A 48,409-nucleotide genomic window follows, 5' to 3' on the forward strand; every position below is an offset into this window, starting at 1 on the left:
AGCACTCCAGAGGGTGTTGTCACGTTAACTGGGCTGCAGTTGCCTGCCTGACGGTTTGGGCGTAAATTTTGGCGATGCAGACATCAGATATCATCTTCAAGCGTCACCGTTTTCCGCCACAGATCGTTGCTCATGCGGTGTGGCTTTATCTGCGGTTCAACCTTAGTCTGCGTGAAGTTGAAGAAATGCTGCTTGAGCGTGGAATCGACGTATCATACGAGACAGTTCGTCGTTGGATCGCCAAGTTCGGCCCCCAGATCACACGCAACTTGCGGCGGCGCCAGGCGCGCCCCGGCGATGTTTGGTATTTGGACGAAGTGGTCGTCAAATGCGCTGGAGAAAAATTCTGGCTTTGGCGTGCGGTGGATCAACATGGCTCCGTTCTCGAAGAAATCTTGCAGAAGCGGCGTGATAAAAGGGCGGCAAAGCGATTGCTTGTGGCGTTAATGAAGCGCTATGGCTTTGCTCCCAAACGGATCATCACCGATAAGCTCCGCTCCTACGGTGCAGCAAAGGCAGAAGTGGCACCCGGCCTTGACCATTGGTCGCACAAGGGCCTCAATAATCGGGCCGAAAATAGCCATCTGCCGTTTAGGAAACGGGAGCGAACCATGCAAGGTCATCGGTCACCTGGAGCGTTGCAACGGTTCGTCTCCATGCACTCAGCGACCCGCAATTGTTTCTCTGTTCCATCTCGTCGCCGAGCCGCACACACAATTCGCTACCATCGCCTCGAAGCTTTCGATGCATGGAAAATTGCGGCCTGTTTCGCCTGAATATCTACGAGCCCCTGGCCTTTCCGGCCAGAGAAACTTAACGTGACAACACCGCTGCAAGAGTTGGGAATGAATCGGCGCCCGCGACATCAAGTCAGAATAAGCAGGCTAAACCTCTCGAGACAACACCGGAACAACACCGGGCAAGTGCCATTGAAAATGCGAACCGTCGGGAAGACTCCCGCAACCGGTTGCGTGAGCTTCGTAAAGCCCGTGAACGCGAAAGCAAACATTTCGTCAACGTCTCGCTTGATTATGAAACCAAACGTCGACTTGAGAATGCAGCACACGACAACGGTCTCAAAATGACCGTCATACTCCGCGACGCAATTGATCAGTATCTCAAAGATAACGGATACTGATCATGCTTGGTCGAAGTTTTCTCGTCGGTATCACGGTCGGAATCGCCATTGGGATCTATATCGCTCCATCGCTGCGCACCAATCTTGATCTTCATACCGACGAACGGACGGTCGCTCGCCTGGCAAAACAAAGCGACGATGCCATTTGGCCTGATGACGAAACAGCCAGGACGGAGCTGTTTCGATTGTCGAACTGGAATTACGCCGAATACGGACGTTCTTCCAAAGTGTCGGTCCTGCGTTGTATTCCAATCAAAGAGCAGACTGTTGCATGCGAATTGTCTGCATCACTAAGCTGGCTGAACGAGCCCAAAGCCATCGAAGCCGTCTTCGAGGGGGCGGCCAATGATTGGCGCCTTGTGGCGGTGAAGTCCAGATAACTGATGTGACGACGATCGGCATTGGGAATTCCAAACGCTAGCGCCGAAAGCGCCCTCCTCCTTCATTTCAATATAAACGCGTGTTGAAACAGGCGAACACCACCTCTGGAGGGTGTTGTCACGTTAAGTTTCTCTGGCCGGAAAGGCCAGGGGCTCGTAGATATTCAGGCGAAACAGGCCGCAATTTTCCATGCATCGAAAGCTTCGAGGCGATGGTAGCGAATTGTGTGTGCGGCTCGGCGACGAGATGGAACAGAGAAACAATTGCGGGTCGCTGAGTGCATGGAGACGAACCGTTGCAACGCTCCAGGTGACCGATGACCTTGCATGGTTCGCTCCCGTTTCCTAAACGGCAGATGGCTATTTTCGGCCCGATTATTGAGGCCCTTGTGCGACCAATGGTCAAGGCCGGGTGCCACTTCTGCCTTTGCTGCACCGTAGGAGCGGAGCTTATCGGTGATGATCCGTTTGGGAGCAAAGCCATAGCGCTTCATTAACGCCACAAGCAATCGCTTTGCCGCCCTTTTATCACGCCGCTTCTGCAAGATTTCTTCGAGAACGGAGCCATGTTGATCCACCGCACGCCAAAGCCAGAATTTTTCTCCAGCGCATTTGACGACCACTTCGTCCAAATACCAAACATCGCCGGGGCGCGCCTGGCGCCGCCGCAAGTTGCGTGTGATCTGGGGGCCGAACTTGGCGATCCAACGACGAACTGTCTCGTATGATACGTCGATTCCACGCTCAAGCAGCATTTCTTCAACTTCACGCAGACTAAGGTTGAACCGCAGATAAAGCCACACCGCATGAGCAACGATCTGTGGCGGAAAACGGTGACGCTTGAAGATGATATCTGATGTCTGCATCGCCAAAATTTACGCCCAAACCGTCAGGCAGGCAACTGCAGCCCAGTTAACGTGACAACACCCTCAGTACCCTGCCCATGTGCAACCATGGTAACTATGGCTGTGCCGTCGCTAGGTAACCTTGCAGTTCAAACTTATTAAGCGACCTCCTCGATGCGACAAAGACTGTTATCGAACAAATTCGACATCAGCAGCAACTGCAAGAATGGATTCTGGACTTTCAAAAAACAAATTGTGCTGCGGAAAGGACCGCTCGCGAAAAACAGTTGGTCCATTACAGAAAACTGATCGAGTGAGGAACTGCTGCCATAGACAAAACGCGGTCAGTGGCAGGATTATGAATAAGGAAACTCAAAAAGGGTACCGAATGTCCGTATTTCAGAAAACTTTTCGCCTCTGATACGTGCGTCGCTGATCACGTACATCCTGTCGCACGCGGCGGCCTGTTGATCATTGAGAATCTGCACACCTTGTAACCCAACAAAAGAGGGGCGAGACGCTCAATGAATACATCAACAAATATCGATTAGACTTGGATGCCATCCATAGACGGCTGAGCAAAATTGGCAAAAGATATTGAGCTACTTTTCCACTGTTTCTCACATAGAAATGAACGCGTTTTTATTATAAAAGCATACTTTTGCTTCTTCGGAGAATTCGATTATTTGCTGCCGATCAGACAACTGAGACATATTTCTCGACACGGCGATACTAATAATGTCACCATCACACTGTGTGAATATATCGCCTTCTTCGTCCGAAGGCGGCCAATCCAAACTGCTCCACACGTCACGGTGCCAGCTGGAACCCTCGGGATATTCGCCATGGCATTTCCACGCGACCAGACGTATTTCGCTCTGTGTGGTTTCCGGTGTTCCGAAATCTGATACTAGGGGATCAAACGGCATCTCCGCCAGGTAAGCCTTCAGGTGTGCCGTGTCTGGAACAACGCATATTTCCAGCATCCAGTTCCCCTTCTGAAGCTTGGCAAGCTCCGGATCTGCTGATAAAAAAAGAAATGATGCGCCATATAACGGAAGGAAATGCTCTGGAACAAAACTAAAAGGAGATGTCCCGGTCCTGGTAACCGGAGAAGCTTTGTAGTTCGACCATTGATAGAAAATGCGATCATCGAACTGTTCGGATATCAGCCTGACGGTATCGAGAACTCGCTGTTGGAACTCCCAAATAAATCTGTATGCATACCGAACGTCTGTAAGTGTTTTATCCAAGCTCATTCAACGTGCCCCTTAGCATTTTTAATTGATCAAGAGACCAATTACGATTCACGCTCTTGAGCGTTGATAACGCGTCGATATGACGTTCCCCGCACAAAGCCAACGCTTCCAGAATGTCATCCAGAATTCTGGATTTTTGACCCTTCCGGTGAGCATGGGCGTGGACAACGTCAGTAAGCTTTGACCAGCTTGTTCCGCATATATTTGCATGGCCCACAGCTTCAATAGTTCGAGCTGCCAAGCCTTCAGTCCTGCGTTTAATGTTCGACCCAAGACCGCCCACTGCCAAAAAATAAAATTGGTGACGGTCATTGTCTGGAAATTGTTCAGTGTATGCTTCGATTTCCGCGATCCACTGATCAGAGTATTGGCTAAGTCCCTCACCCAGCTTGGCTTCGATCAAAACGTCAACGAGCACTTCCGGATCACCCAGGCTGAACTGCAGAAAAATGTCCGGTTCAACGAAATCGCGAGAAGACAGACTCCAACGCGGCCAGAATTCGACATTTTGTAACGTTGCAAGCTTGTATGATGGAAGAGCGTGACCGGATGTTTCACGCAAAATTTCCCACAACTCTGGGCCATCAAGATAGCATAGACGACTAAAAACGGAGGCAGTCAGAAAATCTTCTGATGCTTTGAAAATTTGTCGCCAGCTCAACTTTCCTTCGACACCAATGGTCTGTGTGCCTAAGTCTTTGCTATGTAAAAGCGCCCGCAGCATTGAGACCCCCTCCTCCACGACAACAGCGGTTTTATGAAATAGCAGCTATCTCTTCAAGTTGACCAGAACGTCCATAAGCTCTGAGCCTGTCTGGAATACCTTCGAATTGGCCGTGTAGCTTCGCTGGGCTTCGATCATATCGGTCAACTCCTGCGCAATATCGACGTTCGAATTTTCCAGCGCGCCAGTCCTGATCTTGCCGTTGCCGTTCGATGCGGCGGTTCCTAGCGTGACGTCGCCAGATTCAGCGGAGGGCGAGAACACGTTGCCGCTGATGACAGTCATTTTGTCCGGACTTGCAACATTGGCGATCGCGAGTTGATAGCGCGCAAGCATGTCGCCGTTTGCAGAGCGATCATAAACGATGCCGTCTTCCCCAATAACCGTATCGACGGTTGCGCTTGGAGCTTGCCCATTCAGTTCAGCAGCCGATATCTGATAATCGCCTGCAAGCTGTGTTGATGCGGCAAGATCAAGCGTCATGGTCTGTCCATTGGCTATCGCTATCTCAAGCGTACCACCTTCCAGAAGCTTGCCGTTTTGAGGATCAAACCGCATGAGCGACGTGGCAAGAGGCGCGCTTCCCGGAGCGCCATAGGGAAATCCGCCAGACGGTGACGCATCATCCCGATTGAAGACGGCGACTTCCCAGTTGAAATCCGCACCCTTGGTGAAATAGACATCCAGCGTTACGGCCCGTCCCTGATCATCATAAGCGATCAATGAGGTCTTATGCGAATAGACGCTGTTTGCCATATTATCGGCAGGCGTATTGCCGAGCACCGAAGGCTTGATGACTGGATCGGTCGTTGGAAGGTTCAGCGCTGCAAATATCCCCTCATTATCCATCAGGCTGGAGTCGGCCAAAGACATACTGTCGCTGAAATCGATGGGCCAGGTCTCCCCGCCCGGAAGCGTCACATTGAGACTGCCGCCACTGATCAGCGAACCCGTCGCGAGATCGAATTGAAGCGTTGTTTGACCGAGCGGGGCACTACTGTAAGGAAACGGAGCTCCAGCCCCGGTACTTGTCGCGTCAGCAGCGTTGTAGACTACCACTTCCCATGTGTCCGGCCCGGTGCGCGTATAATAGACGTCCAGCCCGACATTGCTCGGGAAACCTGCATATCCACGCAGGCTCATCCGTTCAGTCGGGGCACTTGCGGCGCTATTTGCTGATGCTGGCAGCTCACCTGCTGCCGTGTCGAGGATTGGTGCCAGCGTGGACAGGTTCGTATTGATTCTAACAGCTGGCGTCGAACCACCGGTTATTGCCTGCGTGAATCCTGACAAATCAACAAAGAAGTCATCATTTGGATCGCCAACGATTGGAGTACTACCGATCAGATCTCCGGTCACCGGATCGAAGTCGAGCTGGACCGAGCGCAATTCGACATTGCCACTCGTCAGGTCATAGGGAAACCCTGTCGATGGCGCACCATCCGTTTCAACGATAGTTACTTCCCAGCGGTTATCAGCAATCTTCGTGAAATAGGTTTCCGTGGTCACGAATTCGCCAGCGCTATTCAGGCTAGCCGTCGTCAGCTTGCGGTTCCACGCGCTATACGGGCTATTCTCCGATGGTGGAACATTGATGATTGCCTGTCCGACGTCCGGACCATTCGCAGGCAAGTTGACTGTGAAAGTGCCGTTTGTCGTTGGTTCTGCCGGAAAACTGCTTTGTCCGAGCGTAATAGGCACCATACCATCAAACCCGTTGCCTGCGCCTGTAAACGGATAAGGATAACCCATGAGGGTAAAGCCAGCCACGTTCACCAGATCGCCATTCTTGTCAGGAACGAACGATCCAGCTCGCGTCAGATAAGGCATGCCGCTGGCGTCCTGCACAACGAAGAAGCCATTGCCGTCGAGAGCCAGGTCTGTCGTCGAACTCGTCGACGTTAATCCGCCCTGAGCACCGATGTTATGGCGTACCTGCGTCAGCACACTGCCGGAATTGTAATTGCCTGACGCTGACGGCAGCACCAGCGACGAAAACTCAGTCGAACCGCGCTTGTATCCATTGGTGCTGGCATTCGCGATATTGTCAGCCACTGCACTTAATTTATTTGCCTGAGCGTTCATCCCTGAAACGCCCGTACGCATCATTCCGTACAAACCCATAGCTACCCCCGAAGCATCAATTCTCACCATAACAACCGAGGCTTGCATGAACCTTGTGCCGAGCTCATTCCAGTTTTAGCGCAAATACTACAATAAAATAGGGTATCCGGTGCGAACAGTTACGGATCAATCCAATGTTGACTCGATTGCAATGAAGCAACCTACGAGGGCACGGGTAAGCGGAAGCCTCGTCATATTTCCCGTTGAAGCTGCAAAGATTTAACGCTATCGAAATCTCAGGGGTTGGGGTTTCAGATGGCGATATTGCGAAATGTTCGAAACGGATATCGGGTTACGAGCGCGGTTTGTTTGATTGCATCAGCGCTGTCCTTCTATTCGTCTTCGCAATTTGCGGCTGTGAAATTGGCTTTCAACTATTGGGATCCACTTTCGATAACCGAATATCGTCTGAATCAATTGACGACAGGCGATTTCATAACCGAAATTAAGGCCTCGCTTGCCGAAGACGATATCACTGAGGCAGGCAATCTTGTTGCCCTTGCCCAGGAACACGGCCATGAAATCCCTGCTGAATTTATAAACAAGACCAAGGAATCCGTTTTCCAGTTTGGACTGCGCAATCTGACAGAGTTCATAAAAGGCGCGACAACCGGTGAAGCTACGTCAGCGACGGCCATTGGCGGAGCACTGGCAGCCGATTATGTCGGAGTGGGTGATGTGCGTGACGCGGTCATCCAAGGCGGTTATCTTATTCAAGGTCAGGACTACGACAAGATAACGCTCGGTCTCTCACTATTCGGATTGGCTACGGTCGTCCCAGGTTCCGGTGCCGTCGACCTCGGTGCTTCTGTTGTCAAAACGGCCAACAAGGCTGGCAAACTCTCCAAACCACTTCGAAACCGTGTTGGAAAGCTGGCATCAGAATTGGTTGATGTGAGCGCACTCCGGAAGGGACTTTCGGAAGTCAAGCTGCCAACTTTCCGAACACCAGCTATCCGAGAAGTCCGATCAACCGTTTCGAATATAAAGAGGTCTGACGTCATGAAGGGCGACTTCTCTGGTTTTGGTGCCCTGATCAAGAGCATGATGCCCATTGATGTCGGCGCTGCCAAAGTAAGTTTCAAAGGTGCAATTAAGCCGAGTGTGGCAACAGAAGTTGGATCACTCGTCAGCGACGCCTCATCAATCACCAAGGTAGGCGGGGTAAAGACAACATTCCGCGTTCTTGAACACGCAGACGACGCACGGGATTTGTCACGGTTCTCGAAGTTGACGGCCAAATTCGGGGAACAAACCTCTGCAGTTGTCAGAATACTGGGCAAAACGGCGATCAAGTTAGGCAAGCTGGCATACTGGCTTGTTACACTGATGATCGGCGTTCTGGGGTGGGTTTTGTGGGCGTCGTGGCTGTTGTTTTCCGTAACAAGGGGAACGTCACGTCTGTTTGTCAGAAAAGCGGGTAAGGCATGAAGTTCGGGAAGAATAAGTCCACATTGGCATTGATCGCAACAGGCGTGGGCGGTGCCGCCGTTGCGGGGTTTGGTTTGTCCATGGGTCGCGACATCTACAAGGGCACCAAAAAGAATGGCGGCAACCTGCTGCTATTACTCGCTGTCATCTTTTGCCCCTTCATCGGCGGCCGAGGTCTTATCAGAGGACATGACCGTGGCGTCCTGGGCACCCTCTTCCTGACTTATATCGGCAGCATCTTGCTTATCGCCCTTGGCTTCATTGCCGCTTCAATTCTCGCATTTGAAGGCCTCGCCGCCGCCACGAAAGAAAGCGAAGCGGGTGGCGTGATCATGCTGGCTATCATGATTGGCGCTGCTGTCACCGCGTTTCTTACTGGAATTGGTATGCTGACTGGATTGTATCAGCGTCCCAAGCGACTTCGCGCATTCGCCGTCAATCGCCATAACGAACGCTTTCTCGCAGAAAATGGCTTCAACGAAACTGATGGCAAGGACATCACCCACTACGCGCCAGACGGCCAGGCTTTGCGTTTCTTGGAAGCACATCCAGGAAAGCTGGTTTTCATGGCCGTTGGGAAACGTGGCAAACGCGCTTTCATCGATCTCGATGAGGATGGCAGAATGACGTCGTATACGGGAGTTGTCTGATCTGGGATATGAAATCGCTCAACTGACAAGAGTTCAAACGGCGGGTTGGTTTGCAGGCCCCAAAATCGTTGCCGTTATGCAACACCCATTTTATTTGGCAAAAAGGTGTAAATATCTCGGCGTTTGAAACGTATCTACATGGGCGAGCGATCCTGCCCGCGATTTCGATCAGGAGAACCCATATTTGGATCGTATCAAACGCCCTTTCATAAGCCTGCCCTATCGCAAGCGCCGCGATGCCTTCATTCGCTGGCGATGGCGGATTTTAAAGGACACCCCGATTTATGGCGGACTGTTCACTAGCCAATTGCAATTAGATGATCAGGATGAGAGCTCGGATTGGTTCGATTTTCTATTTGTTGGCTTAGATGGTCAAACCGTTTGGAATGCCTTCATTATTACCGCCCACGCCGCGTTTCTCGGTGCTGACCGGTCGGAAGGTTTCGATACTTCGGAAATTTACGAGTGTTTCAAGATCGACCAGAGCTTTCCCAACGAGGTCGGTTTGGACGTCGTTGTCGACGAACCTTTCATTGACCGGACAGTCATTGAAAATGCCATCCTTCACTTCCGGACGTTAGGCGAGGTCGAATGGATTAATTCCGTCCCAGTACCGCAAGAACATCTACTGCCTGAAAAGGGGATCCCGCATGGATGAAATCAGTGTCGGCAAAGTGGGCATCTTCTGGATTGTGCGGTGGCAAGGCTGCATCAGGCTTTTGTCTGGTTCCTGCTCAATTGAGGAAGGCGAGCCATATGGTGAAATGGTCACATATGGGACTGGGCATTATACGACGTGGGATCGTTGGCAAAAGTCCAGAAACATGCCGTTAGAGCGCGGTATTACAAATGCCTTTGAGTATGAGGAATGGCCACGGGGTCGTGTGTCGTTCTGCCGAAATACGAGGAAATATCTACTTCTTTGCGACCGGAAAATTATGCGGGATGACCTGATCACAGACATTCTGGCCAAATTCTGCATCCCGAAAGATGAAGTCACCATAGATGGCGACCCGCATTATCGGAGCGTTGAAAACTTGGCTTGACTGACAATCGAAACAGATGATCGATATAGCAGGGCTTTGGGGGAATTATGAAAATCTGTATTCATCGCGGCAGCGATCAAATTGGCGGCTCTTGCGTCGAGCTAGAGCACGACGGTGCAAGGATTCTCATTGATTTGGGGCAACCACTCGATGTCGAATATGAGGACGCCGAACTACCTGCCATATCCGATATTCACAACGTCAAGGGCGTCGTTCTGAGCCACGGACATCGGGATCATTGGGGATTGTTGCCAAAGATAGATAGGCAGATTCCTGTTCACCTCGGAGCGAAGACATTTTCAATTTTGAAAGCAGCTGAGCCATTTGTGCCAGGCGGCTACGCGCCTCGGAACGCCCTCACCTATTCTCACAAGAAAGCCTTTGAGATCGGGCCATTCCAGATCACACCGCATCTGATGGATCACTCGGGTTTTGATGCCTACAGCCTGGTAATAGAAGCTGGTGGGAAACGCGTTCTGTATTCAGGGGATGTGCGTGGTCATGGCCGCAAAGCCAAAATGTTTGAAGGCTTCATCAACAATCCACCCGAAGCCATTGATGTGATGTTAATGGAAGGCTCCAGCCTTGGGCGATTGACCGCATCAGAAAGATTTGAAACCGAAGCCGAGATTGAAGAGCGCCTGCGAGAGGCGATTACGAGAACGTCCGGGATGCTGTTGGTTGCATGTTCTGTTCAGAATATTGACCGCGTGGTGAGCGTCTATCGAGCAGCCAAACGCAATGGCCGTCAGCTACTGGTTGATGCATACGGAGCCGAAGTTCTGAAGGCGACAGAGACCGCGTCAATTCCCAAGCCTGCTGACGGCTGGGATGATGTGAAGGTTTTCATTCCGCAGTTTCAACGACGCCATCTTGTTCGCAACGGGATCGCCCATTTGGTCGACGGCTACAAAGGTCGCCGGATATTCCAAGAAGGATTGCCAGACGTCGCTTCAAAATCTGTAATGATCGTTCGTCCGTGGATGATGTCCGAACTGTCTCAGATCGGTGCTCTGGAAGAATCGAGAGCTATCTGGTCACAATGGGACGGATACTTGCAGGAGGAATCCGGAATAAAGTTTATCGCCACGTGCGAAGCCTTAAATGTCCCCATGGAGACAATACACACGTCGGGGCATGCTGATATTCAGGATTTGCAACGGTATGCGAATGCTGTGGCCCCGAAGAGGCTGGTTCCCATTCACACATTCTTCCCTGAACGTTTCTCTGAACTTTTTAGTAATGTGAACACAGTTGAAGAAGGTGAATGGGTACAAATGTAAAGAAGATTCTAAAACTTACTGATAATCTAAATTGAGGGGGAAACATGCGAAATATAATCTGGTGGCTACTGTCCTATACATTAATATTTCCGAATATCGCTTTGGCTGAACCGATATCACTAAAAGGTTTGGATTGGTCGATGGACTACCCGGATATGATCAATCATTTGAATTCTGATCGATATCAATGCATCGGAGAGACAAATATTCTATTCAAGAAGGGAACTCCTGAAGGAGAGAGAATAATAGCATATCTATGTAACAAGGGTTCAGCGCAAGTCCGGCTTTCAGCAACTGAGATTAGGTTCAATTGCTCCGCATTTGATATGTGTGCACATCCTGCAGACGATGTTGCCCAGCGATTGGTCAATGCGGGGAAAGTGGATGAATTAACCCCGAGCATGAACCAGGATGAGGTGATGTCCATAATAGATCCCACGAACAGTGTATCTACTCAGTGGTGTGGTGTTGGTAACGACGGAGACGGGGTCTGTGTGAGTGAAAACCCACGCGATGGAAATCTACGTTATGTCACTCTCAAAAAAGGGTCTATCGGCAAAAGTCTAAGCTTTGACTGAGTCAAGCACCTGAACTTACACATTTAAGAGAAATCCAGTAAGAGAAGCAGAAAATGAGTTCAAATAAACGCGAAGCGTTCAGACGGTTCATTAAGCCCGAGAACATGGAAATCCTCCAGCGTCTTGCTGCTGCAAGCGACGAAAACTGGTTCAAAGATGCCCTTCAAGACAAAGACGTTTTCTTCGCGCTGCGTGACAATCGCGTTGACGCCTACGCGAAAGGTGCCCTTGTGCACCGTATTGAATTCAAGAATGGCAAAGCGATCCCTCATACGCATGTCAAATATCTGATTAAAGAACCCAAAAAATCTAGAGAATACATATCGCTCGAAGAAAATGCATTTCAGTATGATCCCGGCGAATGCATGCAGACCAAGTATGAGGCAGGTCAAACGCTCAAATCCATCAAAGCTGCAGCATTATACTATTCACCAAAATCAAGTGAAAGCTACGGTGTCTCAAGCATTATCGCGAAAAATTCGAACATCATAGATATCGAGTTTTCGCTGAAACAGAGTACCGATGAATCGGCCGAGCCACCAGTGCTTTCGGAATCTTCACAATCTGAGACTGGACAAAAATCGAAGCATGACCGCATTGACATCGTGCAACTGGAGAAATCGAAGGATTTCTACCAACTGGTTTTTTGGGAGGCAAAGCTATACGCAAACAGTGATCTGTTTAGTAACAAAATCATAGCTCAGCTTGATAGGTATTCGCAACAGATTAAACGACATGAGCAAGCGATAATTGAAGCTTATCGTAAAGTATGCCAATTTCAATTTGATATTAATTCTTTGCGCCCTCACCGTTTCCACAATGACGAATTAAAAAATATCGCAGAGAGGTCGGTTGATTTAAAGGTGGACGATAAACCACGACTTGCGATCTTCACTTACGACGCCTCACAGAAAACACGCCTCAAGGAAAGAGTGGAGACGCTTTCCAATGAGTTGGGCAAAAGGCGAATTGTTCACAAAGGAAATTCGAGTGAATTGATCCTGAAATAAGCGATTTGGAGCGTGAACAGTACGGTGGCACTCTGGCCATGCCCTAACGGAGGCCACCAATTCATCACAGGTCAGGATAAAGTACGCTGCTGCACCCGTTGATTATACTGACTAATTGACACGTGTAGCGACGCTCAATACAGATTGAACGTATTGTGGCTACATCCTGCACTTATAGTTGTATAACAGGCCGTGGCTGGCGGGGAATTACGGGGGCCGAAATGACTGATGATTGTTTGGAAGATATTGGTGCACATTCTGTTTCTCTAAGTGCTTTGTCCTAGTCTTTGCGGGGCAGATAGCGAATATCTGCATCGCTTACGTTAAAATCTAAAATAAATCAGTTTAAGGCAGCGGAATGCATCTTCCATTCTTGATCGCTGACGTCTTCACTGGTGTGCAGTACAGGCCAACAGTCACTCGCCTGGCTGAACTCTCGCTTGCTCCTCTGCCGACTAGTTGGGAATTAGCAAAGGCCATACATGAATACGACGAGCCTGTGTGGGCGATGAGTCTCGCGAATGCGCCAGTTGAGACTGTTTCTGCTATTACGTCGGCTTTAGAAGACTTAATCCTTTCGACGCCAGATTTATTGCCGCCAGCGCTCCCAGCCCCCTGCAACAGCCGCGGCGATCGTCATTTGACCGCATTGATAAATCTTTGGACAAGGATGGGCGATGCCTTGCCAGACGGGTTATCTGCCATCCGCCATATTCTCCAATTGCCTCATCGCCACTTTTTATCCAAGCTCTCCATTGTTGAAGGTTCACTAGATGCTTGCGCGCCAGCATCGTTGGCAGCCTTATATAAGCGACTACATTCGGAGTTTGGTTCTGTTCCCTCAACCGCGACAAGGTTTGCAGCTGCAAAAGGAACACGTCTCAATGCGTGTCAGGCCGGATTGCTTGTAAGCGATCTTGAAACTGGCCCAGCTGATTACAGCATGAATTTTTATGGTTTGCGTGACGTGAGTGTCTGCGCAGATTTTGCCGCAGCACGCGCTCGCTCCCTCATTGAAGCAGGTGCGAAGGCCCAGGACATTGCTGTTCTCGCTGCAGATGATCTTAATCATATTGTTCGCGCCTTTACGGCACAGGGGGTGCCATTATCTGGCTTGCCCGATCACTTACCTGAGCGGGATCTTTTAGGTGAGCTGGCATTACAATTGTTGCTGGCGAAGCGACCTCCGACCCCAGCAATGGTTTTAGCCAGCATTGCATTATCACCCCTACTCCCATGGTCTGCGCAAACTGGTCGTGATCTTGCCGAAACCGTAATGGGTGGGGATTTCAGAGGCGAGGCGTTGGCGCCGGTACCTGAGCATAAGGAACTTTGGGACGACATTCGTTCATCCGCCAGCAGCTTAGCGCAGTTACGTTTCTATACAAATCGCATTTGTTCGAAACTTCCCCAAGGTGACGCGCTTACAGCAAGGCTTTCCATCCCGCTTGGCGAAGGTAGTCCAGATTGGGAGATACTTTTACGTTCAGTTCAGATCAAGCAATCATCCGTATCTGACCCTGTCAGGAATGTGGAGGGCGTCAGTCTTTGGTCCGCACATGAATCGCCATGGCGATCTTGCCGCCATCTGATTGTAAGCGATTTCACAGAAGGGCTTTATCCACTCCGACCTCGAGCCAATCCACTTTTTCTTGATAGCGAGATTATCACCATTAGAGAAAAAATGGGCTTTCAATTGCATGGCCGTGCGGAAAGACTTGAACAGAATATGGCGCTGTTCGATCAACAGCTTCGGGCTGTGTCAGAAAGCGTTGCATTCCTGATACCGTGGCGGGATTATTCAGGAGGAAGACTTGCGCCTTCGACTGGTCTGCCGCTGATTGCGCGCGCTTTTGATAACGTAGAAGATGCATCGGGCCTGATACAGGATCTCTCGTCACTTGAGAAAGACGAATGGCCAGTTCCTTATCATCTTGTGACACCAAACCCTGAACCGTCGAACATACCTGAAGAAATAATCTTCCCTGATCATGGATTGCTATCGCTGCGCCTTCGAGACGATGGAACGGCTAAGCCTCAATCACCATCAAAATTGGAAACACTTTTAGTAAGCCCACTTACCTGGCTGCTTGGTGAAATTAATGCAGTCGATATGAGTTGGTCGGCGGAAGAGCTCGATATTCTCGCAAAGGGGAGCATCGCACATGATGTGTTTGAGCATGCTTTTCCAGCAGGTGAAGTGCCACGCATCGATGAACTACGTTTATCCGTCGAGCAAGCCTATGATCGGGCACTGGCACGGCACGCAAGTTTTCTGCGTAATGCTACTTGGGAAATGGAGCGGGATGCTCTTCAGCGTGAAATTCTTCAATCCGCGGAACGTTGGCGCGAACACCTGATTGCCTTAGGCGCAAAGATTATTGGCAATGAAGTTTGGTTATCAGGCAAAGTTCAGGGCATTGAGCTTCACGGTAAGGCTGATGCAATTCTCGGATTGCCTGACGATACTCTGCTTGTGGTTGATCACAAGAAGAGCGGAAGCACATCGCGTCGCAAGAGAATGCAGGCGGGCTGGGATCTACAAGCCGGGCTTTATCGGGATATGATACAAAACCCGACACGCCGTGATGGGGATGCGATGGGTGAGCTCATCGGTCGCAAAGTCGGCATTGCTTATCATCTCATGGATGATGGAGGATTGCTGACATCTGGTTACGTACCTGGGAACGGTTCGCCCGCACGCGATATGGGCGATGATATCAATGACGGCGCTCTGGCCAAACTGGCCGAGCGTCTATCTGAAATTGGTGCCGGCAGAGTAGTCCTGAATACGACTGCTGATGAAAGCTTCTTCCGCCGGGAAGCAAACTTCATTCCTTATGCACTGACGGATGGATCCGCGCTCGTGACCGCTTTTATAAGACCAGCTGAAGAGGACCGATGATGGCACATCCAAAATTGGATCAAGACCTTGTCATTGTTCCGGCAGGTGCTGGTGCGGGAAAGACGCATCGTATCAAAACGCAGCTATCTGACTGGGTAAAATCGAACACCGTCCGGCCTGAACGCATTCTTGCAGTAACTTTTACAGAAGCTGCAGCAAGTGAACTGCGTGAGCGAATTCGTTCAGGTCTTCTGGCTGATGGATTAGTGTCTGAAGCCATGGCAGTTGAACGCGCCTACGTGTCCACAATCCACGGCTTAGGCTTACGTATTCTAACCGAGCATGCCCTTGCGGCAGGCTCTTCACCGCAGCCACGTCATTTGGGTGATGCAGAACGTGATCTTCTGATCCGACAAGCTCTTGCACATTCCAAGGCGCTGGATCCCATCAAACAAGAGCCCGAGCGTTACGGCTATTCCGCAAATTGGCAGAGAGACGAGAGCGTCGAAGACAGTTTACGTGCGCGTGTCCTTGCCATGATCGACCTTTTGCGCGGATTAGGCGAAATTGGCAGGGATCGAAAGCTAATAGAGCCTGCACTGGCAAGATTGGACGCAATCTATGGTCCAACGCTGGCCGATCCTGTATCTGCACGTGATGCATTGTTAAAAGCCATTGAGTTGATGCTTACCGCCTTTCCTGAGGGAGGTATGGCGACTGTCACGTCCAAAGGCCCTCGAGAGGCGCTCGAGAACAATCTCGCACTTTTTCAGCGGGTGAGTAAAAAGACCAATTTGCTACAAAGCGACTGGCAAGTTTGGCAGGATCTTCGCGGGTTATGGATGTCCAATAGCCGGACCAAAACGCCTGATGGATACGATGAACTTGCTCTTGCCATTATTGCGCACGCAGATGCTTTGCCAACGCATCCCGGCCCACTGGAAGATGCAAAAAAGCATTTACTTTGTCTCATCACCTGCGCGCAAGAAGTGATGCAGGCCTATGAAGAACGCAAGAAAGCGCTCGGACTCATTGACTTCGCCGATATGATCACAGGTGCTGAAGCTTTATTGCGCAAGAACCCGGAAGTTCGCCAGGCAGTACTGGATGAAATTGACTGCGTGATCATCGACGAATTTCAGGATACTAACCCCGTTCAATTTGCTCTTCTGTGGCAATTGGGTGCGAATGTACCGCGTACACTACTCGTAGGCGATGTTAAGCAATCAATTATGGGGTTTCAGGGCGCGGATCCACGACTATCGCAAGCGTTAGCAAAATCCAATCCCGCATCGACACAGCCCCTTGATCGAAACTGGCGCTCGACACCTGCGGTAATGAAATTTGTCAATGCTATGGGGGAGGGATTATTTAGCGAAGACTATAATCCATTGGCCCCTACCCGTGACCCAGTTGACGGCATCGCGCTGGAAATCTTGGATCTTCATAAAAGCCGAGCCGTGCGTACAGCCTCGAAACCACAAGAACATGTTGCCGAACGCATTGCTTGCCTTTTGAATAGCGCTGAGACAATCACGGACCGGCATACGAAATCGGCAAGGCCGGCGCGGCCGTCGGATATAGCTTTGTTGGTATGCCGACATTCAACAGCCACGCGTTACGCTGACGAATTGCGTAAGCGCGGCGTGCCTGTTCGCATTGCTGAGAATGGTTGGCTTACTAGTTTGAGTGTTCAGGCAGCAATTGCCGCATTAAGTTATGCTGCAAACCCGCAGGATATTCATGCGGCACTTCTTTTGCGCACACTTGGGCCTGATCCGATTTCTTTGCAGGATGCGCTAAGTGCCCAGCTTGATGGGCGATTGGCTAGGGATGGCGTTTTAGAACGGCTAAGGGAAATTTCTGACAGTCTATTGCCACTTCCAGCTTCTGCGGCTGTCAATCTCGTTGTTGATACTGCAAATATCCGTCCCTGGGCAGCATCGCAGCGCGATGCCCATCAGGCTCGAGCAGACTTGTTACGTTTGGAAGCGGAGGCGATCGAGTTTGAAAAAGCTCATCGTGATCTGAAAGCTGCTTCTGGCTTTCACGGCGAAACCATTAAGGTCTTCCTTGGCTGGTTAACTGCACGCGCCGGCGAACGCGATTTTGATCGTCGACCTGACCCGTCCGCAAACACAGCCGAAGCGGTAGAAATCGTTACCTGGCACGCCTCAAAGGGGCGAGAGTGGCCAATTACGATTGTCGCAGAGTTTGATAATTCAATTCTGGAACGCCCTGGAACAACGTCGGTCAGCTTTGAAGCACTTGATCAAATTGATGACATTGCAAGCGTTCTCGCATCTGCAAAACTCATTCACACGCCATGCTTCGTCGCACCGGAAGCACAAAAGCTTTTCATTGACGATCGGCGTTCAGATTTTGAGGCAATTGCGAAAAACCTTCTATACGTTTCCCTAACTCGTGCACGGGATCGGCTAATCATAGAATGGCCATCGTTTCTTAAAGACCGAGAAGAGGATGCCCCAGAAGCCAGCTGTCTGTTTCATGTATTCAAGGATAACTGCAAACCTATTTTAACAGATAATGCACTGCGCCTAAATGGTGCGGAATGCGAGATTCATCTCAAACAGATGGCAGATACTGCAGGCTTTACCGAACTTAAAAATGGACTTGCTTTCCAATCCATCCAATTAGGAAAGGCAGACCGACTGGCAACTACGCAACTTACCCCCTGGAGAGTGCAGCCATCATCAGCAAGTGCGGTAGGAAAAAGGCCAGTCAGCCGCACTATTCAAATTGGCACGCCATGGGAAACTGCTGTTAACGACGCCCTTCGTGGTTCAGCGCTCCATCTCGCGATACATGGCCAATTGTTGAGGCAGGACCTAGAAAAAGAGCTAGCTGCAGCAACGGGCCTTAATGAAGAGACGCTTACTCTAGTCGCAGATCGCGCTGAAGCTCTGAAAGCCTGGCTCAGTGATGCAGGCTATTCAGAACTTCATTGCGAAATCCCGATCGGGTACGAAACCGAAGCCGGTGCCCAGATCAATGGCACCATCGATCTTCTGGCAGTTGGCCCGAAGGGAAGCATTCTGATCGATCATAAATCAGGAGGCTCCGGAGAAGGCTTGGGGCCTTACTGGCCGCAGCTTGCGGCATATGCTGATCTCGTCGCCAAGTTTTTTCCCAAACATCCGCTGCGGGGCATCGGAATTTTTTGGGTTGATCATGGATCGCTTGAGTTGGTGGATCAGCCATCGGTGGCTGTACTCGCTGAGCCGAGAGCAAATTCCGCAATAGTATGATTAAACGGAAGTCTTACAGATTCATTATACGAGAACATGGCTGTCAGCTTTGACAGCAACATATACGGGGGTCACGTGACGAACGAACTGAACTTTGAAAGCCTGAAGCAAAAGCAACGGGAACATCGAGAAAATTTTCCTGAAAACGTCAATCTTCGCGTGCATCGGTCGCTCAGCTGGATTGGGCGCGCCGAGACCTGTAACGATGATGATGACGCTAGGTTTATTTTTCTCTGGATTGCCTTCAATGCCGCCTATGCGGACGAGCGTGAGTTTCAGTCGATTCAAACCGGCGAGCGGGTAGCGTTTCTGGATTTCTTTGGTCGGCTGGTCGATGTTGACAAAAGCAATCGTATTTACAATGCGGTCTGGAAAAAGTTCTCAGGCCCCATACGCCTCCTCATGGAAAATCCGTACATTTTTAGCCCGTTCTGGCAGCATCATAATGGCATAGACGGCTATGAAGACTGGGAAGCCCGCTTTCAAACCTCGTCCGATCTCTTCAAGAAGGCTTTCCAGAATGGCAACACCGCCCGGGTGCTCAGTTTGGTTTTTGAACGACTATATGTTCTCCGGAACCAGATTGTTCACGGCGGATCAACCTGGAACAGTGGGGTGAACCGCACACAGGTACGCGATGGTTCAGCGATTCTCGCATTCTTGATGCCAACATTCATTGATCTGATGATGGATAACCACGCGTCAAACTGGGGTCGGCCTTTCTACCCAGTGGTTCGATGACGGTAGTTCCGACTGTTGTTGAAAGCCAAGGACGTTTTCTGCACGTAATGCACAAAAAACTAGACGGTCTGAACCGGCCAAGGTCGCGGGCTCAGTTTTCGAAATAATCCTATCTCGTTTATCTGGCGTAGCTCAGTGACGGCTACATCAGACTATGAGGGCGAAATGACAATTAATGCACAGAACCGGCTGTTGCCCGACTGGTTTTCGCGGTTTCGTTTACGACAGACCGTTATTCCCCGTTTCCAGCGTTTTTTGGCGTGGGGGCATGCCAACGTGACGCCAACGCCCCGTAAGATAAGCTGCTTCTCCTTGGGAGAGAGGATACAAGAACATCGTATGATCCGCAGCCTTTACATCTCTGTGTTCAGGATTAGGAGCATTGCGATCTCTCGCGATCTTATCGCGTATACATATAGGATAGGCTCAAAAATAACCAAATACGAGGCGGTAAAATGAACAACAATAGAACGAATAAAAAGTATCCTGAATTGCTACTTCTTAAGGACAGAGGCAAATGGGATAGCATATATTTTTCTGCGAAGGGTGTTATTGACAATGAAAAAGATAGATCCCTATTTGCAGAAATCCCACTGGAGGTACTGCTCGATATATCCAGGAAATACTCCCTGTGGAATAATTACTTTATTTTCGCAGACGAGTATCTTTGTAGGATTGAAAATATTAAAATTAATTTTAAGAATAGAAAAGTTGATTTAGTCTTATCGACTATGGACGTAAACATTAATGATTGATTCCCGGTGTCTCTGATTATGAGCTTCGTATTTCCGCTGGATGCACGAGACGGGAGAGCAGGATCTGTTTCGCTCGCACCTTAACCAGATGATCGACTTGAAGCATGAACTGGTGCGGTTGGCGCAGATGAGGCCGTCTGCGCCCGCTACCTCGACAGTCCGTACTGCCAGTATTTCTGCGGCGAGGAATTCTTCCAGCATCTGTTGCCCTTTGACCGTTCGTCAATGACCCGCTGGCGCATGGGCGATGAGCGGATCAAGGCTCTTCTACAGGAAAGCCTGTCGGTAGCGGTTAGGACCGGGGCGATGAAGCCTGCTGATACGCGTCAGGTAATCGTGGACACCACGGTGCAGCCGAAGAAGGGCGGGAACGGCTGGGTGCGTCTGGTAAGGGAAACCGGCCTGGAACTGCGCCAGACCTATGTGCGGGTTGGTAAATTCGCCCTGATCCAGCACCAACGTTATGCGCACGCCAAGCAATTCAAGCGGGCCGGCAAGGCCTTGCGCAAGCTGAAGACCTATCTGGGACGCGTCGTCCGGGACATGGAACGTCAGATCGCCGGGGATGAACGGCTCCATGCGATCTTCCGCCGGGAGCTCTACAAGGCACAAACGGTTTTGAACCAGAAGCAGCGTCAGCGTGGCCGCAAAATTTACAGCTTGCCCGCCGACGAGGTCGAATGCATCGGCAAGGGCAAGGCCCACGAGCCCAACGAGTTCGGGGTGAAGGTCTCCATCGCCGCGACATTGCGCCGCTCCAAAGGCGGGCAGTTCGCCCTGCATGCCATGGCGCTGCCCGGCCATCCGTACGATGGCCACACCCTTGAAACCGTCATTCCCGACATGGAACAGACGATCGGCAACGAACTTTCCCGTATCCTCGCCAATGCCGGATATCACGGCCACAACGCGCCTGACAGCCACAAGTTCCGGGTCTTTACCGCTAGCCAGAAACGCCGCGTCACCCGTAAGCGGTAAGCGCTGTCCTGACCCCACCTTCCGGATCATCGCTTGATCATTGATGTTCAACCTCGAAAGAGGGCTAGGACATATGTCGATTTCAGAACTTACGCTTAAATCCAAGGATGAGCCGATACGCCGGTTTGAGGTGTTCACAGGCAATGGCCGTCGTCGCGAATGGAGCGACGATCAGAAGGCGCAGATCATTGCGGAGAGTTGCGAGCCCGGCGTCACGGTGTGCTCTGTGGCGCGGCGGCATGGATTGACGCCGCAGCAGTTGTTCACATGGCGACGGCTCGCCCGAAAGCCGCTTGATGTGTTGTCGGTGCCGGAGCAAGCACCAATGTTTGCACCAGCAGTCGTCGTGTCGCCCGAGAATTCGGAACCGAAGAGGGCGCGGCAAGCACGTTTGCCAAGAAGAACTTCTCCGGAGGCGGCCATTGAATTGCGGATTGATGGAGCCTGGCTGCGTATTGCCTCTGGCACCGATGCTGCAACCATTGCCGCCGTCATCCAGGCGTTGAAGGCTCAGTCGTGATTGGCCCGTCCGGTGCGGTAAAAGTGATGATCGCCACCAAGCCTGTCGACTTCCGCAAAGGTGCTGAAGGATTGGCGGCATTGGTAAAGGCCCAGATGGGTGCCGACCCGTTCTCGGGCACGATCTACGTATTCCGGGCCAAACGAACGGACCGGATCAAGCTGATCTTCTGGGACGGCAGCGGCGTGTGCCTGGTCGCCAAGCGGATCGAGGATGGCGAGTTCCATTGGCCTCGAATGCAAGACGGTGTGATGCATCTGACGGCCGCCCAGTTCTCGGCTCTGTTCGAAGGATTGGACTGGAAACGCGTGCATGCGCCGAGCGAAACGCGCACGCCGATAAAGGCCGGATAACGGGCGCGACCAATTGAATCAGAGCCATTCAGCGTCTCGCTCCGAGCGGCAAAATATGCTGTTCTCGATCCATGACGATGACGGCAGACGAGCTTCCGGATGACCTGAACGCGCTGAAAGCAATGGTGCTTTCGCGTGAGGCGGAGAATGCCCGCCTGCGGCAGATCATCAAGGAATTACAGCGTCACCGCTTTGGTCGACGGGCAGAGACGCTTCCAGAGGACCAGCTTCTGCTTGGGCTTGAAGAGGCCGAACAGATCGAGGCTGCCGGGCTGGAAGAGAAGGAACAAGGCTCGACTGCTCTGCGCCAGGCGCAGGTCGCTAAACGGCGTACGAACCGGGGTTCACTGCCAGCGCACCTGCCGCGCGTCGAGATCGTGGTCGATATCGATAACCATGCCTGCCCCTGCTGCCGCAACGACCTGCATCGGATCGGCGAGGATGTCAGCGAGAAGCTCGATCTTGTGCCCGCCCAATTCCGGGTGCTCGTGCTGCGCCGCCCGAAGTATGCCTGCCGGGCCTGTGAAGAAGTCGTTGTCCAGGCTCCGGCCCCGGCAAGGCTGATCGAGGGCGGCATCCCGACAGAGGCAACCGTCGCCCAGGTGCTGGTATCTAAATATGCTGACCACCTGCCGCTGTATCGCCAGGCGCAAATCTACAAGCGTCAGGGCATCGACCTCGACCGTTCGACGCTCGCCGACTGGGTCGGTCGCGCCGCCTGGCATCTACGCCCGGTCCATCAGCGGCTGCTCGATCATCTGAAGTCATCGTCCAAGCTCTTCGCCGACGAGACGACGGCCCCGGTGCTCGATCCGGGACGTGGCAAAACCAAGACCGGCCAGCTTTGGGCTTATGCACGAGATGACCGGCCGTGGCAGGGCGATGACCCGCCCGGTGTCACCTATGTCTATGCGCCAGATCGCAAAGGCGAACGACCGATGGCCCATCTCGACGGCTTCGTCGGCATCCTGCAGGTAGACGGCTACAGTGGATATCGCCCGCTCGCGGCAAAGAACACCGTGTCGCTGGCCTTCTGCTGGTCCCACGTTCGACGCCGCTTCTATGAGCTTGCTGCCGCTGGTCCGGCACCCATCGCCAGCGAGGCGCTGCGACGCATCGGCGAACTTTACAGGATCGAAGAAGAGATACGTGGCCGGCCCCACGAGGAGCGTCGTGTCGCCCGTCAGGAAAAAAGTCGTCCGATTACCGACAGCCTCGCTCCCTGGCTGCGTGAACAACTCGGCTACATCAGCCAGAAGACAAAACTCGCCGAAGCAATCCGCTATGCCTTGTCACGCTGGGACGGCTTGACCCGCTTCATCGACGATGGCCGGATCGAGATCGATTCCAACGTCGTCGAACGATCAATCAGGCCAATTGCCCTCAATCGCAAAAATGCGCTATTTGCCGGTTCTGACGCCGGGGCCGAACACTGGGCGACTATCGCCTCGCTCATCGAGACGGCAAAGCTCAACAATGTCGAGCCACTGGCCTATCTCTCAGACGTCCTCACCAAGATCGTCAACAATCATCCAAATAGCCAGATCGACGACCTGCTGCCTTGGGCCTATGCCGCAACGCACGATCTCAAAGCCGTGGCCTGAAAACAGCGCTTACCGTAAGCGTTCGCTGCGGACCACTTGTGTCTTAGCTTGACGTCTTGAAGTTCCACGGGAGCAGGTCGTCGAGGCGGCTTTGGGGATGTCCACTTGCGATGGCGGTCAGTGTAGCCTTGAGATAGGCAAAGGGTTCGACGCCGTTGATTTTACAAGTTTCGATCAGTGAAGCGATGCGCCCCCAAGCGATGCCGCCTTCGTCGTGACCTGCAAAAAGCGCGTTCTTGCGATTGAGAGTGATGGGCCGGATGAGATTTTCGACCCTGTTGGAGTCAATCTCTACGCGACCATCCATCAGGAAGGTTTGCAGGCCGCCCCATTGGTTATGGATATAGGCGAGTTTTTCTCCCAGGCGGGATTTGGCGGATACCTTGCAACGCTGTGCCTGAAGCCATTCTCCGAAGGCCGCCACCAGAGGCGCAGTGCGGGTCTGGCGGGCGGAGAGGCGCTGACCGGGTGATATGCCACGGATATCAGCCTCTATGGCATAGAATTCGGCGATCCGACGCAAGCCCTCGGCGGCGATCTCGGAGCCGTCCCGGTCGAAGATCTCCTTCAGCTTACGCCTTGCATGTGCCCAGCACTGGGCCACCTGAACGGGACTGCCACCCTTGCGAGAGGGTTTGGTAAGCCGATTGTAACCCTGATAACCGTCGATCTGCAGGATGCCGTCAAAACCGCTCAGGATGGTTTCCGCATTCTCGCCTGCGCGACCTGGAGCGTAGAAGTAGACCACGCCGGGCGGATCCTCTCCGCCCCATGGCCTGTCATCGCGGGCCAGTGCCCATAGATATCCGGTTTTGGTTGTTCCACGCCCCGGATCCAGCACTGGGGCGGTGGTTTCATCCATAAACAGCTTTCCAGACCGCTTCAGATGATCGGCCAGCCGGTCAACTACGGGCCTTAGATGGAATGCGGCCTTGCCGACCCAATCGGCCAGAACCGCCCGGTGCAGATCAAGTCCTGCTCGTGCCAGGATCTGGCTCTGGCGATATAATGGCAAATGGTCCGCATACTTGCTGACCAGAACATGGGCCAGTGTTGCTTCCGTGGGCAGGCCACCGGTGATCAGATGTGCCGGCGCTAGCGCCTGGGTCACCCCGTCGGTGCAGGTCCGGCAGGCATATTTTGGCCGCACTGTAACGATGACACGCAACTGCGCCGGCACGATGTCCAGCCGCTCGCTTCGGTCTTCACCGATCTTATGCATCACGCCACAGCCGCAGGGGCAAATCAGGCTGTCCGGTTCGATAATTTCTTCAATACGTGGCAATGTGGCAGGCAAATTGCCAATGGTGCGTCTGGCTGCGAGCCTGGTCGTCCCGTCGCCCGCTTTGGCGGCACGCGTTTCCTTCTCTGCCTCCACTTCCGCAAGCGCGATAGACAGATCATCGAACGCCAGCTGTCGCTCGTCTTCTGACAGCTTTTCCGACCGTTTTCCATGCAAGGCGTGGTTCAGTTCGGCAATCAGGTGCTCTTGCCGCCGGGTGATGTCTTTCAGCGCCGCAACCTCTTCCATCAATGCCAGAACCGCCGCGCGTTGCGCAGCAGGAATGGCGGAAAGATCAAGGGCGGGAGCAGTCTGCATCAGGCGAAGCTATCACCTGACGTCAGCAAAAACACGTAAATCCAGATACTTGATTCATTCTGCCGCAGCTGGCGTTCTGGCTTCCAGAGCCTTGACCTTGCGCCAGTCGAGCCCGGAAAAAAGTGCCTCGAACTGCGCATGGTTCAACGTCATCAACCCGTCTCTGACGGTAGGCCAGGTGAAGCTCGTATCCTCCAGCCGCTTGTAAGCCATCACCAGCCCGGTACCGTCCCAATATAGCAGCTTCAACCGATCTGCCCGGCGTGAACGGAACACAAATACGGTACCCGTGAATGGGTTCTCGCGCAGAACCGATGATACGAGTGCCGCTAACCCGTCATGCCCCTTGCGAAAGTCGATGGACTTCGTCGCAACCATGATCCGCACCCGGTTGGAAGGAAATATCATGAGCAGGTAGCCAAGGCGTGCACCACTGATGCGATCCGATCCGCCGAAGCGCCGGTCTCCAGACGAATGACCACTGAGCCTGCGACGATTTCCGGGCGCGAGGGAACATCAACATCAATGCACGCTGCTTTAGTGGTCGACCCAACCATTAAGGTTGCAAACTCCACCGGATCCTCTGGCGCAGGCAACACCAGATGCCCCTTTCTCGCAAGAGTCCGCCACGTCGATACATGATTTGCAAGCAAACCGTGCCGACGCGCAACAGAACTCACCGTAGCGCCAGGCAGCAGCGTTTCTGCCACAATACGCGCCTTCAAATCATCCGGCCACTTTCGGTTCCCACGGCTTCCGCCACCAACTGGTAGAACCTCCAATGTAGTATCCATGGAGAAACTCCGTCCTGTTCATCTCAAAAATCTAATGAGACAATTAGAACTGTAATTGGAAGGCGGGGGGCAGCGTACGCTTACCGTCACCCCTGCCATCAAGCGCCAGATGCGACGGCGGTCAGCCGTCGAGTCCGTTATAGGTCACATCAAGAACGAGCATCGTATGGACCGCAATTAAAAATTGCTGCTGACAACCGCGATTGGGCTCAATATTCTTATGTTTCCAACGCGGGGAAAACGATGATACCTGATTACCAAACGCTGATGTTGCCGGTATTAAAAGCGGCAATTGATGGTGAAATATCGACCAAAGAAGTCATATCCTCTCTCGCCGAGACTTATAAGCTTAGTACAGAAGATCGTGAACAGCTATTGCCAAGCGGTAAACAGCGCACTTTCGATAATCGCGTAAATTGGGCGAAATCCTATCTGAAGCAAGCCGGTCTGATCAGTTACCCTTCACGTGGCGCATATAAGCTGACGGAAGAAGGTATTCGAATACTCGGCAAATCTCCGACCCGTATCGATAGTGCATATCTGGAAAGATTTGCAGCATTCCAAGAGTTTAAATCGCGAAAAGGCAACAAAGCCGATCCCGTCACGTCGTCTGTTTCGCATGACGCAATAGAAGCAATCACGCCTGATGAACTGATCCGTACAACCTATCGTCAGATTAATGAAACGCTCGCCTCCGAATTGTTGGAGCGCGTGCGGAACGCAACGCCTAAATTCTTTGAAGAACTGCTGGTCGAATTATTGCTTGCTATGGGTTATGGCGGCTCTTCCGAAGATGCAGCACGCGCGATTGGCCAGTCCGGTGACGGCGGAATTGATGGTGTAATCGATCAGGATCCCCTTGGCATTGATCAGCTGTATATTCAGGCCAAGCGTTATGCTGATGGCAATAACATCGGCTCCGGACAAATCCGTGATTTCTTCGGTGCTTTGAATATCAAAAAGGCGCAAAAAGGGCTGTTTGTCACCACCTCCTCTTTCAGCTCATCTGCAATTCAGACAGCAAAAGACCTTGGGATGAGGATTGTCCTCATTGACGGAGTACAGCTTGCCAAACTAATGATCCGATACAATATCGGCTGCCGTGATGAAGACGTCTTACATCTCAAGAAAATTGATGAGGACTATTTTGGCTGAAGTGAAATGAAGGGGCTGGAAAATGAACGCTGTCGAAATCGAAGAGGCAATATCGGCACTTGCAGAACAGCCTTTTGACGCCGCAGATTTTCCATTCTCCTTCATTCAGGCGTTCGGTGCCAAAGAAACCACGCTGAAGCGACTGAGAAGTGGCGACACAAACAAGTCGGATATTGGCGGACTTCTGCAAACCAATAATATTCATATTAAGATTGCGGATGAAGGTGCGGTAACGCAAACGCTTATAGCGCTCAAAGAGAGCCCTGCCACTGCGCGCAATAAAGCCAAATTTATCGTTGCGACCGATGGCATTGATTTTCAGGCGGAAGATCTCAACAGCGGTGACGTCGTTGCCTGCAAATACACGGATTTCCCGGATCATTTCGGATTTTTTCTAAGCCTTGCAGGTATTTCGGCAGTTCAGCAGATCAAGGAAAGCGCCTTTGACATTAAGGCCACCGGACGTCTGAACCGTCTTTATATCGAGCTTTTGAAGGATAATCCCGATTGGGGCAGCGCTGAACGCCGTGAGGAAATGAACCACTTCATGGCGCGATTGATTTTCTGTTTTTTTGCGGAAGATACCGACATCTTCAATGGGACGGGTGTATTCACTCAGACTGTTGAGCAAATGAGTGCCAAGGATTCATCCAACACGCACGAGGTGATTTCCGAAATCTTCCGTGCGATGAACACATCGATCAGCGATAGAGCATCGGCCCAACTCGCGCGCTGGGCAGGTCAATTTCCGTACGTGAATGGCGGGCTTTTCTCTGGCAGCATAGAAGTGCCGCTATTTTCGAAAATTGCACGCACCTATCTCATCCATATTGGCCGGCTCGACTGGACCAAAATTAACCCGGATATTTTCGGATCAATGATTCAGGCCGTGGCAGATGATGAAGAGCGCGGCGCATTGGGCATGCATTATACCAGCGTGCCGAATATTCTGAAGGTGCTTAACCCGCTGTTTCTTGATGACTTGCGTGAAAAGCTTGAAGAGGCAGGCGATAATGCGCGGAAATTGTTGAACCTGCGCAATCGTATGGCACGTATCCGCGTGTTTGACCCAGCTTGCGGCTCGGGCAATTTTTTGGTGATTGCCTATAAGCAAATGCGCGAGATTGAGGCAGAGATTAACAAACGACGCGGTGAACCTGAGCTGCGCACCGAAATCCCGCTGACCAATTTTCGAGGCATAGAACTGCGTCACTTTTCGGCAGAGATCGCGCGTCTGGCGCTCATCATTGCCGAATATCAATGTGATGTGACATACCGTGGGCAGAAAGAAGCGCTGGCAGAATTCCTGCCACTTGATGCTCAAAACTGGATCACGCAAGGCAATGCACTGCGGCTTGATTGGCTGAGCATCTGCCCGCCGACAGGAGCAGCTGTAAAGCTCAATGCCAATGATTTGTTTCATACGCCACTCGATCAAACGCAGATCGATTTTGAGAACGAAGGTGGCGAAACTTATATTTGCGGTAATCCGCCTTATCTCGGTGGTAAGAAGCTAAGCAACTCCCAGAAAGAGGACATGAAGCGCTGTGGACTAGAAAAGTTAATGCAGCTAGACTACGTTTGTTGTTGGCTATTTAAATATTCAGAATATCAGAATATTAGCCCTGCAAAGGCATCTTTCGTATGCACGAATTCCATCTGCCAAGGTGAACAAACGGGATTGCTTTGGGGGAATCTGATTTCGCAAGGAATAAGTATAGTCTTTGCTCATTCATCTTTCAAATGGTCAAATAATGCCAGCCATAACGCTGGCGTTATATGTTGTATTCTGGGACTTTCTCCGGAAAGTAATGCCGAAAAATACATTTATGAAGGCGAAATCCGGCGCCAAGTATACAATATCAGTCCTTATCTCATTGAGGGAGCCAATGTGTATGTGACACCGGAAAGCAAGCCCTTAAACGGGCTGCCTGATATGTGTATGGGAAGCAATCCGGTCGATGGAACTAATCTAATTATTACCTCGCAAGAATATCATAATGAAGCAGGCCAGGATGCGAAGAAACTCATCAGGCGATATATCGGCGGCACTGATATTATAAAAGGTACTTTTCGTTACTGCATTTGGGTTCCGGATGAGATGTATGATGAAGCCATTCATATAACCTTCCTTCGAGATAAGATTGAAAAATGCCGTGCTTATCGTATTTTGGCCGGGCGGGATGCCCAGAAGGTTGCGCATACACCTCATAGATTTTGCTATCGAACTCATAAAGATGAGCGGTTCTTTGCTATACCCAAAACAAGTTCTTCTGGTCGGGATTATGTGCCAGTTGATATCTTTGAGAGTGGACCTGTCGTCAACGTCGATGCTTTCGCGGTTTATAGCGAAGCATTGCACACCATTTCTATCATCATGTCACGCTTGCACAATGCTTGGCTCTCTGTAACTTCAGGAAGGCTAGGTGAAGGGTATAGATATTCAGTTAAGTTGAGCTACAATACTTTCCCTGTTCCACCACTCACTGAAAAGAACAAAACCGATTTAACACGCTGCGCAGAGGATATTCTTCTTGCGCGCGAGGCGCATTATCCGGAAACCATTGCCGATCTCTATGATCCTGAAACAATGCCCGCCAACTTGCGCGCAGCGCATGAGCGTAATGACGAGGTGCTGGAGCGCATTTATATCGGTCGCCGTTTCCGCAACGATACTGAGCGCTTAGAAAAGCTGTTTGAGCTTTATACCAAAATGACAGCAAAGACCGGGAGCAAGAAAAGCGCATGAGCAATGGAACGGGGGAGCAATATGAGCCATCTTATGATGAGCTTGAGCAGCTTTTTGTCAATAATCAAGCCTTGTCTTCTATCGAAAAGCATCTGAACAAATTCAACCCGATCAAAGTCATGAAAATGCAAGGAATGGAAATTCGCCATTCCGCCATTCTCGCCTGGCTTTTGGATCCTCAAGAAACGCACAGCCTTGCTGACAGTTTTCTCAAGGCTTTTCTCGCTGAGGCATTACGTGGGCACGGCCATAAAAGCCCGAATGCCATCCGCATTTCGCAGGCTGATTTACGTGATGCAGAAGTACGTTGTGAATGGAATAATATCGATATTTTTATTCTCTCTCCGCAAAACCGCTGGGCGTTCATTATTGAAAACAAGGTTTATAGCTCGCAGCGTAAAGACCAGTTGAGTGGATATCGGCAGCGCATTGAGCAACTTTATAGCGCTCAAGCCACCGATACCGAAAAACCGCTGGAGATTTCCGGCATATTTCTGACGCTTAATGATGAAGCGCCGGAGGATAGCGAATACGTGGCTATTCGATATGAGGCGATCGGCAAATTTCTTGAGCTCTATTTGACTAACGAAGCTTACCAGCTTCAGCCCGAGGTCACGACTTTTCTGACCCATTATTTGCATGTTCTGGAGGAATTGATGGGTAAGAGCACCGAACGATCCGAAATGGAAAAACTGGCTCGGCAATTATATCGCGACCACCGCAAAGTCCTAGATTTCATTCTGGAACATGGCGCGGCCTCAGACTTTGTTTTGGCTACGCATAGTTTGTTTGGTGACAATCCGGAACATGGCAAGACCTTTGTGGTCAAAGGGGTTAACTACGTTTACACAGGTTTGAACGCCCGTACGTTCAGTTTTATTCCCGAAAGCTGGTACGAGGCACTAGGCCAATTTGGTAGACGCTGGAAGGGATGCGAGGATTGGTGGGCTGGCCTACCGTTGATCTGCTGGGTAGAAATTGGCAAGCATAGTGACAAAAAGGGAGGTTTCTTAAAGCTTACTGCTGAGGTTGGCCCGGTGAGCAACTATCAGTTTCGAAAGACTCTGATTGAAAGTATTGAAGCTAAAAATGACGGTAATCAGCTCAATATCAGCTTTTCAAAGGCAGCAAAGGACGAAGGGGCACAGTTTTCCCGGTTTTTACGCCGCAATACCATCAGCATAGAAGATATACAAAACAGCGAAGAAATCTTTGTAAAAACTGGAGAGCTGATGAACAAATTCAAAGCGGAATTTGATGCCGTCGCTCAAATCTTGCCTGAGTTCCTCGAGAACGGGGAAGCGAAAAATGCCTAGTCATTATATCCCTGGCGGCGATGCTAAAGTTATCTCCGAAATAGCAAAAGCGCATTATGGCACATATGAGAAGATGTTTGAACATCAAGATTGGCCGGAACGCGGTTCCGACATGATGCGTAAGGTTCAAAAGCGCGTTGTCGAAACTTATGGAAGTGTGAAGGCATTCGAAGAGCGTTTTCGTGCTGGGGAGTTAAAATGAGTGATATTCAGGCCGTCCCATCTGTTTCTGTTTCCTATGCGCAGAATGGTTCTTCCACCAAGGCAAACGAACTTGGCATGCGCCCTATGCAAGAGCGTGCTTATGAAAAGCGTGGTGAACAGTATTTGCTCATCAAGTCGCCCCCCGCATCGGGTAAAAGCCGCGCCTTAATGTTCATTGCTCTCGACAAGCTGCATAATCAGGGCTTGAGACAGGCAATCATTGTTGTTCCTGAAAAATCGATTGGCTCCAGCTTTGCGGACGAACCACTGACCACGTTCGGATTTCATTGGGACTGGAAAGTGCAGCCAAAGTGGAATCTGTGTAACGCGCCCGGTACAGATGGCGGTAAGGTCAATTCTGTAAAATCATTTCTCGACAGTAGTGACACCGTGCTGATCTGCACACATGCCACTTTCCGCTTCGCTGTCGATAAATTTGGTGTTGATGCTTTTGATGGACGTTTGATCGCTATTGATGAATTTCATCACGTTTCTGCAAATCCCGACAATAAACTCGGCGCTCATCTGGGCGAATTGATTGCGCGCGACAAGGTTCACGTTGTTGCCATGACGGGCTCTTATTTCCGCGGAGATGCTGAAGCGGTCCTCTCACCTGAAGATGAAAACAAGTTTGATGCCGTTACCTATACCTATTACGAGCAGCTTAATGGGTATAAATATCTGAAATTTTTGGAAATAGGCTATTTCTTTTACGCTGATGCATATTCAGACGATATCCTGAATGTTCTTCATCCGACAGAGAAGACGATAATTCATATTCCGTCGGTCAATTCGCGTGAAAGCACAAAAGATAAAATTCGCGAAGTTGAGCATATTATCGAAGAACTTGGCGAGTGGCAGGGCAGCGATCCGTCAACAGGTTTTCAGCTCGTTCAAACTAAGGAGGGTAAAACCCTTAAAATTGCGGACCTTGTTAATGACGATGCATCGAAGCGAGACAAGGTTTCTGCAGCTCTCAAAGATCCATCACAAAAGAATAACCGCGATCACGTCGATATCATCATCGCTCTGGGCATGGCCAAAGAAGGGTTCGACTGGATCTGGTGTGAACATGCACTGACAGTTGGTTATCGTTCAAGTCTCACTGAGATTGTGCAGATTATTGGCCGTGCAACACGCGATGCGCCGGGAAAAACCAAAGCCCGTTTTACCAATCTCATAGCAGAGCCGGATGCTTCTGAGGCCGCTGTTACTGAAGCAGTCAATGACACTCTGAAAGCGATTGCTGCCAGTCTTCTTATGGAACAAGTCCTCGCGCCTCGTTTTAATTTCACGCCTAAACGACCCGACAATACACCAGTGCCAAATTTCGACTACGGCGATAATGGGTATGATCCCGCCAAATGTAATGTTGGGTTTAATGAGCAGACTGGACAATTCCAGATAGAAATTAAAGGCTTGGTCGAACCCAAGAGCAAAGAAGCTCAGCGCGTCTGTCAGGAGGATCTCAATGAGGTCATTACGGCATTTGTTCAAGATAAGACGGCCTTGGAAAAGGGTCTTTTCGATGGCGAGCACGCGGGTGGTGAAACTGTTGCGCAAGAATTGACGCAGGTACGGCTGGGTAAGATTATAAAGGACAAATATCCCGAGCTGGACGATGTCGATCAGGAAGCGGTGCGACAGCACGCAATTGCGGCGTTGAACCTTACACAGCAGGCGAAAGCTGTCATGAATTCAGGCAATGATGGCCTGAAATCTGCGAATACCGCTCTCATTGATGGCGTACGCAGATTTGCAATGGATGTGAAAGAGTTGGACATCGATCTAATTGATCGTATCAATCCATTTGGGGAGGCCTATTCGATCCTTGCGAAATCCATGAGCGAGGATAGCCTGAAGCGGATTGCATCAATCATTTCGGGAAAAAAAATAAAGCTATCTCCTGAAGAAGCTCGTGATCTTGCTCGTCGCGCATTGAAATTTAAAAATGACCGTGGTCGTTTGCCATCGTTGACATCAAGTGACGCGTGGGAAAAACGTATGGCGGAAGGCGTTGCCTTCCTTGCGCGTATGAAGGCGGAGGCCGCTAATGGCTGACTTTAAAGATGATGATGAAGCGCTTCTTGCCGAACTTGGTGTCGATGTTGATGTTAAAAAAACCTCAAACCGTACACCGCGTGAAGAGCGCATAATTGCTGGCTTTGAAGAAATTGTACGGTTTTTTGATGAGCACGGCCATGCGCCCCGTCATGGTGATGAGCACGATATTTTTGAGCGGCTTTACGCAGTCCGGCTAGATCGTATTCGCGAATTGGAAGAATGCCGGTCACTTGTTGCGTCGCTCGATGCGCACGGGCTTCTTAATGACAATGGTTATATTCCACAATCGTCCATTGACGAGATGGACGACGATGCATTGCTTGCCGAACTTGGTGTTGAAGCAGACAATACAGATATTACGACTTTACAGCATGTACGTTCAGTCACGGAGAAACAGGCTGCGGAAGAAATTGCCAATCGCGAGCGGTGTGCGGATTTTGAGCGATTCAAGCCTCTGTTTGAGCAAGTGCAGGCAGATTTGAAGTCTGGAGTTCGCTCTACGCTTCCTTTTGTCAAAGATGCAGGGTTTTCAAAAGCTGAAATAGCGGTAGGGCAATTCTTCATCCTTGGTGGGCAAACAATATATGTTGCGGAAGTTGGTGAGGCTATCAAAGCTCCTAACGGCGAATCTGACGCCCGATTGCGCGTAATTTATTCCAATGGAACTGAGAGCAATTTGCTTCTCCGCTCTTTGCAGCGCGCACTTTACAAAGACGATGCGGGACGTCGCATATCCGATCCTTCTGCAGGCCCGCTCTTCGTCAGCACAGTCAGCTCGGAAGATAGTGAGAGCGGGACGATTTACGTTCTACGCAGTCTGTCAGAGAATGAAATCGTGAAGCAGAATCGAGATTTATTTCACAAAATTGGCGTGACAGGAGGAAGTGTTGAGAAGCGAATTGCGAATGCAAAAATTGACCCAACCTTTCTACTAGCAGACGTAGAAATTGTTGTGACATATAAGCTCTTTAATATTAACCGAACGAAGCTCGAAAAAGTCATTCACCGCGTTTTTGATTCTGCACGAATTGATATCGGTTTGACAGATCGCTTTGGTAATCCTGTTGTTCCGCGTGAATGGTTTCTTGTACCGATTTTTGTCATTGACCAAGTCGTTGAGCGAATTATAGAAGGAACAATCTCCAACTTTACATATGATCATTTGCAGGCCAAGCTAATCCCTTCGTAACAACCTGAGTGCGCAGTCGAATTCCTAAATTCTTCCTTTTAAACGTAACTTCAGGGCATCGTCAACTTAACGGAATGTGGAACTCGATGTGCGATAACGGGCCATGACAGATCCTAATCCACTATATCGCGAGACACCCACTTGCCTTCATTCCCGAAAACAGGAGCTGGCGGATTGAAAAAGTCCCTCCCCTCGCCTTCTGTGTCAGAGATCGTAGATATCCGCCCGGCGAATTGATGGACGACAGTTTCTGCAGGATCCAGGCAATCGCGGTTGAAGCGGTTTTTGGCCCCATGAAACGGATCGCTTCCTGATAGGCTGATTGACTGATGCCGAGAAAGCCCGAAACGATACGCGAGGCGTCGAGAAGCTCTCGCCATGTGCCAATTCCGTTCGCACCATACTCGCGAATATCTGGACAGGATCGAAGCACCAGGTCGAGCGAAATGGAAGGCGTTAACTCGCCAGAAGTTCCTTCTTCCCGCTTCACAGAAACTGGTATTTCCGCAGAAGGTGCGTTCAAAACAATCTTTTTGCCATTTTGAGATTCAAAAAAGGATTCTGGCAGGGATTCATTATGCTGCCGCTCAGATTGGGCGACGCTGCCGCTCATTTCTGGAGCAATTTCATTTGTTTTCAAAGCGATAGCCATTTCACCGCGAATGGTTTCAAAATTGACCTTAATCGTGGACAGTTCATCAAGAGATGCGCGGCGAGGGATAGCGTCGACAATGGCGCGGAAGCGAACGAACAACGCTTCGATACGTTCACTAAGCTCACCTGTTTCTTCAGCCTTATCCGCAAAAGCTCCCGCCATATCTCGGCGCATGACGGATACTTCGTCGCGAAGACGCTTCAGTGCTTTTTGATCAGCGAGTATTTTATCCGCGATAGCAGCAATTTCAGAGGCGCGATCGAGCAAGGGCGCAAAGGAAAAGCCGAAAGCAAGCTCGACGCCGCCTTCCCTATCCTTATGTGCATAGCGTTTGCGGGTCGGGCTATCCTTGCGCGCAATGATCCCGGCTTCAATCAGGGAGGCCAGATGTCGGCGCAGTGTAGACTCCGGCATGCCATGGGCGCGCAGCGACAGCTGTCGATTGGATGGGAAAACGACCAGACCGCTTTTCTCATGCAGTTCATCATCCGGCAGAAATGACAGAAGCGAGCTCAGCACGGCAAGGCAACGATCATTCAGATCGAAGTCAGCCTTAGCCACGCAAAGCTGTTTGTAGAGCGCCCATCTGTTTACACCCCTCCCCTGCTTCGGCTTCTCTTGCCGGTCTGAATTTTGGGCAAACGCCTTCATTCGCCCGCGGAATACGGACGTGTCAGTCTTCAAAATTTGCATTCCCTCTCACCTTTCAAAAGGCAAAAGAAATCCACCCGCCAAAATGACGCTTACGACTCTTGACACTGATTCGAGGAAATGCGATTCTTGATCCTGCTACAAACCATGAAATCGGCTTCCACGACGGCGACGTTTTGGGGGCCTTTTTCTTTTTGTGGTCTCTCCTTATCGACCGTTGATCATATACGTTCCGTTGCTGTTAAGTCTTGGAACGCTCGTCGAACTGTTTAATCAAGTCTGGCATACGGTTAGTTAGCCACTGAGCAAAATGACTTTCCTGTTTTGGAATTGTCATTATGACACCAGACGTGGTGGACCTAATCCGCCCAAAGAGTCGAGTTCCCAGCGAAAACTCCCTCGTTTCTTCAGCTTCTGCTTCACCTGCCGAAACGTTTATCGGTTTTGCCGCTGCGGAAACTAATGCAAATCGTGTCGCGCTATCCGAAGCGATGAAGTCATCAGTCTTAATCAACTCTCGAATGGTTTCGAGTTGGACGGGCTCTTTTAGGTTTTCAGCGAGAGCAGTCCACTTAGGGCGTCCAACTGATTTAGCCCGACCTATGGCATATATTACATCTTCTGGAATAACAGAGCTGACCTTGAATAGATGCGAAATCGCAGACTCACTCAAACCCAGCACGGGGCAGATAGCGCGATGCGAGAAGCCTACGTTTTTTAACTGTAAAGCCCACATTGCTTGTTCAATCCATGTGAGGCCCTCACGCACGCCATTTTCGAGCGATTGTTCCTCGATCAACTGACGATCAGTGAGCTCTCGAATAAAAGCTTTGATCTTTAATGGCTCATTCTGATCGGCTTCCCCCATCAGTGACTTGATTGCGGCCAGTCTCCGATATCCATAAGCCAGTTGATAATGGCCGGGCTTGGACGGATGCGGTCGTACTAAAACCGGTATCTTTTGCCCTTCTGCTGCGATTGAAGCTTTTAGCAACTCCAGTTCGCTATCGGCTTCAGCATCGTTTTCAAACCGATCTTTGAACGGGGAACGCTCGATCTTGCTGGGATCAAGTGTAACAATGCTATCTTCGGTAAGCTGCGTGAGAGCTCGACCGACGTTGGAGATGACAGGAGAAGAGTGGCGCCTTGCAATTGGATTTTGTTCAGCGGCGTCAGGAGTGCCCACAAATTCGGTTCTGCTGTCAGCATCGGCCATTCGTTTCAGGATGCTTTTCTTCATTTGGATCGCTCCCAAACCTTATGGATCAGAGCAAGGATCTCAAAGTTAACCCGATCTGCGCTTTCAATTGCTCTTTTTAACGCTTCTCGGCCCACCTCTCCCGGCTCCAACTCGTAGAGTGTTTTCTTGGCAACTGCGGCCCCTGCTATCGCAGTTGATTCCAGTGCCTCCGCTACTAAAACATCATCACCAAAAAGGCGGCGCATGACACCGGACATATATTTTTGGGGCCCGTCATTCGGATTTACGCGTGTGAGTAAAAACTTAAAGTGATCGTGGTCGAAACGAGCGCCAAATTGGGCCAAAACATCGGCCAAATCAGATATCATAATGAGAAATTGATTGCAGGACGCGACATCAAGCATCGCAGGATGCACGGTCACGATCAATGAAGTCGCGGCGTAGAGGGCTGCTAGGGTGGTATAGCCAAGAGAAGGTGGAGTATCTAGGATTACCAGATCGTATTGGTTCTCCACCGAAGCGATCGCTTTTCCAAGCCTCTCGAAAAACAGTCCAAGTTCATCTCTGTTTCGCGATGTCAGGTAGGAAGGCGTATCAAACTCGAAGTCCATCAATTCGAGATTGCCAGGGACTAAGTCAACGCCTGGAAAATATGTTGCACGGATAACCTCAGCAAGAGGGCGTCGCTCATCATCATAGCGCAGTGCTGCATAAGCAGTCTCATTCTCTTCAAGATCGAACTCAGGCTGAATGCCGAACATTGAAGTCATCGACGCTTGAGGATCGAGATCTATGCAAAGAACTCGATAACCTTGCAGGCCAAGGAAATGCGCTAAATGGACCGAAGTCGTTGTTTTAGAACTCCCGCCTTTGAAGTTGGAGGTTGCTAAAACTTGTAGTCGTTCCCCAGTCCGACGGTAAGGAAGCAAATCCTGAGCTTCTTCAGGACGTAAGTCGGCCAGAAACGATCTCAGTTCTTTGACTTGCTCGATTGTGTAAGTCCGGCGATTGTTTTCCGCCCGTTCAGGCTGCGGCCCCTTCCCTTCTATGGTAAGCTGACGCAATGTGCTCTCAGGGACGTTCAATAAACGTACTAGGTCAAGTGTGGAAAAGGTGCGAGTAAACGACTTGCGCGCTTGTGGTGGGTAAAAAGCCTCCCGCATATCCCGCAGTTCCACAGAAAGCTTCGAAGTGTAGCCTTCGATCTTTGATGTGGTGTCGCTGACGGTGACATTGGTTGGCTGAAGCATTATTTCCTCATGACGGTTATGAACGCGAAAAGTGTTCATTACCGTCAAAGATACCCATATCTAACGATTCGACAATGTTTTTTTCGTTAATGAGAGGTTAACACTGAAACGGGCGATCTTTACAGTTGTAAAGATTATTGCGGGCCGGATGTGATACCATAGACTTTACAGTTGTAAAGAAACGTTGGAGCGGCTTGTAATCGCTAGCGTGGGCCGCTCTGCCGCTCGTGACGGCCCTCCCCCGCGGATGTGTTTTCTAGATCGAGGCTGAGAATTCTGCAGCTGACTTAGGGGGGGGCATAGAAATTGACGAATAGTCAAGAACGGCTAGTCGTCGCCGAGACGGGGTCGCGAGTGGCACTCATTTGCCGAGACTGTCTTGTGGATGCCTCCGCCCGAGATCAACGTCAAGCTCTCCTAGAGTGAACAAGATAAGCGATCACATCGGTAGGACTACGATGATGGTGATGATCCATAAGCTTTAGCAACAGGCGAAAGTGGCTTTCAGGTGCGTGCTCAACCTCTTAATCAGAGATTGTGATCAGGACGATAACTGACAAGGGTGATTGTCGCGTTTGTGGAATTGTCGGAAAAGACCGCGGAAAATCGCGCCGGATGGGTTACAATGAGAAGGTTTGTGCTGAGCAAAGTAGACAAGGCGCATTACTAACAAGGGAGCATTTCGATGGAAACGCCGCTTAGAGTTAGAAACGTTCTGCTAAAAGCTTTCCTGATCAATCTGCTATTTATCATCTTTGCGTGGTTGATGTCGCTCAGCGGCATTACAACAAGTATGATGTCCGTCTTTTTTGGCTTTAGCGTCGATCAAACCCACATGTACATGGCCAATATCATCGGGTTCTGGAAGAGTCTGAACGTCGTCCTTTTCCTGATCCCCGCAATAGCGATCCAATGGGAATATCGTGCAAAGAGATGACCATGATAAACTTGGCAACATTTTGCGACCCAGTCGCGTAAATGGATATGGACCGTAGCGTCATCAGTCTCGTGAAGCAAATGGAGTTCGGCCCGTGGTGCTTCGCAGCGAAGAAGTTCTGTGAAAGCACGGACGATCCCCGCGCTTGCGCTGTGGGAATGAGTTAGGCAACCAGTTGGTGAAGTAGATCGAGGTCATTGAATTCGGTGAACGGGCCAAGTGCTTCACAAGGAAAACGACTTCTTGTGCGATCGAACGGCGCTTTAGGCGAGCTGTACTGTACTCAACGTTGGACGATCGCCAGTGGGACCACAACGACTATCGTCATAAAGCCTAGCGCCCCAAAGACGAGGGTGCCTAGTGCCCTTGCGAACGCCTTCGGTGTGCTGGAAACGCCATCGTTGGTGGACCACCGTGTCAAGCATGCGAGATACCAGATGGTGGCTGCCAGGAGAACGACAGCACCGGTTATCCGTGAGGTCTGAAATACCACGAGCGCGATTTCTACCGACAGCGCAAATGGAACAACCATTCAGTTGTCGTGTTAAAATGAATGGTGAGCTGACGTTGAAGTCCTTGTTTGAAATTGGGTAGTCTGTGAGAAGCCGCCGATTTACGCCGGTTGTGGAACGTAGGCGCTAGTGACGGCAGCAATAATTATGCATCTACGGGAAGGCTTCTCTGGTTGGTCGGGCCTGGGTCAGCATTATTCGGGCCAATGCCTCTGGTTCCAGTCGAGCTACGTTGTGGCCACAATCGAGAGAAAAGGTTGACCAATCCGTTTCCTCGCTCAAGCGTTGGTAAAGGTCGAGGAATGGACTTCCATCCCATCCATGTGCGCCAACGAAGACCTTACGAGGTATTTCACGCCAGCGTCCGGTTAAAGTGATTGACTGGAGAAATGTCGCGATCGGTTGTGGGCGGCATCGTGGGTCCAGATTGGAAGGCGGGGCACAATTCAGCCCGTCACCTTTTGCACCTGCGATGAACATGTCTCGAAAGCGCGGTGTTGTCAGCGACCAGACCGAGTCGCCGGTTTCTGGGACATAAGCGTCAACATAGACCAGTGAACGGATGCGCGACGGAACGGCGTCCGCTACGCCGCTCACGATCATTCCTCCGTAGGATTGCCCGACAAGGATCAAGTCGTCACTATGCGACTTCACGACATCAACGACCTCGCTTACATGAGTTTCAAGATTGGCCGATGGGGCAGGTGTATCACCGAGCCCCGAAAGTGTGATTGGCACAACTATGTGCCCGTGCCCTGCGAGGATATCCGCTACTTTCTGGTAGACCCAACCGCCCTGCCAGCCTCCGGCTATCAGAATGAAAGTGGCCATAATAATCGTTCCTATCGTTGGTGCGGTAACGAACTGAAGAAGAGACCGCTTTTGCGCCCAAACCGGTCATTCAGCGTAATCGCAGTTCTTCATGTATCACGACCGGCGGGAATTGAACGAAATCTGCCGAGTCGAATTCGACGGCGAACGCGAGTCTTCTGGTTTCTGCTCAGCCGATAGCTGCCGCTCTGGCTGACTGCGGTACCTTAGTTGCCAAGGAGCAGTGAGGAACCCAGCGACCAACGCGTTAATGTTCGTGACAGCTCAGGGGATCGAAGTGGCCGTGTAATCTGCTATGTAGGCCAGATAGGGCGTGGTTCGAACGCGGCTCTGTCCAGAGGATCATAGTCTCATTGTCAAAATATTTTACTGTGTCGAAGGTAATTAAAAGTTTTCTCTGTGCTGAAAAGACCTCTGCCATGATTGCGCTAACGTCGCCTGGCCATTGCTCGAACACCGCAAGTGTCAGATGGGGCGGATATCCTAATTCCAGCATCGAGCCTTTCGGTTCAAATACGCTCGCCTCATCCCAAAGCTTCAGGATTTCAACTGCGGTAGCGTTGCAGCTTTTCAAGCTGACTCCATAGGGCATTCATTGCCTCCACCGGGTGTTTCTTTTCGACCCTACAGCAACTAGGTGTCGTCGGTCGAGCGTTCGCTTTGGGCCTCATAACTGCCAATTGCAATACCTCAGTGTAGCTCAGCGGAAGCTAGAAGCTCACTGAGCGTGGCGTTGAACCCGTTTTGTTTGGCGCCGTATACGAGCTGGGCAATCGCTCTTGCGTTGGTACCAATTATTGGTACAATCGCGTAAAGGAGTGAATATATGTCACGAAACACATCAGTTACCCTCGGTGATCACTTCGCCAATTTCGTCGATTCACAGGTGAGGGGAGGGCGCTATGGCTCTGCCAGTGATGTTGTGCGTGCAGGATTGCGCCTTTTAGAAGAACATGAAACGCGCGTTAGGTCCTTGCAGGAGGCGCTGATTGCGGGCGAAGAGTCTGGTCAGTCGAAGCCCTTGGATCGTGAGGGCTTCCTGCAGAGAATGAAGACGAAGCATGCGCTTTGATGGGTATCAGCTTACACCGCTTGCCGAGGCCGATCTCGAAGATATCTGGGTTTACACCTTACGCGAATGGTCATTGGAGCAAGCAAACAGCTATATCACTGACGTCATGGATGCTTTTGAAGGGTTAACGGAAGGGAGCAAGCGTGGTCGGTTGACGGACATCCGACCAGGTTATCTCAAATATGCCGTCGGATCCCATGTGATCTATTTCCGGGAGCACGTGAACACGCTGCTTGTTGTGCGTATTTTGCACGGGCGTATGGATGTTGGGCGGCACATGTAACGCATATTGTGTTGCATTATCGAAAGTTCCAATGACGGAGGATTGTCTATCACATTGATTGAAAGACGGCCTCTCGGCCGAATGATCGGTCAGGCGCTTAGCGACGAATGAGACCAAAACGGTGGGCTTCATCTAAAAGGTGACGAACGGAGGAAGGCTGCCATTTCCTCCCACCGCGCGTCGGCCGCTCTCCCATCTGATCGAGCTGGGCCGCGATATCGCGAAGCGACAATCCGGGATCGGCAATCGCAATTGCGGCGACCAGTTTCATCAGGTGATCAGAAGGGATGCGGCGAGGGGATCGGGCAACAAGCTTCTTGTCGGCGATTTTTTCGCGGACGAGACGATGCACGGCGCGGCGCAGACGCTCGACCGTCCAGTCATGTCCGCGCCTATTGAGCACCTGTACGATATTCTCCCAGCTGTGGACCGGGCGCATTTGTTGCACCAGAGGCAACCAGGTCTGTGCCGAGGTGATCAGTTCATCGAGATAGCGTTTGTTGCGCGCTTGAGATACGGCCCGGATCGCTTCCGGCTTGCGCTCTCTCAAGCCGGGATTTCCCGGAAGCTTGCCGCGCGCCTTTGCAGCTTTGATCCCCGCTTTGGTCCGTTCTGCAATCAGCGCGCGTTCGAGCTGTGCAACGGCGTCCAGCACCTGCAGAGAAAACATGCCTTGCGGCGTGGATGTGTCGATGGGATCACGGATAGATCGAAAGTGGATGCCGCGTTGTTCGAGATCTTCGATAACCTGCAGAAGGTGACTGACCGAGCGGGCGAGGCGGTCCAGCCGGACCACGACGAGAACGTCACCGGCAACGAGTTCCGAAAGCAGCCGGGTCAGGACCGGGCGGGCGCGTGAAGTCCCGGAACCCTACTCCTGAAAGATGCGATCACAGCCAGCTGCCCGCAACTCGTCCATCTGTGCATCATGGACCGGATCGTCGGTCGAGACGCGTGCGTAACCGATGAGGCGAGCGGGACGGGGCAACGCACTGGTGGCCTGACGTTTTGACATGGCTGTTTCTCCCGCGCTTGAAGCGGCTTTGTTCAAATAAGGAATGCATTAGAAAATGGTCAGTTGCAAGCGAGTTTTACTATGCAATTTAACCGCCATCAGAAGCGATTTTAATGGGTAGACGAGGAAACCCTCATCAAAACAACCGTTGCGCGCCAGCGGCCTACCTAAGTTAAAAGGTCCAAATCTATAAACAGGGAGAGGGATGGATAAGCTGGAATGATCACGGTAGGCGGCGAAAAGAGATAAGCCGAGAGCCTCGGTAGATACCGAGCAATCCGTAGTATGATAGCTCGTCCTTGGCGAAAAAATGAAAGGTAAGAACACTTGGCGTCCCTTGCGGAGAACAGTGCCGTGAGAAGGGCTTCAAAAGAACTGTTTTCCTAAAATAGGTGCGACCGATTGGAGAAAATGTCAACTCGACGATACTTTAAATCCTTAGATTGTGGCGGGAGATACGTTCCTTGATCTGCCATTTGCTTTTGCTTCAATGGCAGTGTTAATTGTCGTTCAATTGGGGTGGGGGCATGATACAGAATCGATCGTTTCTTTTCTTGATAACAGGGTTTGTTGTCAGTTTTCTTGTTGCGGGCTGCGCGGTATCCGATGTCGGGCCGATCAATCGTTCAACGTCTCAATTATTCGCGTTTAACAATCATTTCGTTCCCGATCACGGGGATGATGGCGCAATGATCATTGGCCTGGCATTTTCTGGCGGCGGCACGCGGGCGGCGGCTTTTGGTTATGGAGTCATGCGGGCGCTCGATGATACGATCGTGGACGAATATCCCTATGAGCGAAGCCTGGTCGATAATATCAGGATAATATCCGGCGTGTCTGGAGGCGCGGTTCTTGCAGCCTATTTCGGCATGAAAGGGCGCGATGATTATCGGGATTTCCGTGAAACGTTTCTGGTCAGGAACGCTGAAGAACGCGTGCGCACCAATGCCTTGTCGCCAGCAGTCGCCATTGGCGTCCTGAATGGCGGCGCAAATGACCGATCCTCGCTTGCCCGTTGGCTCGACGACAATATTTTCCATGGTGCGACCTATTCAAAGTTTGACTGGTCCAATGCGCCATCGATCTGGATCTCTGCATCGGATATCTACAACCGGGTTCCATTTCACTTCAGCGTAGAAACCTTTGCAGCACTGTGCAGCAATCTGAAGGATGTGCGGATTGCTGACGCAGTCGCGGCGTCAGCGGCGGTTCCGGTCGTTTTCAAGCCCATTTCGGTTGCATCCAACCATGGTGCCTGCACCTATCGCCAGCCCGATTGGCTAAGCCGGGTCATGGCCGATCCCGAGGCGTCGTATAGGTTGAAGGCCTATGGGCGCGCACTGCACACTTACCGGTCGAGCAATGTGAATTTCATAAAATTGCTCGATGGCGCGCTGACCGATAATCTGGGGCTTACGCCATTTGCGATGGCCAGAGCCTCGGCGCAAACACCCTATGGGCCATTGTCGCCTGCCGATGCCGTGAAGCTGAAGACTTTTCTTTACATTGTCGTGGATGCTGGCCGTGAGATGGAATATCCATGGGTAAAGGAGCTGCAAGGGCCAGGGATTTCTGAAATCCTCGGTGCGGTTACGGATACTGCCATTTCCTCGTCGGTCAGGGAAGGGTTTGATGCGCTGAAGCTGGCGACAACGCAATGGCGCGACGAACTCATTGCATATCGGTGCAGCCTGTCTGCAGCCACAGTAGCGCGCTATCGCGGCTCGTTGAAAGGATGGAACTGCCGCGATGTCCGATTTCATGTACAACGCCTGTCGATACAAGATCTTCCCGCTGGCATGGCTGCAAGTTTCAATGAAGTGCCAACCCGCTTCGTGCTTCCGACAGAACAGGTGGATCAGGTGATTGCCGCCGGTCGCGTGGCGTTTAAAAGAAACGCCGTCCTCCAGAACGCCATTCGCGAAGTCCAGTCCGATGCAGGCGTCAAGAAACCGGTTAGCCCGAATTTGCTCCAACAAAACCTATCATCGTCTGAAACACTGGCGTCGGGGCCATTGTAGCGCCAGCACCAGCCCGGTTTTCGCAATATTACCATTTATGACTGCTGATCCGAGGCCACAGAATATACCATGATCAAACTGCTTTTTATGTTTGCCTGGGCATCGCTATGCTCGATGATTGTGTTATGGGCGGCAATGGCGCTCTGGTTTCATTTGCAGGTGGGGCAGACGATCAAAATCTGCGTCATGGCCCTGACCGCGCTTGTTCTTGCAGCTTATATCTCGGTCCTGTTTTCACCGCGTTCGAGCAGCCAGTTGATAAGCTTCAGTAACGTCGCATTCATCTGCCTCGGTTCCCTCTTTCTGGTCTCCTGGTTTTCGATGAAGCCTTCGCTTACGCGGGATTGGGCGGCAGATGTCCAGCACACGGTGACAGCGGATGTTCAGGGCGACGAGGTGACATTTCACAACATTCGTGACTTCACATGGAATGACAGCCGGATATTTGTGCCAGGGTGGAAATCCGGGACGTACAGGTTGAGCGAACTCAATTCGGTGGATGTCATATTGTCTTACTGGACGCATCCGGCCATTGCACATACATTGATTTCATTCGGCTTTGCAGATGGTCGCCATCTGGTGTTCTCTGCCGAAATACGCAAGAAAAAAGGTCAGGAATTTTCTTCGCTGGGTGGCTTTTTCAGAAGTTTCGAATTGGCGATGATAGCGGCGGAAGAACGGGACATTGTTTATTTGAGAACCAATGTCCGCGACGAGCGCGTCTATCGATATCCGGTCGATGTTGGTCAAGAGCTTATGCAGGCGATGTTGCTCAAATATATCGAAAAGGCCAACGATCTTGCCAGAAACCCGGCCTTCTACAATACACTGACGTCCAATTGCACGACGGTCGTTTTCGACCTTGTTCGCCTGCTGGAACCAGGTTTTCCATTTGATTACAGGGTTTTGCTCTCCGGCTATCTGCCGGAGTTTCTCTATGACAATGAGCTGCTCATGAACAGCGACCTGCCGTTCAGTGAAATCCAGCAGCGCGCCTTGCTGACGCCGGTTCGCTCAATGGAGCGCGAACAGTTTTCTACGGTCATCCGGCAGCCTGCCGGTACTTAGAGCATTTCCAGCAAAAGTGCGAAGCGGTTTTGCGTAGGACAATGCGGTAAAACAAATAGTTAGAGCGGTTCTGATGATTCCGTATTAACCGGAACCGCTCTAGCTAGGCCGGATATATGCGAGACGTGTCCTAGTTTATGTCCTGCTTCGTGTTTGCGTATTTTTTTAGCAGGCGAAGTTTGGGAAACGTCAAGAACGATTTTGGTGGGTCGACCAGAGCCGACAATGCGCGCGCATAATCCAGCACCAGACCAGGCGTCCACGCCATGGATTCTGCGCGCTTGCGCATCAGTCCCGCTGCCCATAGCTCAGGATAAATGATCGCGCGCAACGCTGTAATTATTGGCCAGTTGTGGTCACGATAAACACCTTCCAGCGCTGCATCCAGAGCATCAGCGACTGCACTTGAGCAATTGCGGTTTGTGAGATTATAGGTGTTGTCTGCGCTGTAATCTTGCCAGAATGCATTCAATCGCGATGCGTCGATATTCTTGATCACCACCTGCACTGTCGATTGGCACCATTCGGCGGATTCTTCCTGATAGCTTGGCAGGAAACGTCCGGGCACATTGTTGTCTGCGGTGGCGCGTAATGTCCGGGTGAATTCGTCCGGCGATCGGTCGATCTCGACTGCCGGATAATGGCTGATATAGACGTTTGGGGCCATTTCCAGAGCCGCATGGCCCGTGGAAATGACGCCGTTTGTATCGACGGCTGCGATATATCGATTGATGGCCCTTTGATGAAGCGGGGTCATGACCTGACCTGTGGGAGTCCAGACATGGACGATCAGCTCGCTGCGATTGGCAGAATGGGCGAGGGAGCTGGAACCCGGCTTGTTCCATAAAGGATTTCTGTTGAAGATACTGCTGATCGATGCGCCTTCTTCCAGCCGTCGCACCCGTGTCGCAATGTTCAATATGCCAAGGCTGGTAAGGATCATGACGGCGCCGACATTGAAGGCAACTGTTCCGGCGTACCATGTTGGCCATGGCTGAAGCGTTGCAATGGCGATGCAAACTTCCGCAATGCCGCCCATCAACCCCAGCCGCCAGCGGGGATAGCGGACAACCCATGCACTGCCAATGCGCACACTGCCATCCACAAGGAAGCAGAACCCCAGCACCATCGCAAGCGTGAAGTGGCTGGCGGGGGTGGCGCTGAGGATCAGCAAGGCGACCGCGAACAACGCGATACCCTGCACGACACGCATTCGTCTCGCCGTTCCCTGACTGAACGCGGCAGCCAGGAGGCCGACAGCCGCCTCCGGCAGCAGGAAATAGCCAAAAAAGCGCGACGGAATGATCGTCTTTCCGTCCAAGGCATCTATAGCGATGAATGTGCCGAGCAGAAGCCAGACGCCGCCGGTAATGAGTAGTATTTTCCAGTGACGCTGAATAATTTCCCGGCCAAGGAGAATAAGAACGATGCGTATCATGCCTGGGGGGCTCCACTGGGTTTAAGCGTGCGCTTTACGATCAGGGCGAACACCATGAAAACGACGCAGACCATTCCCACAAAGGTCGGTAGGCCGTGCTGCATCACGTCTAGGAAACCGCCTGCCAGCATCGGTCCCACCAAGGCGCCGCCGCCCCAGAACAGCCCCATCGCAGCATAGACGCTGATAAGGTCCGCCCCACGGAACTGCGAGCCGATTATCGCGAGCATTGTCGTATAAATGCCAACGAAAATTCCGCCCCAGATGAACAATGCCGGGTAGGCCAGCCAGCTCACCGATAGAAGCAGGGGCCAGAGAAATGCCGTTACTGCGGAGACCGCCGTTAGGGCGATCATCAGTGTAACCCGGTTCATCTTGTCTGATAGCCAGCCGATGGGAAGCTGCAGCGCAATGGCACCGACCATGAGAACCGTGATCAGTTGTGCACCTTCGGTTTCGTTCCAGCCGAGCCGCATGGCATAAATGGCAAGGAAAGACAGTCCGGCTGTTTCAACTGCCGAATTGATTGCCGTTGTTCCCATGGCAATGGGCGACAGTCGCATCATACGCAAGAAATTTGAGTGTTTTTGCTGGGCCATTTCAATTTGTCGAAGTCCCGGCAGGCTCATGATGACAAAGGCGAGGAGGGCGACGACCGCCCCGATTGCAAATGGCACCAGCCCTTCAAACCCCGTAAACGACAGGATCAGCGGGCCGCCGGCAAAGCCCAGCGAGAGCGACGCTGTATAGGTTGCCATGATGCGTCCGCGATTTTTATTGTCGCTCAGCTCGCTGGCCCAGGTTTCCGTCAACACGAACAGAATTTCGGCAGAAATTCCCAGCAGGAAACGCAACGGAAACCAGAACCAGA

The 48,409-nt window shown here is 51.3% G+C and carries 41 protein-coding genes and 2 pseudogenes; 27 read left to right on the forward strand and 16 right to left on the reverse strand.

The window, feature by feature from the left end; all coding sequences use genetic code 11:
- Positions 1-74: 74 nt before the first annotated feature.
- The 3 genes from MKS82_RS17745 (at position 75) to MKS82_RS17755 (ending at position 1,518) form a co-directional block, all read left to right on the forward strand.
- Positions 75-776 (forward strand): IS6 family transposase, encoded by a 702-nt coding sequence (locus MKS82_RS17745; RefSeq protein WP_109365644.1) that lies wholly within the window; start codon positions 75-77, stop codon positions 774-776.
- A 191-nt stretch (positions 777-967) separates the two neighbouring features.
- The gene (locus tag MKS82_RS17750) at positions 968-1,138 is read left to right on the forward strand and encodes a ribbon-helix-helix protein, CopG family (RefSeq protein ID WP_161662580.1); all 171 of its coding nucleotides are present in this window, start codon (positions 968-970) and stop codon (positions 1,136-1,138) included.
- Between the two features lie 2 nt (positions 1,139-1,140).
- A complete protein-coding gene (locus MKS82_RS17755) occupies positions 1,141-1,518 on the forward strand; it encodes a hypothetical protein (RefSeq protein ID WP_240579109.1) in 378 nt (125 codons plus the stop codon).
- Positions 1,519-1,682: 164 nt separating this feature from the next.
- Here the strand turns inward: MKS82_RS17755 and MKS82_RS17760 are convergent, their stop codons facing one another.
- The 4 genes from MKS82_RS17760 to MKS82_RS29670 all read right to left on the reverse strand — a co-directional run bounded on the left by MKS82_RS17760 (position 1,683) and on the right by MKS82_RS29670 (position 6,470).
- A complete protein-coding gene (locus MKS82_RS17760) occupies positions 1,683-2,384 on the reverse strand; it encodes an IS6 family transposase (RefSeq protein ID WP_109365644.1) in 702 nt (233 codons plus the stop codon).
- Positions 2,385-2,983: 599 nt separating this feature from the next.
- Entirely contained in the window at positions 2,984-3,622 is a 639-nt protein-coding gene (locus tag MKS82_RS17765; RefSeq protein ID WP_240579110.1) for a hypothetical protein, read from the reverse strand.
- A complete protein-coding gene (locus MKS82_RS17770) occupies positions 3,609-4,346 on the reverse strand; it encodes a hypothetical protein (RefSeq protein ID WP_240579111.1) in 738 nt (245 codons plus the stop codon). The genes MKS82_RS17765 and MKS82_RS17770 overlap by 14 nt, the downstream gene beginning before the upstream one ends.
- Before the next feature lie 45 nt (positions 4,347-4,391).
- Complete coding sequence (locus tag MKS82_RS29670; RefSeq protein WP_445558086.1) at positions 4,392-6,470, reverse strand: flagellar hook-basal body complex protein; 2,079 nt, start codon at positions 6,468-6,470, stop codon at positions 4,392-4,394.
- 255 nt (positions 6,471-6,725) lie between these two features.
- Between MKS82_RS29670 and MKS82_RS17785 the strand changes: the two genes are divergently transcribed.
- The 13 genes and pseudogenes from MKS82_RS17785 to tnpC (MKS82_RS17845) all read left to right on the forward strand — a co-directional run bounded on the left by MKS82_RS17785 (position 6,726) and on the right by tnpC (MKS82_RS17845) (position 23,533).
- Entirely contained in the window at positions 6,726-7,901 is a 1,176-nt protein-coding gene (locus MKS82_RS17785; RefSeq protein WP_240579112.1) for a transcriptional regulator, read from the forward strand.
- On the forward strand, positions 7,898-8,551 hold the full coding sequence (locus MKS82_RS17790; protein ID WP_240579113.1) for a hypothetical protein: 654 nt from the start codon (positions 7,898-7,900) through the stop codon (positions 8,549-8,551). Before MKS82_RS17785 ends, MKS82_RS17790 begins: the two co-directional genes overlap by 4 nt.
- A gap of 184 nt (positions 8,552-8,735) precedes the next feature.
- Positions 8,736-9,209: a hypothetical protein gene (locus tag MKS82_RS17795; protein ID WP_240579114.1), complete on the forward strand. Its 474-nt coding sequence runs from the start codon at positions 8,736-8,738 to the stop codon at positions 9,207-9,209.
- A complete protein-coding gene (locus tag MKS82_RS17800) occupies positions 9,202-9,597 on the forward strand; it encodes a hypothetical protein (protein WP_240579115.1) in 396 nt (131 codons plus the stop codon). The genes MKS82_RS17795 and MKS82_RS17800 overlap by 8 nt, the downstream gene beginning before the upstream one ends.
- 47 nt (positions 9,598-9,644) lie before the next feature.
- Positions 9,645-10,880 carry an MBL fold metallo-hydrolase gene (locus MKS82_RS17805; RefSeq protein ID WP_240579116.1) on the forward strand — a complete coding sequence of 412 codons (1,236 nt, stop codon included), beginning with the start codon at positions 9,645-9,647 and terminating at the stop codon, positions 10,878-10,880.
- Between the two features lie 631 nt (positions 10,881-11,511).
- A complete protein-coding gene (locus MKS82_RS17810) occupies positions 11,512-12,468 on the forward strand; it encodes a hypothetical protein (protein WP_240579117.1) in 957 nt (318 codons plus the stop codon).
- A 358-nt stretch (positions 12,469-12,826) separates the two neighbouring features.
- A complete protein-coding gene (locus tag MKS82_RS17815) occupies positions 12,827-15,373 on the forward strand; it encodes a PD-(D/E)XK nuclease family protein (protein WP_240579118.1) in 2,547 nt (848 codons plus the stop codon).
- Complete coding sequence (locus MKS82_RS17820) at positions 15,370-18,582, forward strand: UvrD-helicase domain-containing protein (protein WP_240579119.1); 3,213 nt, start codon at positions 15,370-15,372, stop codon at positions 18,580-18,582. Before MKS82_RS17815 ends, MKS82_RS17820 begins: the two co-directional genes overlap by 4 nt.
- A gap of 75 nt (positions 18,583-18,657) precedes the next feature.
- Positions 18,658-19,323 carry a HEPN domain-containing protein gene (locus MKS82_RS17825; protein ID WP_240579120.1) on the forward strand — a complete coding sequence of 222 codons (666 nt, stop codon included), beginning with the start codon at positions 18,658-18,660 and terminating at the stop codon, positions 19,321-19,323.
- A 795-nt stretch (positions 19,324-20,118) separates the two neighbouring features.
- Positions 20,119-21,044, forward strand: a pseudogene (locus MKS82_RS17830) (IS5/IS1182 family transposase); the annotation flags it as partial.
- Between the two features lie 85 nt (positions 21,045-21,129).
- On the forward strand, positions 21,130-21,576 hold the full coding sequence (gene tnpA, locus MKS82_RS17835) for an IS66-like element accessory protein TnpA (RefSeq protein ID WP_181375986.1): 447 nt from the start codon (positions 21,130-21,132) through the stop codon (positions 21,574-21,576).
- Complete coding sequence (tnpB, locus tag MKS82_RS17840) at positions 21,573-21,929, forward strand: IS66 family insertion sequence element accessory protein TnpB (RefSeq protein WP_109366349.1); 357 nt, start codon at positions 21,573-21,575, stop codon at positions 21,927-21,929. Before tnpA (MKS82_RS17835) ends, tnpB (MKS82_RS17840) begins: the two co-directional genes overlap by 4 nt.
- A gap of 71 nt (positions 21,930-22,000) precedes the next feature.
- Positions 22,001-23,533 carry an IS66 family transposase gene (tnpC, locus tag MKS82_RS17845; protein WP_121539677.1) on the forward strand — a complete coding sequence of 511 codons (1,533 nt, stop codon included), beginning with the start codon at positions 22,001-22,003 and terminating at the stop codon, positions 23,531-23,533.
- Positions 23,534-23,576: 43 nt separating this feature from the next.
- Here tnpC (MKS82_RS17845) and tnpC (MKS82_RS17850) read toward each other — a convergent pair whose 3' ends face one another.
- The 3 genes from tnpC (MKS82_RS17850) to tnpA (MKS82_RS29545) are packed head-to-tail and all read right to left on the reverse strand — an operon-like array spanning position 23,577 to position 25,927.
- Entirely contained in the window at positions 23,577-25,133 is a 1,557-nt protein-coding gene (gene tnpC / locus MKS82_RS17850; RefSeq protein WP_240579121.1) for an IS66 family transposase, read from the reverse strand.
- A gap of 54 nt (positions 25,134-25,187) precedes the next feature.
- Positions 25,188-25,511, reverse strand: coding sequence for an IS66 family insertion sequence element accessory protein TnpB (tnpB, locus tag MKS82_RS17855; protein WP_240579122.1), 324 nt, complete (start codon positions 25,509-25,511; stop codon positions 25,188-25,190).
- Between the two features lie 26 nt (positions 25,512-25,537).
- Positions 25,538-25,927: an IS66-like element accessory protein TnpA gene (gene tnpA, locus MKS82_RS29545; protein ID WP_276313399.1), complete on the reverse strand. Its 390-nt coding sequence runs from the start codon at positions 25,925-25,927 to the stop codon at positions 25,538-25,540.
- 243 nt (positions 25,928-26,170) lie between these two features.
- Between tnpA (MKS82_RS29545) and MKS82_RS17865 the strand changes: the two genes are divergently transcribed.
- The 6 genes from MKS82_RS17865 to MKS82_RS17890 are packed head-to-tail and all read left to right on the forward strand — an operon-like array spanning position 26,171 to position 34,604.
- Positions 26,171-27,082: a restriction endonuclease gene (locus tag MKS82_RS17865; protein WP_240579123.1), complete on the forward strand. Its 912-nt coding sequence runs from the start codon at positions 26,171-26,173 to the stop codon at positions 27,080-27,082.
- Positions 27,083-27,104: 22 nt separating this feature from the next.
- Positions 27,105-29,831, forward strand: a complete 2,727-nt coding sequence (locus MKS82_RS17870) for a DNA methyltransferase (protein WP_240579124.1) — start codon at positions 27,105-27,107, stop codon at positions 29,829-29,831.
- A complete protein-coding gene (locus tag MKS82_RS17875; RefSeq protein ID WP_240579125.1) occupies positions 29,828-31,147 on the forward strand; it encodes a PDDEXK-like family protein in 1,320 nt (439 codons plus the stop codon). Before MKS82_RS17870 ends, MKS82_RS17875 begins: the two co-directional genes overlap by 4 nt.
- Entirely contained in the window at positions 31,140-31,349 is a 210-nt protein-coding gene (locus tag MKS82_RS17880) for a hypothetical protein (protein WP_240579126.1), read from the forward strand. Before MKS82_RS17875 ends, MKS82_RS17880 begins: the two co-directional genes overlap by 8 nt.
- Positions 31,346-33,412 (forward strand): DEAD/DEAH box helicase, encoded by a 2,067-nt coding sequence (locus tag MKS82_RS17885; protein ID WP_240579127.1) that lies wholly within the window; start codon positions 31,346-31,348, stop codon positions 33,410-33,412. Before MKS82_RS17880 ends, MKS82_RS17885 begins: the two co-directional genes overlap by 4 nt.
- Entirely contained in the window at positions 33,405-34,604 is a 1,200-nt protein-coding gene (locus MKS82_RS17890; protein ID WP_240579128.1) for a GIY-YIG nuclease family protein, read from the forward strand. The genes MKS82_RS17885 and MKS82_RS17890 overlap by 8 nt, the downstream gene beginning before the upstream one ends.
- Before the next feature lie 121 nt (positions 34,605-34,725).
- Here MKS82_RS17890 and repC read toward each other — a convergent pair whose 3' ends face one another.
- From repC to repA, 3 genes are all read right to left on the reverse strand, one after another.
- On the reverse strand, positions 34,726-35,952 hold the full coding sequence (gene repC / locus MKS82_RS17895) for a plasmid replication protein RepC (RefSeq protein ID WP_240579129.1): 1,227 nt from the start codon (positions 35,950-35,952) through the stop codon (positions 34,726-34,728).
- A 199-nt stretch (positions 35,953-36,151) separates the two neighbouring features.
- Entirely contained in the window at positions 36,152-37,150 is a 999-nt protein-coding gene (gene repB, locus MKS82_RS17900) for a plasmid partitioning protein RepB (protein ID WP_240579130.1), read from the reverse strand.
- Positions 37,147-38,361 (reverse strand): plasmid partitioning protein RepA, encoded by a 1,215-nt coding sequence (gene repA / locus MKS82_RS17905; protein WP_240579131.1) that lies wholly within the window; start codon positions 38,359-38,361, stop codon positions 37,147-37,149. The genes repB and repA overlap by 4 nt, the downstream gene beginning before the upstream one ends.
- Positions 38,362-39,046: 685 nt before the next feature.
- On the opposite strand from repA, the gene MKS82_RS17910 reads away from it, so the two are divergent.
- Positions 39,047-39,298, forward strand: coding sequence for a hypothetical protein (locus MKS82_RS17910; RefSeq protein WP_240579132.1), 252 nt, complete (start codon positions 39,047-39,049; stop codon positions 39,296-39,298).
- Positions 39,299-39,581: 283 nt separating this feature from the next.
- Here the strand turns inward: MKS82_RS17910 and MKS82_RS17915 are convergent, their stop codons facing one another.
- The 3 genes from MKS82_RS17915 to MKS82_RS17925 all read right to left on the reverse strand — a co-directional run bounded on the left by MKS82_RS17915 (position 39,582) and on the right by MKS82_RS17925 (position 41,233).
- The gene (locus MKS82_RS17915; protein ID WP_109366600.1) at positions 39,582-39,830 is read right to left on the reverse strand and encodes a hypothetical protein; all 249 of its coding nucleotides are present in this window, start codon (positions 39,828-39,830) and stop codon (positions 39,582-39,584) included.
- Positions 39,831-39,963: 133 nt separating this feature from the next.
- Positions 39,964-40,641: an alpha/beta fold hydrolase gene (locus tag MKS82_RS17920; protein ID WP_240579133.1), complete on the reverse strand. Its 678-nt coding sequence runs from the start codon at positions 40,639-40,641 to the stop codon at positions 39,964-39,966.
- Between the two features lie 247 nt (positions 40,642-40,888).
- Positions 40,889-41,233 carry a 2'-5' RNA ligase family protein gene (locus MKS82_RS17925; protein WP_240579134.1) on the reverse strand — a complete coding sequence of 115 codons (345 nt, stop codon included), beginning with the start codon at positions 41,231-41,233 and terminating at the stop codon, positions 40,889-40,891.
- 234 nt (positions 41,234-41,467) lie between these two features.
- Between MKS82_RS17925 and MKS82_RS17930 the strand changes: the two genes are divergently transcribed.
- Positions 41,468-41,713 carry a type II toxin-antitoxin system ParD family antitoxin gene (locus MKS82_RS17930; RefSeq protein WP_109366597.1) on the forward strand — a complete coding sequence of 82 codons (246 nt, stop codon included), beginning with the start codon at positions 41,468-41,470 and terminating at the stop codon, positions 41,711-41,713.
- Positions 41,703-41,996, forward strand: coding sequence for a type II toxin-antitoxin system RelE/ParE family toxin (locus MKS82_RS17935; RefSeq protein ID WP_240579135.1), 294 nt, complete (start codon positions 41,703-41,705; stop codon positions 41,994-41,996). Before MKS82_RS17930 ends, MKS82_RS17935 begins: the two co-directional genes overlap by 11 nt.
- 97 nt (positions 41,997-42,093) lie before the next feature.
- On the opposite strand, the pseudogene MKS82_RS17940 reads toward MKS82_RS17935, so the two are convergent.
- Positions 42,094-43,011, reverse strand: a pseudogene (locus MKS82_RS17940) (recombinase family protein).
- A gap of 527 nt (positions 43,012-43,538) precedes the next feature.
- On the opposite strand from MKS82_RS17940, the gene MKS82_RS17945 reads away from it, so the two are divergent.
- Both MKS82_RS17945 and MKS82_RS17950 read left to right on the forward strand, forming a co-directional pair.
- Positions 43,539-45,032, forward strand: coding sequence for a patatin-like phospholipase family protein (locus MKS82_RS17945; RefSeq protein WP_109989469.1), 1,494 nt, complete (start codon positions 43,539-43,541; stop codon positions 45,030-45,032).
- A 69-nt stretch (positions 45,033-45,101) separates the two neighbouring features.
- A complete protein-coding gene (locus MKS82_RS17950; RefSeq protein ID WP_181394334.1) occupies positions 45,102-46,100 on the forward strand; it encodes an Lnb N-terminal periplasmic domain-containing protein in 999 nt (332 codons plus the stop codon).
- 130 nt (positions 46,101-46,230) lie between these two features.
- Here the strand turns inward: MKS82_RS17950 and MKS82_RS17955 are convergent, their stop codons facing one another.
- Together MKS82_RS17955 and MKS82_RS17960 are read right to left on the reverse strand one after the other, a co-directional pair.
- Positions 46,231-47,538: an HdeD family acid-resistance protein gene (locus MKS82_RS17955; protein ID WP_171058842.1), complete on the reverse strand. Its 1,308-nt coding sequence runs from the start codon at positions 47,536-47,538 to the stop codon at positions 46,231-46,233.
- Positions 47,535-48,409, reverse strand: an 875-nt coding sequence (locus MKS82_RS17960) for an MFS transporter (protein ID WP_240579136.1), incomplete at its 5' end; no start/stop codon positions are given. The genes MKS82_RS17955 and MKS82_RS17960, both read right to left, overlap by 4 nt.

The organism is Ochrobactrum sp. A-1 (genome assembly GCF_022488005.1).
Classification (GTDB): domain Bacteria; phylum Pseudomonadota; class Alphaproteobacteria; order Rhizobiales; family Rhizobiaceae; genus Brucella.

Bases quoted from the DNA above. Each gene is read 5' to 3' on its own strand.
- MKS82_RS17920 (WP_240579133.1), bottom strand. From the start codon at position 40,641: ATGGCCACTTTCATTCTGATAGCCGGAGGCTGGCAGGGCGGTTGGGTC.
- MKS82_RS17870 (WP_240579124.1), top strand. From the start codon at position 27,105: ATGAACGCTGTCGAAATCGAAGAGGCAATATCGGCACTTGCAGAACAG.
- MKS82_RS17885 (WP_240579127.1), top strand. From the start codon at position 31,346: ATGAGTGATATTCAGGCCGTCCCATCTGTTTCTGTTTCCTATGCGCAG.
- MKS82_RS17805 (WP_240579116.1), top strand. From the start codon at position 9,645: ATGAAAATCTGTATTCATCGCGGCAGCGATCAAATTGGCGGCTCTTGC.
- MKS82_RS29670 (WP_445558086.1), bottom strand. From the start codon at position 6,470: ATGGGTTTGTACGGAATGATGCGTACGGGCGTTTCAGGGATGAACGCT.
- MKS82_RS17955 (WP_171058842.1), bottom strand. From the start codon at position 47,538: ATGATACGCATCGTTCTTATTCTCCTTGGCCGGGAAATTATTCAGCGT.
- MKS82_RS17935 (WP_240579135.1), top strand. From the start codon at position 41,703: ATGCGCTTTGATGGGTATCAGCTTACACCGCTTGCCGAGGCCGATCTC.
- MKS82_RS17910 (WP_240579132.1), top strand. From the start codon at position 39,047: ATGGAAACGCCGCTTAGAGTTAGAAACGTTCTGCTAAAAGCTTTCCTG.
- MKS82_RS17815 (WP_240579118.1), top strand. From the start codon at position 12,827: ATGCATCTTCCATTCTTGATCGCTGACGTCTTCACTGGTGTGCAGTAC.
- repC (WP_240579129.1), bottom strand. From the start codon at position 35,952: ATGCAAATTTTGAAGACTGACACGTCCGTATTCCGCGGGCGAATGAAG.
- tnpA (WP_181375986.1), top strand. From the start codon at position 21,130: ATGTCGATTTCAGAACTTACGCTTAAATCCAAGGATGAGCCGATACGC.
- MKS82_RS17790 (WP_240579113.1), top strand. From the start codon at position 7,898: ATGAAGTTCGGGAAGAATAAGTCCACATTGGCATTGATCGCAACAGGC.
- MKS82_RS17765 (WP_240579110.1), bottom strand. From the start codon at position 3,622: ATGAGCTTGGATAAAACACTTACAGACGTTCGGTATGCATACAGATTT.
- MKS82_RS17865 (WP_240579123.1), top strand. From the start codon at position 26,171: ATGATACCTGATTACCAAACGCTGATGTTGCCGGTATTAAAAGCGGCA.
- MKS82_RS17770 (WP_240579111.1), bottom strand. From the start codon at position 4,346: ATGCTGCGGGCGCTTTTACATAGCAAAGACTTAGGCACACAGACCATT.
- MKS82_RS17755 (WP_240579109.1), top strand. From the start codon at position 1,141: ATGCTTGGTCGAAGTTTTCTCGTCGGTATCACGGTCGGAATCGCCATT.
- MKS82_RS17810 (WP_240579117.1), top strand. From the start codon at position 11,512: ATGAGTTCAAATAAACGCGAAGCGTTCAGACGGTTCATTAAGCCCGAG.
- MKS82_RS17785 (WP_240579112.1), top strand. From the start codon at position 6,726: ATGGCGATATTGCGAAATGTTCGAAACGGATATCGGGTTACGAGCGCG.
- tnpC (WP_121539677.1), top strand. From the start codon at position 22,001: ATGACGATGACGGCAGACGAGCTTCCGGATGACCTGAACGCGCTGAAA.
- MKS82_RS17760 (WP_109365644.1), bottom strand. From the start codon at position 2,384: ATGCAGACATCAGATATCATCTTCAAGCGTCACCGTTTTCCGCCACAG.
- MKS82_RS17880 (WP_240579126.1), top strand. From the start codon at position 31,140: ATGCCTAGTCATTATATCCCTGGCGGCGATGCTAAAGTTATCTCCGAA.
- MKS82_RS17800 (WP_240579115.1), top strand. From the start codon at position 9,202: ATGGATGAAATCAGTGTCGGCAAAGTGGGCATCTTCTGGATTGTGCGG.
- MKS82_RS17915 (WP_109366600.1), bottom strand. From the start codon at position 39,830: ATGGTTGTTCCATTTGCGCTGTCGGTAGAAATCGCGCTCGTGGTATTT.
- tnpB (WP_240579122.1), bottom strand. From the start codon at position 25,511: ATGGTTGCGACGAAGTCCATCGACTTTCGCAAGGGGCATGACGGGTTA.
- repB (WP_240579130.1), bottom strand. From the start codon at position 37,150: ATGAAGAAAAGCATCCTGAAACGAATGGCCGATGCTGACAGCAGAACC.
- MKS82_RS17925 (WP_240579134.1), bottom strand. From the start codon at position 41,233: ATGCCCTATGGAGTCAGCTTGAAAAGCTGCAACGCTACCGCAGTTGAA.
- tnpA (WP_276313399.1), bottom strand. From the start codon at position 25,927: ATGGATACTACATTGGAGGTTCTACCAGTTGGTGGCGGAAGCCGTGGG.
- MKS82_RS17875 (WP_240579125.1), top strand. From the start codon at position 29,828: ATGAGCAATGGAACGGGGGAGCAATATGAGCCATCTTATGATGAGCTT.
- MKS82_RS17950 (WP_181394334.1), top strand. From the start codon at position 45,102: ATGATCAAACTGCTTTTTATGTTTGCCTGGGCATCGCTATGCTCGATG.
- tnpC (WP_240579121.1), bottom strand. From the start codon at position 25,133: ATGCAGACTGCTCCCGCCCTTGATCTTTCCGCCATTCCTGCTGCGCAA.
- repA (WP_240579131.1), bottom strand. From the start codon at position 38,361: ATGCTTCAGCCAACCAATGTCACCGTCAGCGACACCACATCAAAGATC.
- MKS82_RS17820 (WP_240579119.1), top strand. From the start codon at position 15,370: ATGATGGCACATCCAAAATTGGATCAAGACCTTGTCATTGTTCCGGCA.
- MKS82_RS17745 (WP_109365644.1), top strand. From the start codon at position 75: ATGCAGACATCAGATATCATCTTCAAGCGTCACCGTTTTCCGCCACAG.
- MKS82_RS17890 (WP_240579128.1), top strand. From the start codon at position 33,405: ATGGCTGACTTTAAAGATGATGATGAAGCGCTTCTTGCCGAACTTGGT.
- MKS82_RS17945 (WP_109989469.1), top strand. From the start codon at position 43,539: ATGATACAGAATCGATCGTTTCTTTTCTTGATAACAGGGTTTGTTGTC.
- MKS82_RS17930 (WP_109366597.1), top strand. From the start codon at position 41,468: ATGTCACGAAACACATCAGTTACCCTCGGTGATCACTTCGCCAATTTC.